This window comes from Streptomyces endophyticus, from assembly GCF_035798155.1.
Lineage (GTDB): Bacteria > Actinomycetota > Actinomycetes > Streptomycetales > Streptomycetaceae > Streptomyces > Streptomyces endophyticus.
Genome location: NZ_JAOZYC010000107.1, coordinates 54,776 through 111,274, shown reverse-complemented (window position 1 = coordinate 111,274; position 56,499 = coordinate 54,776). Strand labels below are relative to the sequence as shown.

Sequence of the window (56,499 nt, the reverse complement as noted above, 5' to 3'; positions counted from 1 at the left end):
CGTGAAATGGCGGGCGGTGAGCTTCTGCAGCTCGACCATCTGCGGGTTGTTGACCATCAGGACGTTGAGGGAGTCACCGCCCGTGCCGAGCCCGCCGGCGCCCGCCCAGCAGCCGGACAGGAGGGGGGTGAGCAGCGTCCCTGCGGCGGCCATCACGAGCAGGGGGCCCGGTGGCCTGCGTCGGCTCTGGGTTCGCATCGATGCTCCTGGAGTTGTGGATGTGTCAGACGCGGATGACCTGCGGCCCCATCAGCGAGTAGCGGTGGGCCTCGGACGCGGGCAGCTGGGTGCTGGTGACGATCGCCTCAAGGGCGCCCACCGGGGCGAAGCGGCAGAAGCTGATCGCGCCGAACTTGGTGTGCACGCCCGCGAAGACCGTGCGCCGTGACGCCCGGATGGCCTGCGACTTCACCTCGCTGACGGCCGGGTCGGGGGTGGTCAGGCCGTGATCGCGGGAGATGCCGTTGGCGCCGATGTAGGCGAGGTCGACGACGAACCCGGCGAGCATCTTCGACGTCCAGTGGTCCACGGTCGCGAGCGTGCCCGCGCGGACCCGGCCGCCGAGCAGGATCACGGTCGTGTTGTCGTTCTCCGCGAGCGTGCCCGCGGTGGCGAGGGAGGCGGTGACGACGGTCAACGGCCGATCGCGCGGCAGCGCCTCGGCGATCAGCTGAGGGGTGAAACCCTCGTCGACGAAGACCGTCTCGGCGTCGCCGAGCAGGTCCGCGGCGGCCGCCGCGATCCGCCGCTTCTCCGGCACGTGCATCGTCGTGCGGAACGCCAGCGTCGTCTCGAACCCGGCGCTCTCCACCGGATACGCCCCGCCGTGCGTGCGCCGCACCAGGCCGTGGTCCTCCAGGGCCCGCAGGTCGCGGCGGACGGTCTCCTTCGCGACGCCGAGCGCGTCCGCGAGCTCGTTGACGTCGACGGAGCCGGAGTGCCGCGCCGCCCGCACGATCTCCCGCTGTCGTTCCTCCGCGCTCATGCCCGCCGACCTCCTTCGTGCCCGTCACTGCCCGTTCGGGCCCGGAAGGACCCGCACCGGAAGTTTTACCGGGGGTACACCGAGGTGAACAGGCCTGTAGCGGGCCCGATGCCGCCCGTTCCTGCCCGTTTCGCGGGGCCCGCGGTCCGGCGCGGACCTGCGGGGGAGCGGGGGATCATGTGGGTTCGGGCGGGGCGGATGCCCGAACAAGGCGGCGGGCGGGCCCGTTCGGTGCCCGCCCGCCTGGAAGTGCCGTACGCGGTGCCGTGCTCAGTGCCGTGCGCAGCGCCGTGCTCAGTACGGCCAGATCGGCGGGTCGTTGACGAAGCGGCCGCCCATGTACTGGTGCGCCGGGTTGTCGTCGCTGAGCGGGCCGTGCTCGGCCAGCAGCTTCTCCGCGTACGCCTCCGAGTCGTCCCGCGGCTCGTAGCCGAGGGCGCGGGCGCTGGAGAGGTCCCACCACAGGCGGGTGTTGGCGGACGAGCCGTAGACGACGGTGTGGCCGACCTTCTCGGCGGTCAGTGCCGCGTGGAAGAGGCGGGCGCCGTCCGCCGGGCTCATCCACACCGACATCATGCGGACGTCCGTGGGCTCCTTGAAGCAGGACCCGATGCGCACGGAGACGGTCTCGATGCCGTGCTTGTCCCAGGCGAGCTGGGCGAGGTCCTCGCCGAACGACTTCGACAGGCCGTAGTACGTGTCGGGGCGGTGCGGCGTCGTGACCGGGACCAGCGGGGCGCCGTCCTCCACGCGCGGGCGCGGCGTGTAGCCGATCGCGTGGTTGGAGGAGGCGAAGACGACGCGGGGGCCGGTGCCGTCCGCGCGGGCCGCGGCCTCTTCGCGTACGGCCTCGTAGAGGTGGTACGTGCCCCTGATGTTCGAGTCGAGGATCTTGTCGAAGGTCGACTCCAGGGAGATCCCGGCGAGGTGCAGCACACCGTCGACGCCGCGCACCGCTTCGCGCAGTGCGTCCGTGTCATTGAGGTCGGCGACGATCGCGTCGGGCGCGTCCTCGATCGGGCGCACGTCGAGCAGGCGCAGCTCGTAGCCGTACTGGGGCAGCAGCTCCCGCATCAGGGTGCCGAGTCCGCCGGCCGCGCCGGTGAGCAGGATGGTGCGGGTTCGGGAGGGGACTGGCATGCGTGTGATCTCCGGGTGCGTGAGCGGCATTCACATTCATGGACACGCTATGAATCCCCAGGGTGCCAGTCAAGAGGCATGCGCGCACAGTGAGTTCGCGTGATTTGTGTGCTTGACCGGCCCCTGAGCGGCGTCCTACCGTAACGCTGTTCAGAAATGTAAACGCGGATCACAAACGTGCACATCGCGAGGTGTGCACGCCAAGGGAGAGCCCGTGACCTCAGCCCCTCTCGCCGCTCGCCTCAGTATCCCCAGCGGGCCGCTGTTCTTCCCCGTCACCGCCTACGGATCCGACGGGGCCGTGGACCTCGACACCTACCGCACCCACGTCCGGCGCGGGGTCGAGGCCGGGGCCGCCGCCGTGTTCGCCTGCTGCGGCACCGGGGAGTTCCACGCCCTCACGCCCGAGGAGTTCGAGGCCTGCGTCGCGGCCGCGGTCGAGGCGACGGCGGGCCGGGTGCCCGTCGTCGCGGGCGCCGGATACGGCACCGCGCTCGCGGTCCGCTATGCGCGCGCGGCCGAACGGGCGGGCGCGGACGGCCTGTTGGCGATGCCGCCCTATCTCGTCGTCGCCGGCCAGGAGGGGCTGCTGCGGCACTACACCGAGCTGGCCGACGCGACCTCCCTCGACGTCATCGTCTACCAGCGCGACAACGCGGTCTTCACCTCGGAGACCGTCGTCGCGCTCTCCCGTCACCCCAAGGTCATCGGCCTCAAGGACGGGCTCGGCGACCTGGACCTGATGCAGCGGATCGTGAGCGCCGTACGGACGGAGGGTGCGGCGGGCGCGGCGGAGGATACGCGGGAATTCCTCTATTTCAATGGGCTCCCCACCGCCGAACTCACCGGTCTCGCCTACCGCGGTATCGGCATCACCCTCTACTCCTCCGCCGCCTTCGCCTTCGCGCCCGAGCTCGCCCAGGCCTTCCACAAGGCGCTGAACGCGGGCGACGACACCACGGTGAACCGGCTCGTCGACGGCTTCTACCGGCCCCTCGTCGAACTCCGCAACCAGGGGCGGGGGTACGCGGTGTCCCTCGTGAAGGCGGGCGTACGGTTCTGCGGACTCGACGTCGGAGGCGTGCGGCCACCGCTGCACGAGCCGCGCGAGGAACACATCGAGCGCCTTGTCGAACTCATCGAGCAGGGCGCCAAGTTGCTGGAAGGAGCCGACGCGTGAGGACCTCCACCTTCGTCTACCCCTGGGACGTCAACGGCGACCCGGACGCCGCCCGCCGCATCGCCGACCTCGGCGTCCAGCAGGTCACCCTCGCCGCCGCGTACCACTCCACGCGCGCCTTGACGCCCCGCCACCCGCGCCACCGCATCGTGACGGCGCAGCACGCGGCCGTGCTGTACCCCGCCGACCAACAGCGCTGGAAGGGCCGGGAGTTGATCCCGTACGAAGCCGGTGACTGGGCCCCTGGCGACGCCTACGGAGAGGCCGCCGAGGCCCTCGCGGGCGCCGGGCTCGACGTCCACACGTGGGTCGTGCTCGCCCACAACTCCCGGATGGGCGCCGAGCATCCGGGCACCTCCGTCGTCAACGCCTACGGAGACCGCTACCCGTGGGCACCGTGCATCGCGCAGCCCGCCACGCGCGCGTGCCTCGTCGACCTGGCGGCGGAGGCGGCGACGCGCCCCGGCGCGCGCGGCACCGAACTCGAATCGCTCGGCTGGTACGGCCTCGCGCATCTGCACGCCCACGACAAGACCGGCGGCGTCGGGCTCGGCGAGGCCGGGCAGTACCTGATGTCGCTGTGCTTCTGCGACACCTGCCGCGAGGGGTACGGCCGACACGGCCTGGACCCGGTCGAGTTGGCGGTGTCCGTCCGGTCGGCCCTGGACCCCGTATGGCGGGGGAGGGCGACGGACGACGGCTGGGCGACGGTCGAGAAGCTGCTCGGCGCCGAGACCGCGGCCGCCACGCGCGCGTACCGCGACAGCACGGCCCGCACCCTCCAGGAGGCGGCCGTGGCGGCGGTGCGGGCCGCGGCCCCCGCCGACCGCGGCACCTTCCAAGTGCTGCTGCACGCCGACCCGGCCTCGTACCACTGCGGCGCCAACGCCGGCGTCGACCCGGAGCACATCCTCTCCGTCGCCGACGGCGTCGTCGTGCCGTGCACGGGCGGCGCGGGCCTGGTGCGCCCGTTCGCGGAACAAGGCAGGGGTGTCGTCGCCGCGAACCTCACCGTCGTGCGCGGCATGGGCGGCAGCCCGGACACCCTCGCGCAGGACGCCCGGGCCGCGCGCGACCTGGGCGCGACGGAGCTGCGGCTGTACCACGCGGGACTCGCCTCGGACGGGGACCTGGAGGCGGTGGCGGGGGCGCTGGCGGAACTCTGATCAACTCCCGTGAGACTCATGGAAGTTGTGTGAACTTCTTCTGTCGGAAGCGTTGACGAAACAGGGCGGCCCTTCTAGCTTCAACGCGTCGTACTTCGTACGTCATATATGAGACGCGATACGTCATACGCCATACGAGCGCCATACGAGAGGCCCGCATGACCTCTGTGCCCACGCCGATCCCCTCCCGTACCCAGTACGTCCTGGAGGAGATCAAGCACCGCATCCTGACGGGTCAACTGCGGCCCGGCCAGGCGCTGGTGGAGACCGATGTCGCCGCCCAGTTCGGGGTCTCCAAGACCCCGGTGCGCGAGGCGCTCAAGACCCTCGCGGGGACCGGGCTCGTCGTGATGAGCCAGTACAAGGGCGTCACGGTGCGCATGGTGGACGCCGACATGGCCCGCGAGGTCTACGACGTGCGGCTGCTGCTCGAACCGGAGGCGCTGCGCCGCACCGTGTGCCGCCGAGCCTCCCTCGACGCCGCCCGCGACGCGCTCCACAGCGCCGCCACCGCGAGCGACACGGCCCAACGCTCCCTCGCCAACCGGGAGTTCCACCGCGCCCTCTACCTCCCCTGCGGCAACCCGCTGCTCGGCAGGATGCTCGACGAGGTCCGCGACCAGGCCGCCCTGGTGTCCGCCGTGGCGTGGGCCGCCGACCCCTCGTGGGACCGGGAGGCCGCCGAGCACCGGGAGATCCTGGAACTCGCCCTCGCCGGTGACGCCCAGGGCGCCTCGCGCGCGCTGCGTGACCACATCGCGTCGTTCGTCGAGCGGGCCTTCCCCGAAGCGCGGGAGGACCGGGAAGAAGAGGGTGGGCGCCACTCATGACTGCCACATCGGTCACGCCGGCCACGTTCGAGACCCAGCGCGCCGCGCTCGCGGACGTGGTCGCGATCCCGGTGACCCCGTTCGCCGAGGACGGATCCGTCGACGAGGGGCGGTACCGAGCCCTGCTGCGGCGCCTGCTCGACAGCGGGGTGCGCACCCTCACGCCGAACGGGAACACAGGCGAGTTCTACGCCCTCGGCCCCGAAGAGCGCCGCCTCGTCGCGGAGTTGACCCTCGACGAGGTGGGGGAGCGGGGCATCGTCCTGGTCGGCGTCGGCCATGACGTGCCGACCGCGATCGAGGCCGCCCGGCACGCCCGCGAGCAGGGCGCCCACATGGTGATGGTCCACCAGCCCGTGCACCCGTACGTCTCCGAGGTCGGATGGGTCGACTACCACCGGGCGATCGCGCGGGCCGTGCCCGAGCTCGGGGTCGTCCCGTACCTCAGGAACGCGGCGCTCCCCGGCGCCCGGCTCGCCGAACTGGGCGCGGCCTGCCCGAACGTGATCGGCGTGAAGTACGCGGTGCCGGATGCCGCGCGCTTCGCCGGCTTCGCCCGGGACGCGGGTCTCGACCGGTTCGTCTGGGTGGCCGGCCTCGCCGAGCCGTACGCGCCCTCCTACTTCTCCGCGGGCGCCACCGGCTTCACCTCGGGGCTCGTGAACGTCGCGCCGAGCATCTCGCTGTCCATGATCGAAGCGCTTCGATCGGGCGACTACGCCGCCGCCATGAAGGTGTGGGAGCAGATCCGCCGCTTCGAGGAACTGCGCGGCGCCGACGCCTCCGCCAACAACGTCACCGTCGTCAAGGAGGCCCTGGCCTCCCTCGGCCTGTGCCGCCGCGACGTCCGCCCGCCGAGCAAGGTGTTGCCGGAGGCGGAGCGCGCCGAGGTCGCCGAGATCGCCGCGGAGTGGTCCATATGAGTACCCACCGGAGAGGGCCCGACGACCGGAGGCTGAGCCCCGAGCGGCTCCGCTCACACCAGTGGTACGGCACCGAGGGCCAGCTGCGCACCTGGTCGCACAACGCCCGGATGCGCCAACTCGGGTACGAGGCCGAGGAGTACGAGGGCCGCCCAGTCGTCGCCGTCCTCAACACCTGGTCCGACATCAACCCCTGCCACGTACACCTGCGGGAGCGCGCCGAGGCCGTGAAGCGGGGGGTGTGGCAGGCGGGCGGCTTCCCGCTCGAATTCCCCGTCTCCACGCTCTCGGAGACCTACCAGAAGCCGACCCCGATGCTCTACCGCAACCTGCTCGCCATGGAGACGGAGGAGTTGCTGCGCTCCTACCCGGTCGACGCGGCGGTGCTGCTCGGCGGCTGCGACAAGTCGACCCCCGCCCTGCTCATGGGCGCGGCATCCGCCGACGTGCCGGCGATCTTCGTGCCGGCCGGTCCGATGCTGCCGGGGCACTGGCGCGGCGAGACCCTCGGCTCCGGCACCGACATGTGGAAGTACTGGGACGAACACCGCGCGGGCAACCTCACCGACTGTGAACTCAGGGAACTCCAGGGCGGGTTGGCCAGGTCGCCCGGTCACTGCATGACCATGGGGACCGCGTCCACCATGACCGCGGCGGCCGAGGCCCTCGGCATGACACTGCCGGGCGCCTCCTCGATCCAGGCCGTCGACTCCGCGCACGAGCGGATGGCGGCCGCCTCCGGGCGCCGCGCCGTCGACCTCGCCTGGACCGCGCTCAAGCCCTCCGAGATCCTCACCCCCGAGGCCTTCGAGGACGCCGTCACCACGGTGCTCGGGCTCGGTGGCTCCACCAACGCCGTCATCCACCTGATCGCCATGGCCGGGCGGGCCGGAGTGCCGCTGACCCTCGACGACTTCGACCGCGTCGCGCGCACCGTTCCCGTGCTCGCGAACGTGCGGCCGGGCGGACAGACGTATCTGATGGAGGACTTCCACTTCGCCGGCGGCCTGCCCGCGTTCCTCTCCCGGATCACCGACCTGCTGCACCTCGAACGGCCTACGGTCAACGGGCGGTTCGGGGAGCAGGTCGAGGGCGTCGAGGTCCACAACGACGACGTGATCCGCACCCGTACGAACCCCGTCGCGGCCGAGGGCGGTGTCGCCGTCCTGCGCGGCAACCTCTGCCCCGACGGTGCCGTCATCAAGCACATCGCAGCCGAGCCGCGGCTGCTCAAGCACACCGGCACCGCCGTCGTCTTCGACGACTACCGGGCCATGCAACGCACCATCAACGACCCGGAGTTGGGCATCACCGCCGACAGTGTCCTGGTGCTGCGCGGCTCGGGCCCCAAGGGCGGGCCCGGCATGCCCGAGTACGGGATGCTGCCCATCCCCGACCATCTGCTCAAGCAGGGCGTGCGCGACATGGTGCGGCTCTCCGACGCGCGGATGAGCGGCACGAGTTACGGGGCGTGCGTCCTGCACATCGCCCCCGAGTCGCATGTCGGGGGACCGCTCGCGCTGGTCCGCAGCGGGGACACCATCACCCTTGATGTCTCCGCTCGTTCCCTTCAACTCAACGTGAGTGACGAGGAGTTGGAGCGACGCAAGGCTGAGTGGACGCCGCCCGTCGAGCGCCACCAGCGCGGCTACGGCGTGCTCTACGACGAGCAGATCACCCAGGCCGACACCGGCTGCGACTTCGCCTTCCTGGCGCGGCCCGGCACGGTTCCGGACCCGTACGCGAGCTGAGTCTCCCCGCACCCCGCATTTGGCCGAAATCTCGAACGGTGTCTGCGAAGCGCTTCGCCGCACCACAGTTGAGCCACCGAACACCTGAGCCACCGAGAACGGAGTTCCCGTCATGGCCCAAGCCGCAGCCGTGGCCAAAGCCCCGGGGGGCGCGTCGCCGCCCCGGCGCCGCAAGTCAGCCACCCCGCGCAGGCTCCCGTATCTGCTGATCGCGCCCGCAGGGCTGCTGATGCTGGGCTTCATCGCGTATCCCGTCATCAGCGTCTTCTACTACAGCCTTCAGCACTTCAACCCGACCAAGCCGTGGCGCAACGGGTTCGCGGGGCTCGACAACTTCGTCACCGCGTTCACCAACGACCCCGACTTCTGGCGGACGTTGGGCTTCAGCCTCCAGTGGGTCGTCGTCCAGGTGGTGCTGCAACTGCTGCTCGGCCTCGGGCTCGCGCTCGTCGTCAACCAGACGTTCGTCGGCCGCGGCATGGCCCGCGCCCTCGTCTTCTCGCCCTGGGCCGTCTCCGGCGTGCTGACCTCCGCCGTCTGGATGCTGCTCTACAACTCCCAGACCGGCATCACGCGTTACCTCGCGGACATGGGCATCGGAACGTACGGCACGTCCTGGCTGTCGGACACCGCGACCGTCTTCCCGGCCGTCGTCACCGCCGAACTCTGGCGCGGCGTCCCCTTCTTCGCGATCCTCATCCTCGCCGACCTGCAGTCCGTGTCGAAGGATCTGTACGAGGCCGCCGAGGTCGACGGGGCGAGCCGGCTGCGCCAGTTCTTCCACATCACGCTGCCGCACCTCAAGGACGCCATCATCCTGTCGACGCTGCTGCGCGCGGTGTGGGAGTTCAACAACGTCGACCTGCTCTACACCCTCACCGGCGGCGGGCCCGCGGGGGAGACCACCACGCTGCCGCTGCGCATCGCCTCCATCGCCGTCGACAGCCACGACTTCGGCTACGCGTCCGCGCTGACGTCCATCGCCTTCGTGATCCTCCTGTTCTGCTCGATGATCTATCTCCGCCTGAGCAAGTTCGGGGGCGAGGACAAGTGACCGTCAAGGAAGCCGAAGTGACCGCCACCACGACCGCGCCCGCCACCACGACGGGCGGCGGCCGGCACCGCGCCGCCCTGCGCCCCTCGAAGAAGGGCCGCTCCGGACCCTCCTGGGAGGACGTGCCGCGCTGGCAGATCTATGTCCCGCTCGGCGTCTACCTCCTCTTCACGCTCGTCCCCTTCTACTGGATGCTGCTGTTCGCGTTCCGGCCCGCCGGGTCCACGTCCCTCGTGCCGTGGCCGCTCACCTTCGAGCACTTCGACAAGGTGTGGAACGAGCGGTCGTTCGGGATCTTCTTCCAGAACAGCCTGCTCGTCGGCCTCGCCTCGATGCTGATGACGACGGTCGTGGCGCTGGCCGGCGGCTACGCGCTCGCCCGCTTCAACTTCCGGATCAAGCAGGGCTTCATGCTCGCGCTGCTGTGCTCGCAGTTCATTCCGGGCGCCCTGATGCTGGTCCCGCTGTTCCAGATCTTCGCCAACCTGCGGCTGATCAACTCGCTCGGCAGCGTCATCATCGCCGAGACCGTCTTCCAGCTGCCGCTCACGATGATCCTCATCAGCGGCTTCATCAAGAACGTGCCGTACTCGCTCGAAGAGGCCGCCTGGGTCGACGGCTGCGGGCGCTTCCGCGCCTTCTGCGCCGTCGTACTCCCCCTGCTGCGACCGGGGTTGATCGCGGTCGGCTCCTTCGCCTTCGTGCACAGCTGGAACCACTTCCTGTTCGCCCTCATGTTCCTCTCCAACCAGGACAAGCAGACGATCCCGGTCGGGCTGGCCACCCTCATGGGCGCCGACTCCGTCGACCTGGGCGCGCTCGCCGCGGGCGGCGTCGTGGCCGCGCTGCCCGTCGTGATCGTCTTCGCCTTCATTCAGAAATGGCTCGTCACGGGGTTCAGCGCGGGGGCGGTGAAGGGATGACAAGCACTATGAAGATCAAATCGATCATGCGGACACACAACGGCAACCCGGTGCGCGAGCCCGTCCCCGTCGTCCTCGCGGGCGCGCGTGGGCACGGGCGCTGGCACCTGAACAATCTGCGCAACCTCGCGGAGGCGGGGCGGGTGAAGCTCGTCGGGGTGTGCGAGCTGCGGCCGCTGGACGCGGCGGAGCTCGACGGATTCGCTGCCGACGACGTCGTGCAGACCGCCGACTTCGGGGAGCTGCTCGACCGCACCGGAGCCCGGATCGCGGTCATCTGCACCCCGATCCAGACCCACACGGATCTGGCCCTGGTCGCCGCCGAGCGGGGCGTGCACCTGCTCCTGGAGAAGCCGCCCGCGCCGTCGTACACGGAATACGAGCGGATGGTGACCGGGGTGGCCGCGGCGGGCATCGCCTGCCAGGTCGGCTTCCAGTCGCTCGGCTCGCATGCGGTGTCTCATATACGAGATCTCGTACGCGACGGCTCCATCGGCGAGCCCCTCGGCATCGGCGCCGCCGGAGCCTGGGCCCGCGACGAGGCCTACTACCGGCGCGCACCCTGGGCCGGGCGCCGCAGCCTCTCCGTCGACGGCGGGACCGGCAACGGCACCGGCACCGGCAACGGCAGCGGCACGGGCCGGGCGGGCCGCACGGTCGATGTCGTCGACGGCGTGCTCACCAACCCCCTCGCCCACGCCGTCGCCACGTCCCTCGCCCTCGACGGCGCGACCGGCGGCGACGACCTCACCGCGATCCGCACCGAGCTGTACCGCGCCAACGACATCGAGGCCGACGACACCTCGTGCGTCGAGCTGACCACCCGTAGCGGATCGCGCGTCACCGTCGCCGCGACCCTGTGCGCCGAGCTGCCCGACGAGCCGTACGTCATCGTGCACGGCAGCCAGGGCCGGATCACGTTCTGGTACAAGCAGGACCGCGTCCTCGTGCAGCGCGCGGGCCGCGGCCCGCAGGAGTCCGTGCACGGGCGCACGGACCTGCTGGCGAACCTCGTCGAGCACCTCGCCACCGGCGGGGAGACGCCGCTGCTCGTGCCGCCCGCGGCGACCGGCGCGTTCATGCGCGTGGTCGAGGCGATCCGGCGCGCCCCCGCCCCGCTGGCGCTGCCCGCGGACGCGTGGAGCGAGGTGCCCGCCGACCGGCCCGGCGTGGTGCGCCGGGTGGTGCACGGCGCCGACGGGCTCGTCGCCGCGAGCGCCGACGGCCTCACAGGCTTCGCCGGGCTCGGCGTGTCCTGGGCCCGCTCGGGAGCGGAGGCCTCGTCGTGACCCGAACCGCGCACGGTCTTGTCACCGCCCCGCTGACGCTGAGCTGCGCGGGCCGCCCCGTCGCCCGCTACGAGATCCGGCCCGACGTCGAACGGCGCCTCTCGCCGCGCCCCTTCCTGCATCCGGTGACCACGCTCGCCGGCACCCCGGTCACCGAGTTCGCGCCCGCCGACCACCTCCACCACCTCGGGGTGGGCGTCGCCGTGCCGGACGTCGATGGGCGCAACTTCTGGGGCGGGCGCACCTACGTCGAGGGCCGGGGGCCGACCGAACTCGACAACCACGGCGAGCAGCGGCACCGCGAGTTCAAGCTGTGCGACCCGGACGGGTTCGTGGAGGACCTGGACTGGATCGCGGACGGCTGCGTGCCGCTGCTGCGTGAGCGCCGCACGGTGGCCGTCACCCAACTGGCCGACGACGCCTGGGCGTTGGACTTCACGTTCTCGCTCACCAACCCGTCGGACGACGTGCTGAGCATCGGCAGCCCCGCGACCAACGGCCGCCCCGGCGCCGCGTACGGAGGCTTCTTCTGGAGGGCGCCGAAGGGGGCCGCGGCCCCTGCCGTGTTCACCGCGAACGGTGAGGGCGAGCCGGCGGTCCACGGCAGCCCCGCCGACTGGCTGGCCATGGCGGGCGACGGCTGGACCCTCGTCTTCGCGGGCGCCACCGCGGGGACCCGCCGCGACCCGTGGTTCGTCCGCACCGACGAGTACCCGGGCGTCGGCTCCTCGCTCGCCTCCGCCGCCCGGCTGCCCATCGCCCCCGGTGACACTGCCGTACGCCGCGTGGTCACGGTCGTCGCCGACGGCACACTCGACCGGAAGCGGGCCACGACACTCGTCCGCAAGGCGGTGACCGCATGAGCCGCCGCGCTCTGCCGACCGGTGACCTGGGCGACGGCACGTACCGCAACCCGGTGCTCGCCGCCGACTGGTCCGACCCCGACGTGGTCCGCGTCGGCGACGACTTCTACCTGACCGCGTCCAGCTTCGGCCGCGTCCCCGGACTGCCGCTGCTGCACTCCCGCGACCTCGTCAACTGGACGCTCGTCGGGCACGCCCTCGACCGCCTCGAACCCGCCGAGGCCTTCACCACCCCGCGCCACGACTGCGGCGTGTGGGCCCCGTCGATCCGCCACCACGACGGCCGCTTCTGGATCTTCTGGGGCGACCCCGACCACGGCGTGTTCCAGATCAACTCGCCGTCCATTCACGGCCCGTGGACGTCACCCCACCTCATCAAGGCGGGCAAGGGCCTCATCGACACCTGCCCGCTGTGGGACGAGGAGACCGGCGAGGCGTACCTCGTGCACGCCTACGCCAAGTCCCGCGCCGGCATCAAGAACCGCCTCACCGGACACCGCATGGCGCCCGACGGCAGCGAACTCCTCGACGAGGGAAGGGTGTTGATCGACGGGGACCGCATCCCCGGCTGGTTCACCCTTGAGGGCCCCAAGGTCTACCGGCACGACGGCTGGTACTGGATCCTCGCCCCCGCGGGCAGCGTGGAGACCGGCTGGCAGGGCGCCTTCCGCTCCCGCTCGTTCTTCGGTCCCTACGAGGAGCGGGTCGTGCTCGAACAGGGCGACACCGACGTCAACGGCCCCCACCAGGGCGGATGGGTGCGCACGGCGGCGGGTGAGGACTGGTTCCTGCACTTCCAGCAGCGCGGCCCGTACGGGCGGGTGGTGCATCTGCAGCCGATGCGCTGGGACGCCTCCGGGTGGCCGGTGATCGGCGACGACGGCGCCCCCGTCGACGTACACGAGAAGCCCGCGCTGCCGTCGCGGCCGGTGGCGGCGCCCGCGACGGACGACACCTTTCCCGGCGGGCGCTTCGGGCCGCAGTGGCAGTGGACGGCCAACTCCGCGCCGGACTGGACGAGTTCGCACGACGGGGACGGACTGCGGCTCGCCTGCGTGCGCTCCGCCGACGGGGTGCGCGACCTGCGCCGCGTACCGCACCTGCTGACCCAGCGGCTGCCGCTCCAGCCGAGCCGGGTGGAGGTCGACCTACGGCTCGACGCCACAACTCCCGGTGCCCGCGCCGGACTTGCGGTGCTCGGCGACGCGTACACCTGGATCGGCCTCGAACGCGGGGCGGACGGGGCGGCCCATGTGGTGCACCGGTTCGCCGAGACCACCGCCGACGCCGAACGGGACGCGGCCCATCCCCGCGCGGCGCCCGACGCGACGGCGCGCCTGCGCGTCGACATCGCCGATGGGGCCCGCTGCCGCTTCTTCGTCGACACCGGAGACGGCTTCAGGCGCTCGGGCCAGGTGTTCGCCGCGCAGCCCTGGCGCTGGGTCGGCGCCCTGCTCGGCCTGTTCGCGGCGGCGCCACCCGGCGGTCGGTCCGCAGGCGCCGCCCGGTTCACGCACTTCAGCAGCACCACCCTCCAGTTGGATCCAGAAGAAGAGAGCCGATCATGACCATCAGTGCACGCAGAGGAACCCGCAGCGGCATCCGCAGATCCGCGCTGCGCACCGGCACCGCCGTCGCCATCAGTACGGTCCTCGCCCTGACCGCAACCGCCTGCGGCGACGACGGCAGCGGCGCGGGCGGCGACAAGGGCAACGAGGGCTCGGGCAAGGGTGAGATCACCTTCTGGGACAACAACACGGCCGTGCGCCGCGACGTCTGGATGGAGATCATCAAGGACTTCGAGAAGAAGTACCCGGACATCAAGGTCAAGTACGTCGGCATCCCCGCCGAGAACGTACAGTCCAAGTACGACACCGCCATCCAGGGCGGCGGCCTGCCCGACGTCGGCGGCGTGGGCACCGCGATGCTCGCCGGTGTCGCCGCGCAGGGCGCCCTCGAACCGCTCGACGAGCGCATAGCGACGAGCCCGCTCAACGGCAAGCTCAACGACGCCTTCATGGAGTCGGTGAAGTCCGCGGGTGCGGGGGACAAGCTCTACGAGCTGCCGACCTCCGCCAACAACGGCGTCCTCTACTACCGCACCGACCTGTTCAAGCAGGCCGGTCTCGGGGCGCCGACGACGTGGGCGAAGTTCTTCGACGCGGCGTCCAAGCTCACCAACACCGGTAAGAACGAGTTCGGTTACACCATCCGCGGCGGCGAGGGCTCCATCGCCCAGGCCCTCGACGCGTCGTACGGGCAGAGCGGCATCACCTCGTTCTGGGACGCCAACAACGCGAAGACGACGGTCAACGACCCCAAGAACGTGGCCGCGTTGCAGAAGTACGCCGACCTCTACAAGAAGGCGACGCCGTCCGCCGACGTCAACAACGACTTCACGAAGATGGTCGCGCAGTACGACAGCGGCAAGATCGGCATGCTGAGCCACAACCTCGGCTCCTACGGCGACCACGTGAAGGCCTTCGGCACCAAGTTCCGCGGCATCCCCAACCCGACGGGCCCGAACGGCACCCGGGTCCAGGTCTCCAACCCGGTGGACGGGCTCGGCCTGTTCAAGGCGAGCAAGAACAAGAAGGCCGCCTGGAAGTTCATGGAGTTCGCCGCCTCGCACGCGGAGAACAGCAAGTGGAACGAGTCGGCCAAGCAGATCCCGGCCAACACCGAGGCGGCCAAGGACGACTGGGTCCAGAAGTCCGAGCCGACGAAGCTCGCCGCCGAGGCGCTGCAGTCCGGCAGCACGAAGATCGTGCAGCTGCCGTACTACCTGCCCGACTGGAACACCATCTCCAAGGCCGACAACGAGGACGACTTCCAGAAGGTCATGCTCGGCAAGATGACGGCCAAGTCCTTCCTCGACGCGCTCGCCGACCAGCTCAACAAGGCGCAGACCGAATGGAAGCAGCAGGCCAACTAGCCGCGGCCCCCGCCTGAGACCTCCGACACCGTCCTCCAGGAGCCGCACAGTGAGAGCACAAGTGAGCGCACACAGGAAGAGCAAGCAGAGGTTCGCCGTCGTCGCCGCCGGCTGCACCGCCGTCGTCCTCGCCGCCACCGGCACGGTCACCGCCGCGGGTGCCGCGGAGAGCCACGGCCGCGACCTCGCCCGGCAGACCCTCGCCCAGGGCGACGGCTGGGGCTCGGCCACCACCGGCACCACGGGCGGCGCCGCCGCCGACGCCGCGCACGTCCACACCGTCACCACTTGGGCCGGGCTGAAGGCCGCCTTCGCCGAAGGCGGCACCGCGCCGAAGATCATTAAGATCAGGGGCACCCTCGACGCGGACGGCGCGACGTGCGCGGACTTCGCCGCCGACGGCTACGACCTCGACCGGTACCTCGCCGACTACGACCCCGCGACCTGGGGCTACGACAAGGAGGTCAGCGGCGAGCAGGAGGACCTGCGCGCCGCGTCGGCCACCGCCCAGGCCGAGGCCATCAAGGCGAACGTGCCCGCCAACACCACGATCATCGGTGTCGGCAGGGACCCCGGCATCGTCGGCGGCAGCCTCCAGATCAACGGCGTCGACAACGTCATCGTGCGCGGCCTCACCCTGGAGTCCCCGCTCGACTGCTTCCCGCAGTGGGACCCGACGGACGGCGACACCGGCAACTGGAACTCCGAGTACGACGCGGCCGTCGTGTACAACGCGACGCACGTCTGGCTGGACCACAACGAGTTCACCGACGGCGACCACCCGGACTCCACGCTGCCCAGCTACTACGGCCGCGTCTACCAGCAGCACGACGGCGAGCTCGACATCGTCAAGGGCGCCGATTACGTGACCGCCTCCTGGAACGTCTTCGCCGACCACGACAAGACCCTGATGATCGGCAACAGCGACGGCGCGGCCGCCACGGACCGCGGCAAGCTGCGCGTGACCCTGCACCACAACCTCTTCAAGAACCTCGTCGAGCGCGCCCCGCGCGTCCGCTTCGGGCAGGTCGACGTCTACAACAACTCGTATGTGGCGGACGCCGATTACGCGTACTCGTTCGGCATCGGCTTCGAGTCGCAGCTCTACGCGGAGAAGAACGCGTTCACGCTGCCGAAGGGGACCGACGCCGGGTCCGTCCTGCACCGCTGGAACGACTCTCCGCTGACGGCCTCCGGCAACCAGGTCAACGGCAGTCCTGTCGACCTCGTGGCGGCCTACAACACGACCCACGCGGACGCCCCGCTCCGCGAGGCCACGGGCTGGAAGCCGAGCCTGCGCCGCGACGTGGACCCGGTGAGGTCGGTGCCGCGAGTGGTCGCGCGGGGCGCAGGTCCCTGGGCGTGAGGTGCGTCGTTCGTCAGCCGAGGTGCCACAAGGTGTAGGTGACGAACAGCAGCCCCAGGCCCGCGAGGGTCAACGCGGCGCCCAGGACCCGGAGATAGCCCGCCGGGGCCAGGCCCCGGATGTCGAACGCCCAGCTCAGACCGGCCGTCATGGCGATGACCCCGCCCACGGCGAAGAAGCCGAGGAGGACCGGCGATGTGGCGCGGTCGCCGGCGGCGAGGGGAAGGAGACTCGTCGGGGTCACGGTCACGGTGGGGGCCTGCATTCTGTGGGTCGAGCGCTTCCCTCGACCCTAGAAGGGGCCCCTTCAAGGCACGGTCAACAAGGCGCCATGCCGGAGCAATGGTGCGGCCATATCGGCGTCGGGTATCGATCGGGTAAAGCCGGTCGCGGGACTCATGTGATGCGCGTAGACATGCACTCACCTGCACGGAGTCCCCCCGTCCCCGACGGCTGTCACGGCCGTCACGGCCAGAATTGGATCACGTCACCGATGCGTAAGCGCCATCTCGCCGCCGCCACAGCGACGGTCGCTTCCCTCGTACTCGCCGGCGTCGTCACCGCCGGCTCCGCCGACGCGGGCGGAGCGAACGACAAGACCACCGCCGAGCCGCACAACATCGGCCTCCTCACCAAGGAGATCGACTCCTACTACGGCGCGGAGCAGGACGCCGACGGCGTCTGGCAGGCCTCGCCCGACAGCCCGTACGCCCAGGACCTCGCCCGCATCGAGAAGGGCGCGAAGCGGCAGATCGCCGCGGCGGCCCGGCAGCACCACGGCAAGGGCGACAAGCCCGCGATCGTCTTCGACATCGACGACACGCTGCTGCTCAGCCTCGACTACGAGAAGAAGACCAACTACGTCTACAACGACGCCAGTTGGAAGAGCTACGTGGGCAAGGCGGACCGCCCCGCCGTCTTCGGCACGCCCGCGCTCATCCGGTACGCCGAGTCCAAGGGCGTCGAGGTCTTCTACAACTCGGGCCTCGGCGAGACGCAGTGCTCCGCCGCCGTGGAGAACCTGAAGAAGGTCGGCATCGACGTCAACCTCGACGCGGACCACGTCTTCCTCAAGGACAAGGCCGACCCGCCCGCGTACCTGGCCGACTGCGCCACGGCCGCGGCCTGGAACTGCACGACGGTGCAGTACAAGTCGGGGACGCGGAAGCACATCGAGTCCCGCGGGTACGACATCGTCGGCAACTTCGGCGACCAGTACTCGGACCTGGAGGGCGGGTACGCGGGCAAGACGTACAAGCTCCCGAACCCGACGTACTACGTGGACTGAGCCGGTGGGCCGTGGGACGTGGCCGCCCGGCGGCGGCCACGTCCCACGGCTGCTCTGCTCAGTCGTACGTCAGGTCCGAGGCCGTGTACCGGCAGTACGTGCCGTCGGGGCCGCTGCCCAGCTCCTTGGGCTCGGCGCCGGTGTTGTTGCCCTCGTACCGGATGCACGGCTTGATCTTCTTGCTGCTGTCGCCGTGGATGCGCACGTTGCGCAGGGCCGCCGTGTCGCCGTAGTTGGAGTTGATGCCGACGATCGACTTGCCGGGCGCCGTCACATCGACGTCGTTGATGGTGATGCTGCGGTTCTTGTACTGCGTCGAGCAGTTGCCGCAGGAGCGGACCAGCTTGCCGAAGTCGGAGACCTGGAACTTGGTGACGACGAGCTTGCCCGCGCCGTTGAACTGGAACACCTTGTCGTCGGCCTTCTTCGCGCCGCCTCCGTACACGGTGTACACGGACGAAGTCGACTTGCCCTTGAACGTGGCCGCGTCCTCGCCGACGTCCTCCCACCACACGTTCTGCAGTGTGCAACTGCCCGCGCAGTGCACGCCGTCGGCGGCCGGCGAGCCGATGATCACGTTCTTGAGGACGGCGCCGTCCTTCAGGTTGAAGATCGGGTCCTGGCCCTCGTCCTGCCCGTCGCCGCCGAGGTCCCCGGAGCCGTAGAAGCGCTTGAGTCCGCCGTCGTACGTGCCCGAGACGGAGATCGAGCTGCTGACGGCCTGGGTGCCGGTGGCCGTCGGCCAGGCGGACGCGGCGCCCGCCGTACCGAGCATGCCGCTCGCCACGAGGGCGCCCCCGGTCAGAGTGAGCGCACCGAGCCCACCGAGCAGGGCTCTGCGGCGGGTGGTGCGGCGGCGATGAGTGTGTCGCGTTGTGTTGGTCATGCCCTTCAGTGGTCACCGACGGGGGAAGGGTTGCCGCGAATCAAGCCCCGCCGCGAGTTGAGCAAATCAAGCCCCGCCGGCGATTGAGGCGCGGGGTCCGGGGCAGAGCCCCGAGACGTCACCCCCGACGCCCGGAAACGGGCGCGAAATCCCCGCCCGCGGAAACTCGTTGGCCGCCACCGGTCCGCCCGCTGACGGAGTACCTGTCCGCGCCCGCGTCCCGCCCGCCCTCCGCGTGGTTGTACTGCCCCGCGAACACATACTCACCCACCGGCACCGTACGTCCCGGCCTCAGCACCCACCGGTACACGAGGAACCCGTCCCGCTCGGTGACGGACTCCTTGAAGTCGGTGGCGGGCAGCGAGCGCCAGCGCCCCGTGCTGTTGACCTTCCCGGTCTGCGCCACCCTCAACTCGACGGTAAGACCGGTAAGTTGGCTCTTCGTCTTGAACGTGACGTTCGACTGCGCCCAGTACGCGTTGGACCCCGGGTCCACCGAACCGTCGGCCCACAGCGGGTCGGCCGCGGGCGACACCGCGACCTGCCGCTGCTGCGGCCCCGGATCGGGGCGCAGCGCCGCGCCGACCGCGAAGCCGCCGACGGCCAGCGCCCCCGCGGCGCCCGCGGTGAGCGCCGCGATCCGTACCCAGCCCACCGCGGGCCGCCGCTCCGGCTCGTGCAGCCCGCGCTCGACACGGGCGAGCATCCGCGCACGGTCGGGCCTGTGGGCGTCGGCGGCCGCGCGCAGCCGCTGCCGCACGTCCTCCTCGCTCATCGATGGCCTCCTTCCGTGGCGTCGAGCGGTGCGCCGACCGACCGTACGCGCCCGGACGCCGGCTCGCCGGACCCGCCGTGTCCCAGCCGTCGTTCCAGCTCGGCCATGCCCTTCGAGGTCTGGCTCTTCACCGTACCGACCGAGACGCCGAGCGTGAGCGCGGTGTCCTTCTCCGACAGGTCGAAGGCGTGCCGGAGCACCACGCAGGCCCGCTTGCGGAACGGGAGTTCGCGCAGCGCGCCCTGCACGTCGACGACCGCCGGCACGTCAGGGCCCTCGGTGCGGTCCTGCCTGCCGGACCAGAAGAGGGCGACCCGCCGCCGCTCGCGCACCGCGCTGCGGATCCGGGTGCGCGCGAGGTTGGCGACGACGCCGCGCGCGTACGCCACCGGGTGCTCGGCGTCCCGCACCCGGTCCCAGCGGTGCCAGAGCGCGAGCAGGGCGTCCGCCGCGAGGTCGTCCGCGGCATCCGCCTCACCCGTCAACAGGTGGGCGAGACGGGCGAGTTCGCGGTGGTGCCGTTCGAAGAAGGCATGGAACTCGGCGGAAGCGGAATCGTCCCGGGCGTCCACGACCGTGCTCACGCGATCCCTCCCTCACAGTGGCGGCCCGATGGGGGAGGCGTGAGCGTACCAGCGTTGTGTACGACGCACCGAAGGGTGTCCGTGATACCGGACACCCTTCGGTGGAACTGAGATTGATGAGGCGTCAGTTCTTCAGCGCCGCCTCCATCATCGCCTTGGCGACAGGACCCGCGAGGCCGCTGCCGCTGACCTCGGAGCGGGCCGCGTCCGACTGCTCGACGAGCACCGCCACGGCGACCTTCTTGCCGGTCGAGTCGTCCTTGGCGTAGGAGGTGAACCAGGCGTACGGGGTCTCGCTGTTGTTCTCGCCGTGCTGCGCCGTACCGGTCTTGCCGCCGACCGTCGCGCCGTCCATCTGCGCGACCGTGCCGGTGCCCTTGGAGACCACGGTCTGCATCGCGGACTGCAGCTGCGAGGCGGTCGTCCCGCTGATCACGCGGGTGTCCTCGCCGTCCTCGAAGGACTTGACCGCGTCGCCGTCGGCGTCCGTCACCTGCGACACCATGTGCGGGGAGGCCTGCTCGCCACCGTTGGCGATGGTCGCGGAGACCATCGCGATCTGCAGCGGCGTGGCCGTCACGTCGAACTGGCCGATGCCGGACAGGGCCGTCTGCGCGTCGTCCATCTTCGAGGGGTAGTTGCTCTTGGCGGCCCGTACCGGAACGTCCGTCTTCTCGTCGTTGAAGCCGAACTTCTCGGCCATCGCCCGGACCTTGTCCTGGCCCAGTTCGACGGCGAGCTTTCCGAAGACGGTGTTGCAGGAGTACTGCAAAGCCGTGCGGACCGAGGCGTCCTCGCAGGGCATCGAGGTGGTCTCGTTCTTCAGGTACGTGCTCGTGCCCGGCAGCTTGTACGGGTTCGGTGTGTCCGTCTTCTCGTCGATCGACGAGACCAGACCGCTCTCGAGCGCTGCCGCCGCGACCACGAGCTTGAACGTCGAGCCGGGCGGCAGTGCCTGCTTGAGCGCCCGGTTCACGGTCGGTGTGTCCTCGTCCTTGGAGAGCTGCTTCCACGCAGAGGCGTCCGAGGAGCCCGCGCCGCTGATCTTCGACGGGTCGAACGACGGCGTCGACACCATGCCGAGGATCTTGCCGGAGTCCGGGTCGATGGCGACGGCGGCGCCCTTCTTGTCGCCGAGCGTGCTGTACGCGGCCTTCTGTACGCCCGGGTCGATGGTCGTGATCACGTCACCGGGGGCGGTGCTCTTGCCCGTGAGCGTGTCCAGCGGATTCTTCAGCTGCGTGTCGGTGCCGTCGAGCACGCTCTGGTAGATCCCCTCCAGCTGGGTGGCGCCGTACACCTGCGAGGTGTAGCCGGTCACCGCCGAGTACAGCGAGCCGTCGGTGTACGTCCGCTTGTACTTCAGATCGCTGGAGTCATCCGTCTTCGCCGAGCCGGTCACCGCCTTTCCGCCCACGATGATGTCGCCGAGCGGATTCGCGTACTGCGAGATCGTCTTCCGTCGGTTGTCGTCGCTGTTGGCGAGGGCCTGGCCGTCGTAGAACTGCACCCAGGTCGCCCTTATCAGCAGGGCGAACACGAGCAGCAGTGTGAAGACGGAGGCGCGCCTGATCGTCTTGTTCATTGCGTACGGGAGGACGAGCGGGTCGGGGTGATTCGTTCCTGCCAGTGCGATTTCTCACCGTACGTTCATGTGGGAACCCGGCACCGGTGTTGCGGTCGCGGGGCTCTGCCCCGGACCCCGCGCCTCAATCGCCGGCGGGGCTTGATCTGGCTCGGCTTATCAAGCCCCTGCGGCGATTGAGCAGCGGGGTCCGGGGCGGAGCCCCGCGACCGTGTCAGAGCCTCCGCGTCGCCAGCGTCAACCGGTCCCGCGCGTCGAACAACGCGTCCTTGACCATCTGCTCGTGGGCCGGCGTGAGGCGTGCCACCGGGACCGAGCAGGAGATCGCGTCGCGGGCCGGGGTGCGGTAGGGGATCGCCACGCCGAAGCAGCGCAGCCCCAGCGTGTTCTCCTCGCGGTCGACCGCGAAGCCCTGCTCCCGGATCTGGTGCAGCTCCTCGATGAGCTTCTCGCGGTCGGTCGTCGTGTGCTCGGTCAGCGCGGGGAGCGTCTCCGGGAGCAGCTTGCGGACCTGCTCGTCGGTGTGGGTGGCGAGCAGCGCCTTGCCGAGCGACGTGGAGTGGGCGGGCAGCCGGCGGCCGACGCGGGTGAAGGGGCGCAGGTAGTGCTGCGACTGGCGGGTGGCGAGGTAGACGACGTTCGTGCCGTCGAGCCGGGCCAGGTGGATGGTCTCCGTCGTGTCGTCGGAGAGCCGGTCGAGGGTGGGGCGGGCCGCCGCCACGACCTCGTCCCCGTCGATGTACGAGGTGCCGACGAGGAGGGCGCGGACGCCGATGCCGTACCGCGTGCCGGTCGCGTCCGTCTCCACCCAGCCGAGGTCCACGAGCGTGCGCAGCAGCATGTAGAGGCTGGACTTCGGGTACCCGACGGCCTCCTGGACCGAGGCCAGGGAGTGCATTCCGGGGCGGCCCGCGAAGTACTCGAGCAATTCCACGGTCCGCACCGCGGACTTGACCTGCCCGCCGCTTGCCGCGGCCCCCGTCTCGTCTGCCGACATCGCCCTTGACCCCTTCGTTCGACGAGAAATAGTCTCGGTGAGTAGTTCATCATCAGAGACAGCGTTCAGTATATCGAACGATCCTCGTTGCTCACCCTGGTGCGCGGCGAGAAAAGCTGGAGGAATGTGCCGTGGCAGCAACACCAGTCTGGAGTGTCGACCCCCGAACCGGGAAGCAGCGGGAGCAGGTCGCGGACGAGGCCACGGCGCAGGAAGTGGACGAGGCGGTGCGCGCCGCGCAGGACGCCCGCGCCGCGCTCGCCGACCGCGCCGTCCGCGCAGCGTTCCTGCGCAGCGCGGCCGACCGCCTGGAAGAGGCCAGGGACCACCTCGTCGAGGCGGCGGACGCGGAGACCGCGCTCGGCCCGGTCCGGCTCAACGGCGAACTCACCCGCAGCTGCTTCCAGTTGAGGAAGTTCGCGGACATCGTCGACGAGGGCGCCTTCCTCGGCGTCGTCATCGACCACCCCGACGACACGGCGACGCCGCCCATCCCGGACCTGCGTCGCTACAAGATCCCGCTGGGCGTCGTCGCGGTCTACGCGGCCTCGAACTTCCCGTTCGCCTTCTCCGTGCCCGGCGGCGACACGTCGAGCGCGCTCGCGGCCGGCTGCCCGGTCGTCGTCAAGGCGCACCCCGACCACCCGGCCACCTCCGAGCTGGTCGCCGCCACCATCCGCCGGGCCGCCGCCGAGCACGGCATCCCGGAGGGCGTCCTCGGCCTCGTGCACGGTTTCGACGCCGGTGTCGAGCTCGTCAAGCACCCGCTGGTGTCCGCGGCCGGCTTCACCGGTTCCGTACGCGGCGGGCGCGCGCTCTTCGACGCCGCTTCCTCGCGCCCGGTGCCGATCCCGTTCCACGGTGAGCTGGGCTCGCTGAACCCGGTCGTGATCACCGAAGCCGCGGCCGCCGAGCGCGCCGACCAGATCGGCACGGGGCTCGCCGGTTCCATGACGCTGGGCGTCGGCCAGTTCTGCGTGAAGCCGGGTCTCGTCTTCGCGCCGAAGGGCGAGGCGGGCGACACGCTCGTCAAGTCGCTCACGGCCGCCGTCAGCAACACCGACGCCGGGGTGCTGCTCGACCACCGCATGCGCGACAACTTCGTCGCCGGTGTCGCCGAGCGGGCCCAGCTCCCGGACGTGGACGCCCCGGTGACCCCCGGCGCGGGCAGCGAGCACACGGTGGCGCCCGGCTTCCTCACGGTTCCGGCCACCCGGCTCGCGACCGAGGGCGGCGCGCACGACCTCCTCCTGGAGGAGTGCTTCGGCCCGGTGACGGTCGTCGCCCGCTACGAGACGCCGGACGAGATCACGGCGGTCCTCGGCCGGCTGCCCGGCAACCTCACGGCGACGGTCCAGCTGTCGTCCGCCGAGGCCGCCGGCGAGGGCCGCGGCGCCGAGATCCTCGCCGAGCTGACGCCCATCGCGGGCCGCGTCCTCGTCAACGGCTGGCCGACCGGCGTCGCCGTCGCCCCCGCCCAGCACCACGGCGGCCCGTACCCGGCGACGACGTCCACGTCCACGTCGGTGGGCGGCACCGCGATCGAGCGCTGGCTGCGCCCGGTCTCGTACCAGACGACGCCCGAGGCGCTCCTCCCGCAGGAGCTGCGCGACGACAACCCGCTGGGGCTGCCGCGCCGCTTCAACGGCCGCCTGGAGAACTGAGGCTCCGACCGGACGGGGCCCGCGGGCCCCTGCGAGACTGACGGCATGGATCTCGAAATACCGCCCCTGCCCTTCCCGTTGCGCACGTACGGACCCGACGGCCACTGGTCGTACGAGGACGGGGTGCTCACCGGGTGGGCGGGACCCCGGCAGGACCGCTTCGTGCCGCCGACCGGTTCCTCGCTGGAACCGGCGTCGGACGCGCCGCGGCTCCTCGGAGCCCCTGACGGGGACTTCCAGCTGATCGCCCGCGTCACGGTCGGCTTCGCCGCGGCCTTCGACGCGGGGGTGCTCTACGTTCACGTGGGCGACCGGGAGTGGGCGAAGCTCTGCTTCGAGCGGTCCCCGGACGAGCCCACCATCTGCACGGTCGTCACCCGCGGCCACTCCGACGACTCGAACGCCTTCGTGGTGCCGGGCTCCTCGGTGTGGCTCCGCGTCAGCCGCACGGGCTCGGCCTTCGCCTTCCACGCCTCGACCGACGGTTCGACGTGGACGTTCGTCCGTATCTTCTCCCTGGGCGACGAGAAGTCCGCGTCTTCGGCCCTGATCGGCTTCCTGGCCCAGTCCCCGGTGGGCGAGGGTTGTGTGGTCACGTACGACCACATCGAGTTCCGGACGACCTGGCCCAAGGGCCTGAGGGACGGCTCCTGACCCGTTCTCCCCGCTCGGCCCACGCCGGGCGGGAATGAGCGGAGGCTCCATCCGGTTGTAGCGGAGCGCAGGGCACCCCCTGCCCCGTACGACACCGAAGCGAGAGACCCCCATGCGCGTCGAGATCTGGACCGACATCAACTGCCCGTTCTGCTACATCGGCAAGGCCCGCTTCGAGGAGGCGCTCGACGGGTTCGCGCACAAGGACGACGTAGAGGTCGTGCACCGGTCCTTCGAGCTCGACCCGAACGCCAAGCCGGGGGAGACCGGGCTCGTGGTCCCGTACATCGCCAAGAAGTACGGCATCAGCGAGGCGCAGGCCGCCGCCAACGAGCAGGGGCTCGGGCAGCAGGCCGGCGCCCTCGGCCTGCCGTACCTCACCGAGGGCCGTGACTTCGGCAACAGCTTCGACCTGCACCGGCTGCTCCACCTCGCCAGGGACAAGGGCGTACAGGACGCGATGATCGACGCTCTGTACCGGGGCAACTTCGCCGAGGAGTCCTCCGTCTTCGGCGACGAGGAGACCGTCGTGCGGCTCGCCGTCGAGGCCGGCCTCGACGAGGGCGAGGTCCGGGCCATGCTGGCCGACCCCGACGCGTACGCGGACGCGGTGCGCGCCGACGAGCGCGAGGCCGCCGAGCTCGGCGCGAACGGCGTGCCGTTCTTCGTTCTCGACCGCAAGTTCGGCGTCTCCGGCGCCCAGCCCGCCGAGGTGTTCACGCAGGCGCTGACCCAGGCGTGGGACGACCGCTCCCCGCTCACCGTCATCGACAGCACCGACGGCGGCGACGCCTGCGGTCCCGACGGTTGCGCCGTGCCGCAGGCCTGACCTGCGCACATAAGCGGTGCTTAGGCGTACTCCGTAAATATTCGCGATGGACGGGCAGTTGGCGGCGCGGCACAGTGGGTGCCATGGAGACTTCCGGTGAGCACCAGGCCCAAGTTCAGGCTCAGGTCCTCGACGCGGAGCTTGTCCGCGCGCAGTACACCCCCGCCACCACGTACCTGAACACCGCGAGTTCCGGACTGCTCCCGGCGCGCGCCGGGGACGCCATGCGGGCCGCGATCGCCGACATGACCGAGGGCCGTTCCCCCGACTCGCTCTTCGCCGACGTCGAGGAGGCCCGCGCGGCGTTCGCCCGGATCGCAGGGGTGCCGGTGAGCCGGGTCGCGACCGGCGGTTCCGTCGCCGTCTACAGCGGCCTCATCGCCGCGTCCCTGCCCGCAGGGGCCGAAGTCCTCACGGCGGAGGGCGACTTCAGCTCCACCGTCAACCCGTTCCACGTACGCGGCGACCTCAAGGTCCGCGCCGTGCCGCTCGACGCGCTCCCCGACGCCGTACGCCCCGGCACCGCGCTCGTCGCGGTGAGCGCGGTCCAGTCGGCGGACGGCAGGGTCGCCGACGTGCCCGCACTGCGCGCCGCCACCCGCACGCACGGCGCCCGGCTCTACGTCGACGTCTCGCAGGCATCCGGCTGGTACCCGGTCGCCGCGCACGCGGCCGACGCCGACTATCTGGCCTCCGTCGCCTTCAAGTGGCTGACCTGCCCGCGCGGCGCCGTCTTCTTCGTCGGACCGCGGGACCCGGAGGTCTTCGACGCGCTCACACCCGTCTTCGGCGGCTGGGTATCGGGCGAGAACCCCTGGGACAGCTGCTACGGACCCGTCACCGAACCCGCCCGCTCGGCCCGCAGGTTCGACGAGACCCAGAGCCTCGTCGCGTACACCGGCGCCCGCCAATCCCTCGCCCTGATCGAGGAGTTGGGGCCGGAGGCGATCCACGCCCACGACCTGGCGCTCGCGGACCGGTTCCGCGCGGGCCTCGCGCGGCTCGGACACGAACCGGTGCCCTCGCCCGGCTCCCCGATCGTCTCGGTCCCCGAACTCGGCTCCAGGCAGGCCGACTTGCAGCGTGCGGGTATCGAAGTCTCCAACAGGGCAGGCAACTTGCGAGCCTCCTTCCACCTCTACAACACCCCAGCCGACGTCGACCTCCTCCTCGACGCACTCTCCGCCTGAAGTCCGGCCGACCCCTGGCGTCCCGGTCCCCAGGACGCTAGGAAGGCAGTACGAGGTGGTGGTGCCGGTGGCCCGTACGAATGCGTACGACCCCAAGGACCGGGCCGCGGACGACGCCGAGCTGCACCGACGTCTCGTCTACGGTGACGAGGCCGCGCTCTCCGAGGCGTACGACGTGTACAGCGGGCTCGTCCGCGGTGTCGCCGTGCGCGTCACACGCTCGGCGGGCGCGGCGGACGACGTCGCGCAAGAGGTCTTCGCGCATCTGTGGGCACGGCCCTACGCCTTCGACGCGCGGCGCGGCTCGCTCCGCACCTGGCTGACCATGCTGGCGCACCGCCGCGCGGTCGACTGGGTGCGCAGCGAGGCCCGGCACCGCAAGGCCGTCACCGCGGACGACGCGGCGCTGCACGCCATCCCGGCCCCCGACCCGGGGCCCGACGAGCGGGTCGTCGACCGCGAGCGCTCGCTGCTCCTGCACTCGGCCCTGGCCCAACTCCCGCTGCCCCAGCGTCAGGTGGTGCATCTGGCGTACTTCGCGGGCCGGACGTACCGTCAGGCGGCGGCGGAACTCGGCATCCCGGAAGGGACCGCCAAGACCCGCCTGCGTACCGCACTGCACCGCCTGGCCGAAACCCTGGCGGACCCGGCGGAGCCGGGCTACGAGGCTCACGAAAGGGGTGCCTGATGGCCACGGACGCGCGCGACCACGCGACGGTGAGTGAACTCCTGGGCGCCTGGGCCCTGCAGGCCCTCCCCGCCGACGAACAGCGCGCCGTCCCCGCGCATCTGGCGGACTGCGAGGAGTGCGCGGCCGAGGCGGAACGGCTGAGGGCGACGGTACGGACCCTGAACGGGCCGAACGGAAACGGAGCCAACGGAGACGGGTCGAACGGGCACGGGGCGGCAGACGTGCCGCAGGACGACGCGGCGGGTCACCCGTTCCGTACCGGCACCGGGCCGCTCGCCGCGGCCCTGGCGCACCGCCCGCCCGTACCCCGCGCCGCCCCCGCCGCCGCTCCCCACGCCCAGCCCTACGCGGCCACCGTCGCCGCCCTCCAGGCGCTGCTCGCCGAGGCGGACGACGCATGGTCCACGGAGGTGGTCCACGGCTGGACGGTGCGTGACACGGTCGCGCACCTCATCGCCGCCGACGAGCCACTGGCCGTCCACCTGGGGCTGCCGGCCCACGAACCGCCCGCCCACGAACCGCCCGCCGACGCGCCGGACGACGGCGGCGACTGGCGCACCGCCTGGGAGGCCCGCACCCGCACCGTCATCGCCCACGAACGCGCGCGTGACCCGCACGCCACCGTGGCCGTCTGGCGCGACCGGGCCGCCGAGCTGCTCGCCGCCCCGGCCGCCACCGACCCCGAACTCGCCGCGCAGGCCGCTACGTTGATGGGGGCGCGGCTGCCCGTCGCCGAGCACTTCCTGGTCCGCGCCTTCGAGACGTGGATCCACAGCCACGACATCGGCCGCGCCCTGGACCGCCCCGTGCCCCCGCCGCCCGCAGGTCATCTGTGGCGCCTGGTCCGGCTGGCCGTGCGGATCCTCGGCCAGGCGCTCGGCCCGAAGGCCCCGCCCGTCGCCCTCACCGTCACGGACGCGAGCCGCACCACGGAGTGGGTCCTCGGTTCCGAGGACGAGCCGGTGAGGGCCGAAATCGCCCTGGACCCGGTCGACTTCTGCCTCCTCATCGGCGGCCGCACCGCCCCCGACACCCTCCCGCCGGGCACCGGCGACCCGACGGCGGCCCGCACCCTCCTGAACCGGGCGGCTCAACTGGCCTGGCTGTGACCCCTTACGGGCACTGAGCCGCCCCGGCCTCCGCACACAGATTGCCCTCGACCAGGGACAGCAGCCGAGCGAACTCCGCCCGGTCCCGCTCGGAGAGCCCCGCCAGGGTCTGCTCCTCCAGCGTTCCCCACACCCCCGCCACGTCCTCCAGGAGCCCGCAACTGCGGTCCGTCGCCTCGACGAGTGACGCGCGGCGGTCGCCCGGGTCGGGGGTGCGGCGCACGTGCCCGGACTGCTCCAGGCGTTGCAGCATCTTCGTGACCGTGGACGGATCCAGGTCGAGCGTCTTGATCAGCTCGGACTGACGCACGGGCCCCTTGTCCCACAGGTGCATCATCACGAACTCCTGCCCCGGATAGAGGCCGAGCCCGCGCAGCCGCTGCCCGGCGGCGATCCGGTGCAGCCGGGCGACGCGGGAGAGGGCCAGGCTGACGGGGCCGCTGCGGGCGGCGACCGGGATCTGGTCGGTACAGGCGGGGTCGTCGGTGGTGGGGGACATGGGGGCTCCTCTCGGCTTGTCCACAAGATTACCTTGGTCGGCCAAGTAATGCGTTACAGTGAGGGCGAGGCAATTGCTTGGCCGACCAATCTTTCCGAAACGGAGTAGCCATGACCACCGCTTTCGACCCCATCGACCTCCCCGGCACCCGCCTGGCCAACCGCATAGCCATGGCCCCCATGACCCGCAGCCGGGCCGGCGAGGGCGGCACCGCCACCGCCCTGACCGCCGAGTACTACGCGCAGCGCGCCTCGGCGGGGCTCATCGTCACCGAGGGGATCCAGCCCTCGGCCGTGGGCCAGGGCTATGCCTGGACGCCGGGCCTGCACACGGCGGAGCAGATCGATTCCTGGCGCCCGGTCACCGACGCGGTGCACGCCGCGGGCGGCAAGATCTTCGCCCAGGTGATGCACGCGGGCCGGATCGGCCACCCGTCGCTGCAGCCGGACGGCGGCGCCCCGGTCGCCCCGTCCGCCGTCGCCCCGGTGGGCCAGGCCTTCACGAACGAGGGCTTCCAGGACTTCACGACCCCGCGCGAGCTGACCTCGGACGAGGTCCGTGCGACCGTGGCCGACTTCGCCGAGGCCGCCCGCGGCGCCGTGGCGGCGGGCTTCGACGGCGTCGAACTGCACGGGGCCAACGGCTACTTGATCCACCAGTTCCTGTCGCCCGGCACGAATCTGCGGACCGACGAGTGGGGCGGCAGCGTGGCGAACCGGATCCGGTTCGCCCTGGAGGCCGTCCGGGCCGTCGCCGACGCCATCGGCGCCGAGCGCACCGCCATCCGCCTCTCGCCCGGCAACCCGTACAACTCCATGGGGGACCACGACACGGTCGAGACCTACACCGCGCTCGTCGACGCCCTGGAACCGCTGGGCCTCGCCTACCTGCACGTACTGGAGGTGGGGGAGCAGAGCCGGGAGGTGACCGTCGATCTGCGCAAGCGGTTCAGCGGCCCCTTCGTGCTCAACGCGCACACCGAGGGCCCGACCGACCACAGGTCCCTCGGCCTGGTCGAGGACGGCGTCGCCGACATCCTCAGCTTCGGCGCCCTCTTCCTCGCCAACCCGGACCTGCCGGCCCGCCTCGGGAGTGAGGGCCCGTACAACGCCCCGGACCCGGCGACCTTCTTCGGCGGCACGGAGAAGGGCTACACGGACTACCCCTCCCGATGAACCAGGTAACCCGTTAACAGCAGTTGGGGCGGGACCGAAGACGGTCCCGCCCCAACTCATGTGCGTACGAGGATCACTTCACCGGAGTGAAGTCGCGCGCCCCGATGAACTCGGGTCGCCGCACTGGCGCCGCGAACGGGTCCACCGCCGTGTTCTCCACGCTGTTGAACACGATGAACACGTTCGAGCGCGGGTACGGGGTGATGTTGTCGCCGGAGCCGTGCATGGCGTTGCAGTCGAACCAGGTCGCCGAGCCGGACGTGCCGGTGAACAGCTGGATGCCGTGTGCGTCGGCGAACTTGGTGAGGGCCTCGTCCGAGGGCAGGCCCGCGTCCTGCATCTGCAGCGACTTCTTGTAGTTGTCCTTCGGCGTCTCACCCGCGCAGCCGAGGAACGTCTTGTGCGAGCCGGGCATGATCATGAGCCCGCCGTTGGTGTCGTAGTTCTCCGTCAGCGCGATGGAGACGGACACCGTCCGCATGTTCGGCAGGCCGTCCTCGGCGTGCCAGGTCTCGAAGTCCGAGTGCCAGTAGAAGCCCCGTGCCCCGAAACCGGGCTTGACGTTGATCCGCGACTGGTGGACGTAGACGTCCGAACCGAGGATCTGACGGGCCCGCCCCACGATGCGCTCGTCACGCACCAGATTGGCGAAGACCTCGCTGATCTTGTGGATCTCGAAGACCGAGCGGATCTCCTGCGACTGCTTCTCGACGATGGAACGCTCGTCGGCGCGCATCGTCGGATCGGTCACCAGACGGTTCAACTCGGCCTGGTAGATGCCGATCTCGTCCGGGCCGATCAGCTCGTCGATGGCGAGGAAGCCGTCCCGCTCGAAGGAGGCGAGGTCCGACTGGCGGATCGGCCCTCGCGCTCCCTCCGCCGACCAGACGACCGGGTCGACACGCGGCGTGGCCACCTCGGAGGCGCCTCGCGTCGGGTACAGGTCCGTGATGTCGGGTGCGGTCGTCATCGGGATCAGGCCTCCTCGTCCTCTGTCAGCAGCGGGTAGACGCCGTTCTCGTCGTGGTCCTCCCGTCCGGTCACCGGAGGGTTGAACACGCAGACGCAGCGGAAGTCGGTCTTCGGGCGCATGGTGTGCTTCTCGTGGCCGTCCAGGAGGTACATCGTTCCTGGCTCGATCCAGTGCGTCTCACCGGTCTCCCGGTTGGTGAGCTCGGCCTCGCCCTCCACACACAGCACGGCCTCGATGTGGTTGGCGTACCACATGTCGGTCTCGGTCCCCGCGTAGAGGATCGTCTCGTGCAGAGAGAAGCCGACCTTCTCCTTGGCAAGCACGATGCGCTTGCTCTCCCAGGTGCCGGTCGCCGACTTCACGTGTCGGTCGGTGTTCTCTATCTCCTTGAACGAACGGACAATCACGGTGAGTTGCTGCCTTTCCTCGTAACTTGGTGGTGCTGGTCAGGCGGTCTCGCGCACGGCTCGGGTGAGCGTGCGAAGCCCCTCGTCCAGCTCTTCGCGCGTGATCGTCAGCGCCGGAAGCAGCTTGACGACCTCGCTCTCGGGGCCGGAGGTCTCGATGAGCAGGCCCAGCTCGAAGGCCCGCTTGGCGACCTTGTTGGCCCGGTCCTTGTCACGGAACTCGATGCCCCAGACCAGGCCGCGGCCGCGGTATTCGACGATCTCGTCGGCGTACTCCGTGCGCAGCGCGCTGAGCACCTCGTCGACCTGCTCGCCGCGCTCCAGGGTCTGCTTCTCCATGGCCGCGCCGTCGGTCCAGTACGTCTCCAGGGCAGCGGCCGCCGTCACGAACGCCGGGTTGTTGCCGCGGAACGTGCCGTTGTGCTCGCCCGGCTCCCAGATGTCGAGCTCCGGCTTGAACATGCACAGGGACATGGGGAGCCCGTACCCACTGATGGACTTCGAAACGGTCACGATGTCCGGCGTGATGCCCGCCTCCTCGAAGGAGAAGAAGGCACCGGTGCGGCCGCAGCCCATCTGAATGTCATCGACGATCAGGAGCATGTCCCAACGTTCGCAGACATCCGCCAGTTTGCGCAGCCACTCGGCACGGGCGACGTTGATGCCGCCCTCGCCCTGGACCGTCTCGACGATCACGGCGGCCGGGGTGTTCAGGCCCGATCCTGAGTCCTCGAGGAGGCGCTCGAACCAGATGAAGTCGGGCGTCTGGCCGTCGAGGTAGTTGTCGAACGGCATCGGCGTGCCGTGCACCAGCGGGATGCCGGCGCCCGCGCGCTTGAACGCGTTGCCGGTCACCGCGAGCGCGCCGAGCGACATGCCGTGGAAGGCGTTGGTGAAGGACACGATGGACTCGCGGCCCTTGACCTTGCGGGCCAGCTTCAGCGCGGCCTCGACGGCGTTGGTGCCCGTCGGGCCCGGGAACATGACCTTGTAGGGCAGGTCGCGCGGGCGCAGGACGATGTTCTGGAAGGACTCCAGGAAGTTGCGCTTGGCCGAGGTCGACATGTCGAGCCCGTGCACGACGCTGTCGCGCTCCAGGTAGTCGATCAGGGCGCGTTTCAGGACCGGGTTGTTGTGGCCGTAGTTGAGCGATCCGGCACCGGCGAAGAAGTCCAGGTACTCGTGGCCGTCCTCGTCGTACATACGGCTGCCCTGGGCCCGATCGAAGACGGTGGGCCAGCTGCGGCAGTAGCTGCGCACCTCCGACTCAAGGGTCTCGAAGACGCTCAGGTCCGGCTGGGTGATGGTCACAGCAAAAACTCCTCTAGGGAGGGAAAGTTGAGGGGGGTTCGGGGTGAGTGGGGTCGAGGGCGCGCTCAGGCCGACGGGCCTATGCGGTACAGCTCCTCGGGCAGGTGCCCCTCGTCAGGGAACAGGCCCGCGTCGAACAGCACGGTGCGTGCCACACCGACGCGGTGCCGGCGGGCGAACGAGGTGAACAGGGCCTGCGACGGGGCGTTGTCGGGCGTGATGGTGGTCTCCAGCATGGTGACCGGACGCGCCGCCGCCACTCGCGCGGCCAGCCCGTCGAGCAGCGCGGCGGCGAGGCCGCGCCCGCGGTGCGCAGCGTCCACGGCGACCTGCCACACCACGAGGGTGTCGGGTCGGTCGGGACGTACGTAACCGGTGATGAAACCGGCCACCTCCCCCTTCTCGTCGCGGGCGATCACCGACGTGGCGGCGAAGTCGCGACACCACAGCAGGTAGCTGTAGGAGGAGTTGAGGTCGAGCACCTTCGAGTCGCGGGCGATACGCCAGATCGCGGCTCCGTCGGCCACCTCGGGGTGGTCGATCTTCAGTCCGTCGGGGACCGGGGCCACTGCGGCGACTTCCAGGAATTGCGCTTGTGCGGCGGTCATGCAAATTGAATTTACCGAGCAATTTCCCCGATTGCACCCGCGGAAGGGGTTACGTAAATCGGTGTTGTGTGGTATCGCGCATGGGTGGGCGTGCGCACGAAATCGCGGCGGTATGTCATAGTTTGACCCGGACAAAACGGTCGTATCTAAATTCGTGTGGAGTACGTCACAGAGTCGTAATCGCCACGAGACGCGTCCGAATTGCGACGGTTCCCGTTGATGAAATCTCAGTGTTTACGCCGCAAGGAAGCGGGCAGAAGCAGAACAGGAAGCTTCGCCTGATGGCGTTGATAAAATGCGGGATAATTCTGCCTGAATATTTTTTGGATAAAGACAAAGGCGCCGCCCCGAAAAGGGCGACGCCTAGAGGTGAGTGCGCCGGTTCGTGCGCCGGGGCGCTTATTCCCAGGCGGCCGCGACCGCCTTTCGCGCCCCTTCCAGATCGACCTCGAACCCGGCCTCCGCGAGCGCCCCGCCGAGCGCGGCGAGCGAGGACTGCACGACGCCGCGGGTCGCCTGCGGGCCGTAGTGGTTGACCCGGATCATCTCCTGCGCGAGCGCGCCACCCCCCGCGACCAGCGGAAGCACCGGGTCCACCGCAAGCGCCCTCGCCACCAGCTCACGGGCGTCCGTACCGGCCGGCGCGCGCAGTGTAGTGGCGACAGGGGCGGCGTCACGGGCTTCGTGGACGTATGGCTCAAGTCCACCGCCCAGCGCGAGCGTTCCGGCGCGAGTGGCGGCGGCCGCCGATGCGTGCCGCGCCATCAGGGCGTCCAGGTCCTCGCTCTCGATGCGCTCCACACACGCCTCCAGGGCGAGCATCTCCAGCTGCGCCGGCGCGTGCAGCAGCGCCTTGCGCCCGCCGTCCACCCAGCGCTGCTTCCAGTCGAGGAGCGAGAGATAGGAATGGCGCGGCGCGTTCGGGTTGGCGGCCATCCGCTCCCAGGCGCGCGCGCTCACGGAGACGGCCGAGACGCCGGCCGGGCCGCCCATCGCCTTCTGTGCGCCGATCACGCACAGGTCCACGCCCCACGCGTCCGGAAGCACCGGCTCGGCGGCGATCGAGGCGACGGCGTCCAGGTAGAACAACGCGCCGTGCGCACGCACCACTTCACCGATCTCGGCGACCGGGTTGGTGTTGCCGGTCGCGGCCTCCGCGTGCACCAGGGACACGAAGTCGATCTCGGGGTGCTCGGCGAGCGCCTGACCGACCTGCTCGGCGGTGACGGCCGTGTGGAAGGGCACCGCCAGGTCGTGCACCGTGGCGCCGCAGTCGCGCAGCCAGTCGCCGAAGGTCTGCCCGTACGGGCCGGTGATCACGTTCAGCGCCACCGTGCCGGGGCCCGCGGCGGCACGGATCGCGCCCTCCAGCGGAAGCAGCGCCTCACCCTGCATGATCACGACGTCCTGCGAGGTGTCCATGAGTCGAGCGACACGGTCCTCGATGGAGGCGAAATGCTCGGCGCTCAACGGGGCCAGGTCGAGAAACGGATGCGTCACGGTGGTGCTCTCTTCGCTCACGGGTTCGTACGGGTGCCGGTGTCGAGCGTACCCACCGCCTCGTAGGGTGCGCGCATGAGTATTGGCGGGGTGCTGCACGTGAAGGGCCGGGTCCTGGTCGGGCCCGACGACGTACGCGACGAACTGTGGGTGGTGGACGGCCGGATCACCTACGAACGCCCGCGGACCGCGGGCCCCGACATCACCACGGTCGAGGGCTGGGCGCTGCCAGGACTTGTCGACGCGCACTGCCACGTCGGGCTCGGCACGCACGGCCCCGTCGACGCCGAGACCGCCGAGAAGCAGGCCCTGACCGACCGCGACCACGGCACGCTGCTGCTGCGCGACGCGGGCTCCCCTTCCGACACCCGCTGGGTCGACGACCGCGAGGATCTGCCGCGCATCATCCGCGCGGGCCGGCACATCGCCCGCACCCGCCGTTACATCCGCAACTTCGCGCACGAGATCGAGCCGGACGAGCTCGTCGCGTACGTCGCCCAGGAGGCACGCCGCGGCGACGGCTGGGTCAAGCTCGTCGGCGACTGGATCGACCGGGCGACGGGCGACCTCGGCGCCTGCTGGCCGCGCGACGCGGTCGGGGCGGCGATCGCCGAGGCGCACCGCCTCGGCGCCCGCGTCACGGCCCACTGCTTCGCGGAGGACTCCCTGCGCGATCTCGTCGAGGCGGGCATCGACTGCGTCGAGCACGCCACGGGCCTGACCGACGACACCATCCCGCTGTTCGCGGAGCGCGGTGTCGCGATCGTCCCGACCCTCGTGAACATCGCCACGTTCCCGCAGCTCGCGGCGGGCGGCGAGGGCAAGTTCCCCGAGTGGTCCGCGCACATGCGCCGCCTCTACGACCGCCGCTACGACACCGTCCGCAACGCCTACGACGCCGGGGTCCCGGTCTACGTCGGCACGGACGCGGGCGGCTCCCTCGCGCACGGCCTGGTGGCGGGCGAGGTCGAGGAGCTCGTACGGGCCGGCATCCCGCCCGTCGAGGCGCTCTCGGCGACGGCGTGGGGCGCGCGCTCCTGGCTCGGCCGCCCCGGCCTGGAGGAGGGCGTGTCCGCGGACCTCGTGGTCTACGGGGCGGACCCGCGCGAGGACGTACGGGTGCTGGCGGCGCCGCGCAGGATCGTGCTGCGGGGCAACGTGGTGGGTTGACGCGGCGTTACCCCCGTACGGGCGACTCGCGGGCGATATCGGTGGGGCGGATGGGAACGCACGAGCCTGAAGATTCGAAGACGTGCGCGGAAACGCCCCGTTGGGGTGAACTCACGCCTGGTTGCTGACCGTTCACTCTCAGTGCGTAAAGATTCCCTCCACGATGACCAGCCGGGACCGTCCCGTCCCGGCGCCTGTCCCGGTTCAGCTCTCTCTGGGGGTCCCACCAGCATGCCCAGCTCCACCCTGACCACCGTCCTGCGCACGCCCGCCCGTCGCCTCGCCGCGACCGCCGCCGCCACCGCGCTCGCCCTCGGCCCCACCGTGCTCGCGACCGCGGGCCCGGCCGCCGCCACCGAACACAGCGGCGGCAAGGCCGGTGCCGTCGTGCTCCGCACCGGACTCGACGTATCGCTCCTCAACAAGACCGTGAACGTCCCGCTCAAGGTCTCGCTGAACGAGGTGCGGGCGCCCAAGAGCGCCGACAGGACCGCGCTGACCGCCCAGTTGGACGGGGTCGACGGCGGGCAGCCGTTCAGCGTGCTGCGCGCGGACGTGGCGCGGACGAAGGCCACGGTCGAGGGCGGAAAGGCGGAAGGGCTCACACGGCTCGCCCAGGCCAAGGTGCACGTCCCCGGCCTTCCGCTGCTCTCCCTCATCGAGGTCGACCAGGTCACGTCCAGGGCGCTGTGCGTGGCGGGCGAGAAGCCGGTCGCCGAGTCGAACCTGCTGGGCGGCGTCACCGTCCTCGGCAAGAAGATCACGCTGTCGACCGGCGGCACGACGTCCATCAAGGTCCCCGGGGTCGGCGAGGTGACACTCGGCCTCTCCAACCGGTCCACGACGGACACCACGGCGGCGGCCTCCGCCCTCCAACTCAAGGTCCACGTCAACCCGTTGAACCTCAACGTCGCGGAGGTCGACGGCGAGGTCACACTCGCGGAGGCCACCTGCGAGACGCCGAAGGCGGCGCCGGCGCCCGCGGCTCCGAAGCCGCAGGGTGAGCAGGCCGAGGCCCCGGTCGAGAAGACGCACCAGCAGGACCTGGCGGAGACGGGCGGCAACGATATGACTCCGTACATCGCGGGTGGCGCGATCGTGCTGCTCGCCGCGGGCGGCGGCGCGGTGGCGATGGCCCGCCGGGGCCGCAACCGGGTGTAACTGTTCGGGTCACCAAATTTAAGCCCCTCCGGCGATTGAGGAGCGGGGTCCGGGGCGGAGCCCCGTGGCCTCAGCGCCGCAGGGGCTTGATTTAAGAACCCCGGCCAGCGCGGCAGCGAATGTGTCGCTGGTGCCGCGGTCCCGGACGGCGACCCGGACCCAGTCCCGCCCGAGCCCCGGAAACGTGTCCCCCCGCCGCACCGCGAACCCGGCCCCCCGCAACCGCTCCCGCACGGACCCCGCGTCCGGCACCCGCACCAGCACGAACGGGCCCTCCGCGGGCCCGGCCACCGACACCCCGTACGACGCCAACCCCCGCAGCAGCCCCACCAGATACTCCCGGTCCGCCGCGACGGCAACCGCCGCCTCCGCCGCCTCCGCCACCCCGCGAGCGGACACGCACGCCTGCGCGGCGACGAGTGCGGGGGAGGACACCGGCCACAGCGGCTGCGCCCGCTCGAGCGCCGCCACCACCTCCGGCTCCGCCACCACGTACCCGACCCGCAACCCGGCCAGGCCCCACGTCTTCGTCAGGCTCCGCAGCACCACGAGCCCCGGTACGTCCGTCCGCCCGGCCAGCGACTCCCGCTCGCCCGGCACGGCGTCCATGAACGCCTCGTCGACCACCAGGAACCGCCCCGGCCGCGCCAGCCGGGTCAGCGCGTCCGCCGGGTGCAGCACCGAGGTCGGGTTCGTCGGATTGCCGACGACCACCAGATCGGCGTCGTACGGAACGAGCGCCGGATCGATCCTGAACCCGTCCTCCGCCCGCAACAGCACCCGGCCCACCGCGTGCCCGGCATCCTCCAACGCGGCCTCGGGCTCGGTGAACTGCGGGTGCACGACGACGGGTCTGCGCACCCGCAGCGCCCGCGCGAGCAGCACGAACGCCTCCGCCGCCCCGGCCGTGAGCAGCACCCGCTCCACCGGCACCCCGTGGTGCGCCGCCACCGCGGCCCGCGCCGCCCGCCCGTCGGGATACGCCGCGAGCCCTTCCAGGGACCCGGCGATGTGTTCCCGCAGCCAGGTCGGCGGCGTGCCCGTGCGCACGTTCACCGCGAGGTCCGTCAACTTCTCGCCCTCGTCGCGGACTTCGGCGTCCCCGTGGTGCCGCAGATCGGGCCCGTCGACCGGATCCGTCGTGGCGGGGGCGGCCGCGCAGCGCACATCCACCTTCGGATGTGCCGCCGCCCACCCCACGGCCTGCGCGTGGAACCGCTCCGAGGGCAGGGTTCCGTAAGGCAGTACGACGACCCGCCGCGCGCCGAGCGCCGCGCACCGGTCGAGCCCCGCGGGCACGTCCGGCGCCGCCGACACATACGCCGTCTCCACGCCCGCGCAGCCGCTTCCTTCCCACAACAGCCGTGCGGCGGCGGCGAGTTCGGCGTTGGCCGCGGAGTCCGCCGAGCCGGCCCCGACGAGCAGCACGGTCACATCGGCACGGTCGCGCGGCGTGCGACGGCCGCCGCCCAGAACGTCGTCGAGCCGTTGCTCCAGGGCGGCGAGCAGGGCCGGGGGAGGGGTGTGCATCGGGTGGGGCTCCTTGCGGGAGGTCGAGAGGGGGATCCAGGGGGAGGTGGCGAAGCAGGGCCGGTCCCTACCCCGGTCGCGCCACCGCACACGTCACCCGGCCCGGGCCCCCGCCCGCCCCGGTCGACGTCCGCTTCGGGACGAGCAGTTCACCCCCGCGTACGAGCGCGGCGGCCTCGGCGACCGAAGGGGTGCCCACGGCGGCGCGGGTCCGCGAGGACGGATGCGGCACGGGGACGGCGGCGAGCCGCTCGGCGTCGTACGTCTCCAGGGGCGCGCCCAGCGCCTCGGCCGCCGCGACGATGCCGGGCTCCCGGCCCTTCGCGTGCAGCGTCGCGAGCGCCAGCACGTCCGTCGCGCCGGCCTCGGCCAGCACGGCCCGGACGAGCCCGAGCACCTCGTCGGCCGACGCGCCGGACCGGGCGCCGACACCGACGACCACGCCACGCAGGATGTGCGGAGAGACCCCCGGATGGGTTAGCAAGGGGCCATGGCCGTGATCGTGGCGCTGAGCGCCTTCGTAATGACTTTGGTCGGCGGCTGGACCGCGCAGCGGGTCACCGACCGGCGCCACCTGGTGCTCGGCCTCGCCGGTGGCCTGATGCTCGGCGTGGTCGGCCTCGACCTGCTGCCCGAGGCCCTGGAAGCGGCGGGCGGCGAGGTGCACGGGGTGCCGGCGGCGCTGCTGCTGTTCGTGGCCGGGTTCCTCGCAGCGCACATCATGGAGCACCTGCTGGCCCGCCGCCAGGCCGCCCACGGGGCGGAGGAAGGGGCGTCGGGCGGCCGGGCCCCCGAGGTGGGGCTCACGGCGGCGTCCGCGATGGTCGGGCACAGCCTGATGGACGGCATGGCGATCGGCGCCGCCTTCCAGATCGGCGGCGGCATGGGCACGGCCGTGGCGCTCGCCGTGATCGCCCACGACTTCGCCGACGGCTTCAACACGTACACGATCACCCGGCTCTACGGGAACGCCCGCCGCAAGGCGCTGATGATGCTGTTCGCGGACGCCGCGGCGCCCGTCGTGGGCGCCGCGTCGACGCTCCTGTTCACCATTCCGGAGCAATTGCTCGGCTGCTATCTCGGCTTCTTCGGCGGCGTGCTGCTCTACCTGGCCGCCGCCGAGATCCTCCCCGAGGCTCACCACGAGCACCCGGCCCGCTCGACGCTGCTGTGCACCGTCGCGGGCGTGGCCTTCATCTGGCTCGTGGTCGGCATCGCGGGCTGACCCGTTCACCGTGCGCCGCTCCACTGGACGAGGCGGTGTGCGATCTCCGGCAGCGCCGCCCAGTGCGTGTGCAGATAGCTGGCGTGCACGCCGCCCTCGACGAAGCCCTCGACGCGCCGCGTCGGCAGCCGCATGCCCCACGCGGGTGTGGGCCCCGCGCCCGGCTCAAGCACGGTCCGGTGGAACTCGTGGCCGCGCAGCCGGGCCCCCGCCCGGGTGAGCGGGCTGTCGGACAGGGCCACGGCGTCCCGGTAGCCGAGGGTGAGCCGGCCGGACATCTTCGCGTCCGCGTCGAGCACCCCGCACATCGGCTGTCCGTCGAGCGAACGCGACAGGTAGAGCAGGCCCGCGCACTCGGCGAGCACGGGCGCGCCGCCGCGGGCCAGTTCGGCCACGGCCTTGCGGAGCTGTTCGTTGGCGGAGAGCTCGGGGGCGTAGACCTCCGGGAAGCCGCCGCCGATCACCACGGCCGCGGTGTTCTCGGGAAGCTGCTCGTCGCGCAGCGGATCGAACGTGACGACCTCCGCACCCGCCGCGCGCAGCAGTTCCGTGTGCTCGGTGTACGAGAACGTGAACGCGGCACCCCCCGCGACCGCCACAACTCCAGCCCCTCCGGCAAATCCAGCCCCTCCGGCGTTTGAGGAGCGGGGTCCGGGGCGGAGCCCCGTGACCTCAGCCCCGCTGCCGCCCACCGCTTCCGGCCCACCGGGACCCCACACCTCCGTATGGAGAGGCGGCGCCGTACGCGCCAACCCCAGCAACCCCTCCAGATCACACCCCTCCCGCACCATCGCGGCAGAGGCCCGGACGGAGTCCACCGCCCCCGCACTCCGCTCGGCCACCGGAACCAAACCCAAGTGCCGTGCCGGTGTGGCGACTTGAGGGGTGCGACGCAGGGCCCCGTACACCGGGACGCCGACCTCCTCCATGGCCTCGCGCAACAGCTCCTCGTGGCGGTCGGAGCCGACCTTGTTGAGGATGACGCCCGCGAGGCGCACCTCGGGGTCGAAGGAGGCGAAGCCGTGCACGAGCGCCGCCACCGACCGCGACTGCGAGGAGGCGTCGACGACGAGCACGACCGGGGCCTTCAGCAGCTTCGCGACATGGGCCGTCGAGGCCAGCTCGCCCTCTCCCGACACACCGTCGAACAGCCCCATCACGCCTTCCACGACGGCGAGTTCGCACCCCGCCGCCCCGTGCGCGAACAGCGGGGCGACGAGCTCGGGCCCGCACATGTACGCGTCGAGGTTCCGCCCGGGACGGCCGGTCGCGAGGGCGTGGTAGCCGGGGTCGATGTAGTCGGGCCCCACCTTGTGCGGCGACACGGCGAGCCCGCGCTCGGCGAACGCCGCCATCAGGCCCGTCGCCACGGTCGTCTTGCCGGTGCCGGAGGCGGGCGCGGCGACCACCAGGCGGGGCACGCCCACGGTCTGTGTTCCTACCATTCGATGCCCCGCTGGCCCTTCTGGCCCTCGTCCATCGGGTGCTTCACCTTCGACATGTCGGTGACGAGATCCGCGAACTCGACCAGCTTCTCAGGGGCGTTGCGGCCGGTGATGACGACGTGCTGCTGCCCGGGACGGTTCCGCAGCGTCTCGACGACGTCGTCCACGTCGATCCAGCCCCAGTGCATCGGGTAGGCGAACTCGTCGAGCACGTACAGCTTGTAGGTCTCGGCGGCCAGGTCACGCTTGACCTGCTCCCAGCCCTCGCGCGCCTTCTCCTCGTTGTCGGCCTGGTCGTCGCGCTGCACCCACGACCAGCCCTCGCCCATCTTGTGCCAGGCCACGGTGCCGCCCTCGCCGGTCGCGCCGAGCGTCTTGAGCGCGTTCTCCTCGCCGACCTTCCACTTCGCCGACTTGACGAACTGGAACACCCCGATCGGCCAGCCCTGGTTCCAGGCGCGCAGCGCGAGCCCGAAAGCGGCGGTCGACTTGCCCTTGCCGATGCCGGTGTGCACGAACACCAGCGGTCGGTTGCGGCGCTGACGTGTCGTCAGCCCGTCGTTCGGTACGACGCTCGGCTGTCCCTGCGGCATTTAAGCGGCCCTCCTGATGATGTTCTGCGTTCCAGTGACGTCCTTCACGAGCCCGGCGATGGAATCCGCCCGCAGCTCGTCCAGCGTGACGGCGGTGCCGCCGAGCCGGCCGGCCAGCTCCCCGGCGAGCCCGAGCCGCACCATGCCGGTCTCGCAGTCGACGACGACGCTCGCCGTTCCCTCGGCCGCGTGCAGCCCGGCCGCGCGGCCCGCCAGTTGTACGGGCTCAGGGCCGCCGGTCGCCCGCCCGTCGGTCACGACGACCATCAGCGGCCGCCGCGCCGGATCCCGCAGCCGCTCCACGCGCAGCACCTCGTGCGCCTTCAGCAGCCCGGCCGCCAGCGGGGTGCGCCCACCGGTCGGCAGCGACTCCAGGCGGGCCGCTGCCGTGTCCACGCTCGACGTGGGCGGCAGCGCGACCTCGGCCGCCGACTTCCGGAAGGTCACGAGCCCCACCTTGTCCCGCCGCTGGTACGCGTCGAGCAGCAGCGACAGCACGGCGCCCTTGACGGCGGTCATCCGCTGCCGCGCCGCCATCGACCCCGAGGCGTCGACCACGAACAGGACGAGGTTCCCCTCGCGCCCCTCGCGGGTCGCCTGCCGCAGGTCGTCACGGCGTACGACGAGCCCCCGGCCGCTGCGCCCGCGCGCCCGCTGGTGCGGGGCGGCGGCCTGCACGGTCGCCGCCAGGTGCAGCTTCGTCAGGGCGCCACGGGGCCGCGTCGCCCCCGTGGTGCGGCCGTGCTCGGTACGCGCCCGGGACCGCCGCCCCGCCGCGCCCTCGCCCAGACCGGGAACGCTCAGCATCTTCGTACGAAAGGGCTCACCGGCCGCCACGGGCTTCTGCTCGGGGGCCCCGGCGCCGGCCGCGGGGGCGGCTGCGGGCTCCTCGGGGGAGTCCTCCCGGTCGTCACCGGCCGGAGCGTCCTGCGGGTCCTGTGTGTCCTGCGAGTCCTGCGGGTCCTTGGTCTCCTGGGGGCCGTCGTGCGGGCCGTCCTGCGGCGGCACGCCGCCACCGGGGCCACCGCCGTCGGGCCCACCGTCGGGATCGTCGTCCCCGTCGCCCTCGGGGTCGCCCTCGGGCTCCTCCTGCGGCCCGAACTCGTCCAGGGTCTCGTCGAGCTTGTCCTCGTCGAGTCCCGGCGCGTCAAAGGGGTTCCGGCGCCTGCGGTGCGGGAGCGCGAGCAGCGCGGCCTGCCGCACGTCCTCCGCGAGGACGTCGGTGCGCCCCGCCCAGGCGGCGAGCGCGGTGGCCGTGCGCGCCATCACGATGTCGGCGCGCATGCCGTCCACCTCGAAGGCCGCGCACGTCGCCGCGATCTGCGTCAACGCCCGGTCACCAAGCCGCACTTGGGGCAGCAGCTCGCGCGCGGCGACGATGTGCTCCCGCACCTCGGCCTCGTCCTCGGCCCACCGGCCGACGAAGCCCTCGGGGTCGTCGTCGTAGGCGAGCCGCCGCTTGACGACCGCCACCCGCTGCTCCGGCTCACGCGACGCGGCGACCTCCACGGTCAGCCCGAACCGGTCGAGCAACTGCGGCCGCAGCTCGCCCTCTTCGGGGTTCATCGTCCCTACGAGGAGGAAGCGCGCGGCATGCCGTACGGAGACGCCCTCGCGCTCGACGTACGAGGCGCCCATGGCGGCGGCGTCGAGCAGCAGGTCAACAAGGTGGTCGTGCAGCAGATTGACTTCATCCACATACAGAATTCCGCGATGCGCGTCGGCGAGCAGTCCCGGCTCGAAGGCCTTCACGCCCTCGGACAGCGCCCGCTCGATGTCGAGCGCGCCCACGAGCCGGTCCTCGGAGGCACCGACCGGCAACTCGACCATGCGCGTGGCCCGTTGGGTGCCCGGGGTGTCGGTGTGCGGACCGTCGGGGCACTGCGGATCGGGCGTCACCGGATCACACGAGAACCGGCACCCGGAGACGACGTCGACGCCCGGCATGAGCGCGGACAGGGCACGTACGGCGGTGGACTTGGCGGTCCCCTTCTCCCCGCGCACGAGCACACCACCAACGGCGGGCGACACGGCATTCAACAACAGAGCAAGCCGCAGATCGTCCTGCCCGACGACGGCGGTGAACGGGTAAGGGGTGCTCATCGAAAACGGACCTCCATCATTAGGGGCGCGGGGAACTGCGCAATCTTTTCGGGGGTCCGGGGGCGCAGCCCCCGGGGACGGGACGGGAAGGGGCGGCGGGGGCGACTTCCCATCACGGCGCCCCCGGCGGCACGAACGGCAACCCCGCAGGCGCGCCCCCCTCGATCAACCGCCAGAGCGCATCCGTATCCGCATGCCGCTCGATCAGATCCCCGAGCCGATCGAGCTGCTCCTCCCGAAGCGCCTCGAACGACGTGTCCGGCGCGGGCACGAACCGCCGCCCCGCCGCGTCGGAGACGGCCCGCAGGAACGCCCGCCGGAACCCGTCCGACTCCAGCGAACCGTGCCAGTGTGTCCCCCACACGGCCCCGACCCGGCACCCGTCCAAGAACGCTTCTCCGCCGAGTACTTCGGCGACACCGTGATGGATCTCGTACCCGTCGACGTACTCCCCGAGCGCCTCGCCGACCGGCCGCGCGAGGGTCTTCTCGGCCTCGAACCGCACGCGTACGGGAAGCAGTCCGAGCCCGTCGACCGTCCCGGCCCGCGACTCGACCTCGTCCTCGATGGACTCGCCGAGCACCTGGAACCCGCCGCAGATGCCGAGCACCGGGCGTCCCTCGGCCGCCCGCCGCGCAAGGGCGTCCGCGAGCCCGCGCTCGCGCAGCCACTCCAGGGCCTTCACGGTGCCGCGCGTCCCCGGCACCACGACCAGGTCCGCGTCGACGAGCTCCTCGGCCCGGTCGACGAACCGCACCACGACACCGGGCTCGGCGGCCAGCGCGTCCACGTCGGTGAAGTTGGACATCAACGGCACCGCGCACACGGCGACCCGCAGCACGTCCTCGCCCACGGGCGGCGCCACGACCGACTCCCGTACGGAGCCCCGCAGGGACACCCGGAGCCCGTCCTCCTCGTCGATGCCGAGGCCGTGCTGGAACGGGAGGACACCGTAAGTGTCGCGCCCGGTAAGGGACTTGAGCATGTCGAGGCCGGGCTCCAACAGGCTCACGTCGCCCCGGAACTTGTTGACGAGATATCCGGCGAGCAGTTCCTGGTCCTCCGGCGCGAGCAGCGCGGTGGTCCCGAAGAACGACGCGAAGACCCCGCCCCGGTCGATGTCGCCGACGACGAGCACCGGAAGCCGCGCGGCCCGCGCGAGCCCCATGTTCACGATGTCCGTGCGCCGCAGATTGATCTCGGCGGGTGACCCGGCGCCCTCACAGATCACGGCGTCATGGGTGGCCCGCAGCTCTTCCAGGCACCCCACCACGGTGTCGAGCAGCGCCGCCTGCCGTCCGCCGTGGTAGCCACGCGCGCTCAGCTCGCCCACGGGCTTGCCCATGAGGACGACCTGGCTGCTGCGGTCACTGCCCGGCTTCAGCAGTACGGGGTTCATGAGCGCGCTGGGCTCTGCCCGCGCGGCCTGCGCCTGCATCGCCTGGGCCCGCCCGATCTCGGCGCCCTCCCTGGTCACGAACGAGTTCAGGGACATGTTCTGCCCCTTGAACGGCGCGACCTTCACACCTTGCCGCACCAGCCACCGGCAGATCCCGGCGGTGACGACACTCTTCCCGGCGTCGGAGGTGGTCCCCGCGACGAGGAGCCCTCCGCCCGTCATCGCCGCCCCCGTGCTCGTACCAGTCGCGCACCCACACAGACTCCCAACGCCAACAGAGACACCCGCCGTGACAGCCGCACGGCCCGATCCACATCACGTACCTCGACCGCTCGCCCCGGCGCGTTCAGCACCGGCCGGTGCTCGACCCGGCCGCCGTACGCCAAGGTCCCGCCGAGCCGCACCCCGAGGGCCCCCGCGAAGGAGGACTCGACGACGCCCGCGTTCGGACTCGGATGCCGCCCGGCGTCCGCCCGCCACGCGCCCAGTGCCTCCCGGGGCCTGCCACCGGCGAGGACGGCGAGCGCACCCGTCAGCCGGGCCCCAGGCCAGCCGGCGACGTCGTCGAGGCGGGCCGAGGCCCAGCCGAATCGCCGGTACTTCACGGACTTGTGCCCGACCATCGCGTCGAGCGTGTTCACGGCGCGGAAGGCGACCAGGCCCGGCACCCCGCCGAGCGCGCCCCACACGAGCGCGCCCACGACGGCGTCGGAGGTGTTCTCGGCGACGGACTCCACGACGCCCCGCGCGATCCCGGCGGCGTCGAGTCCCTGCGGGTCACGGCCGCACAGCCGGGGCAGCAGCTCCCGCGCGAGCTCCACGTCCCCGGCGTCGAGCGCGGACCCGACCGCCCGCGCCTCCCTGCCCAGCGAGGTGCCGCCGACGACGGCCCAGGTGGCGGCGGCCGTCAGCGCGACGGAGGCGGCGGGGGAGCGGCGTACGAGACGGGAGGCGGCAGCGGCGAGAGCGGCGGCGCCACCGGCACACACCGCGGTGTGCAGGGCGCCCGCGCCACGGTGGTCCCGCCACAGCCCGCGCTCGACGGCCGCGGCGGCGCGGCCGAATCCGGCGACGGGGTGCCCACGGCGCGGATCGCCAAGAAGAAGGTCGGCGAGGATTCCGGCGGCGGCACCGCACGCGTACACGCGCTCGTGCCGCCAGGTGCCGCGCGGGGCGAACATGGCGGTAGGTGTCCTCACTCAGGGTGTCCACGCCCTGGTTCGAAGAGACCGGCAGCGAGAGTTCCTGGCTCGCCCCTTTGGAGAAGGGGGTTCACAGTGGCGGGACCGCGCCGGATTCGCACCGGCTTCCTCAACTGCTGCCGTATATGGCGGGGGAAGTCCACCACGCTCCGAGTTGGCACGTCAACTTGCTGTTCAGGCGCACGAAGGCGGGGTGCCGGACGCCGAACGTCCCGCACCCCGCCTTCGTACACCCAGCGCTGTGTCCTGAGCCGGGTCAGGCCACGATCAGATAGATCCCGTAGGCCACGGCCGCCGCGCAGAGCGCGAAGCAGACGTACGCCCCGGACGTCGTGACCGCCGCCGAGCCACCGTCGCGCGCCGCCGTCTCCCGCTTGGAGAGGCCCACGATGCCGAGGGTGAACAGGCCGACGAGGGCCACGGTGACGACGAGAGAGACGCCGAAGACGGAGCCGAGGGCCGCCCAGTCGATCTTCATTCCTGCCCTGCTTCCTTCTGCACTACAGCGTGGCGCCGGCGGGGCGCGCGGGGTCGTTCACCGCACCGGCCTTCGGCCGGTCGTGGATCTTCGCCTCGGACTCGGCCGGCTCGACCGTGCCCGCCGGCGGCGGGGTGACCGAGGCGATCGCGGCCGTCACGACACCCGGAGCCTCCTGCGCGGGGGCGGTGTGCGGCTCGTCCGCCGTGACGTTGGTGTGGTCGATGGAGTTGCGACGCGAGAGCTTCCAGATGATGCCGGAGCCGATCACGAGCAGCGCGGCGGTGAGGCCGATGCCCCACGGTCCCTGCTTGGTGAGGAACTCGGCGCCCGCGCCCACCAGACCGGCGGCCGGCAGCGTCAGGCCCCACGCGATGAACATCCGGGAGGCGGTCGACCAGCGGACCACGCCGCCCTTGCGGCCGAGGCCCGCGCCCATCACACCGCCGGAGCAGACCTGCGTGGTGGAGAGCGAGAAGCCCAGGTGCGAGGAGGCGAGGATCGCCGTCGCCGCACTGGTCTGCGCCGCGAAGCCCTGCTGCGGCGCGAGTTCGGTGAGGCCCTTGCCCATGGTCCGGATGATGCGCCAGCCGCCCAGGTACGTACCGAGCGCGATGGCGATACCGGCCGAGACGATGACCCACAGCGGCGGGTCGGCGTTGGGCGCGATGGCGCCACCGGTGATCAGGGCGAGCGTGATGATGCCCATCGTCTTCTGCGCGTCGTTCGTGCCGTGCGCGAGGGAGACGAGACCCGCGGAGGCGATCTGCCCCGCGCGGTAGCCCTTGGCGGTCGCCCGCTGGTCCGTCTTCTTGCTGATGCGGTAGGTCAGGCGGGTCGCCAGCATCGAGGCGATGCCGGCGACGAGCGGAGCGGCGACCGCGGGCAGCAGGATCTTGGTGACGACGGTCCCGCCGTTGACCGAGGACCAGCCCATCGACATGACCGCGGCGCCGATGAGGCCGCCGAACAGGGCGTGCGAGGAGCTGGACGGCAGGCCGAGCAGCCAGGTCAGCAGATTCCAGAGGATGGCGCCCACCAGCGCCGCGAAAATGACCTCTGTCTTGAGGCCGTCCTCATTGACGATGCCGCCGGAGATCGTCTTCGCGACTTCGACGGAGAGGAACGCTCCGACGAGGTTCAGCACGGCGGACATGGCCACCGCCGTCTTCGGCTTGAGAGCGCCTGTCGAGATGGTCGTCGCCATCGCGTTGGCGGTGTCGTGGAAACCGTTGGTGAAATCAAAGACCAGCGCGGTAACGATCACGATCGCTAGGAGCAGCGTGATGTGTTCCATTTACCCAGGCTTCGGTTGGACGTCAGTGGCACTTGGAACGTAAAGAAGCCGAGTGAACGGAAGATGAACTGGGCCGGGCGTCCCGGTGACCCGAACCGGAGGGGCCTCGCTCCGCTTCTCCCGAGGCGGCGCCGCGGGTTCCGGTTCGAGGCGCCCTCGGCCCCGGAACCAGGGGCTCCGGGGACCTTCGGCAGGGCCTTTCGGCTACCCCCTCGCGAACCGCTTGAGCTGGGCCATCGAGCCGTTGAAGAGATTCTGGTCACCCGGCAGCCGGCCCCTGTCGGCGTACTGCCAGAACGTCCAGTAGGACCAGCCCGCCGGTAGTGCGCCAGCGCGCTCGTCGTACCGGGCGAGCCACAACGCGTGGTTGGCGGCGAACGCCCGGCTGTTGCCTGTGCACTGCTTCCACCATCGCGCGTTGGTGTAGATGACCGGACGGCGCCCGGTCCGCCGCACGACCTCGTTGCTGAAGGAGCCGATCCAGGACACCAGCGTGGACTTCCGCAGCCCGTAGCAGGGGTGCTTGCCCTTGCCGTACGGGTTGTACTCGATGTCCAGCGTGGGCGGCAGCGTCCAGCCGTCGCGCCGCCAGGCCCCGCCGTTGCGCACGAAGTACGAGGCCTGCGCCTTGCCGGAGGACTTCTGCGGCAGCGCGAAGTGGTACGCGCCGCGAACGATGCCCGCGTTCCGGGCGCCCTTGTACTGCCGGGAGAAGTAGGGGTTGCGGTAGTTCGTCGACTCGGTCGCCTTGATGTAGACGAACCGGGCGCCCTTGTTCTTCGCCTTCTGCCAGTTCACGTTCTTCTGGTGCGACGAGACGTCGTGCCCGCGCGGCTTGCCCGCGCCCTGGGCCGGCAGCTCCGCCAGCAGGGTGCCACCGATGGTCAGTGCGGCGACGGTCGTGAGGGCGGCGGCGCGGCGGCGACGCGGGGACGAGGTGCGGCTGAGAGCCATGAATACCCCCCGAAAGTGACGACGTGCATGACAAATCCCCAGGGAACTCCCAGAGAGTAGCGAGAGATCATCAATTACCCGGTCAAGGTCGGCCAAATAACATCGGACAGTGATCAATCCCCATATGGGGTATTCCGGAGGATCGTGCTCCGCGCTCATCCGCACCGGTCACCGCACCGGTCACCGCGTCAGGAGGCTGGCAGGATGCGCGCCATGACACAGCTTCAGGAACGCGACGAGGCATGGCGGGAACTGGTGCTGACGGCCCGTCGGACGGTGACGGACGGCCTGGTCGTCGGGACCTCGGGCAACGTCTCGGTACGAGTGGGCGGGAGCGACGGCGACACGGTCCTCGTCACACCGACCGGCGTCCCGTACGAGGAGCTCGGCCCGGACGATCTCGTCGCCGTCGGCCTCGACGGCGAGCGGCGGGCCGGCACCCTGAAGCCGACCAGCGAACTCCCCATGCACCTCGCGGTCTACCGGCACACCGAGGCCCGCGCCGTCGTGCACACCCACGCCGTGCACGCCACCGCGGTCTCCACGCTCGTGCCCGAACTCCCGCCCGTGCACTACATGACGGCGGCCCTCGGCGGCCCCGTCCGGGTCGCCCCCTACGCCACGTACGGAACCCAAGAGTTGGCCGAGAACATGCTGCTCGCACTGGCCGACCGCACGGGATGCCTGCTCCAGAACCACGGCGCGCTCACATACGGAGACACCCTTTCCGCCGCCTACGACCGCACAGCCCAACTGGAGTGGATGTGCCACCTGTGGCTCACCGCCCACTCCGTCCCCGGCCTGACCCCGTCGCTGCTGACCGGGGAGCAGCTGCGCGAGGTGGGGGAGCGGCTGGGCGGATACGGGCAGCGGGGCGCCCGGTGACTTGTCCACGCCGTTCGCGTCACCCGTAGCCGTCGCCCCACTGGCCGGGGCGGGCGCGGGCCCCGACACTGGACGGGTGCGCACCGCCAGAGCGACGGCCGCTGCCGTCACCGCCGTCCTAGGGGCCTCGGCCGCCGCGATCGCCGCGGGCCGCCTGGCCAGCGACGCGGCGCTCAAAGCGCCCGCAGGCCGCCCCCTGCCCACCGAGCCGAGACTCACCGTGCACGCCACCGCCGCGGGCCAGGTCACCCTGACCCGCGACCTGGCCTCGCTGCGCCCCGGCACGTACGGGCTGCAGGGCGACGGCTACCACGCGGTGGTCGGTCCGGTCGTCGAATCGGCCACGACCTCCGCCGACACCGTCGTACGCCGCCTGGAGCGGGTCACCCACGGGACCCTGGAACCCGGCGCCAAGGCCTGGCTGACGCCCCAGGTGCACATCGGCGACCCCAAGGCCGCACTCGGCCTCGACCACGCCGACGTCGACGTGCCCGGCGAACTCGGCGCGCTGCCCGCCTGGTTCGTGCCCGGCACCCGCGACACGTGGGTGATCACCGTGCACGGCCTCGGCTCCACCCGCGAACACCCCATGAACCTCATGGAGTTCCTGCACCACCACCAGTTCCCCGTGCTCGACCTCGCCTACCGCGGCGACCTCGGCGCGCCCCGCTCCCCGGACGGCCTCGGCCACCTCGGCGAGACGGAGTGGCGCGACCTGGACGCGGCGATCCGCTACGCCGTGCGCTACGGCGCGCGCGACGTCATCGTGCTCGGCTGGTCGACGGGCGCCGCGATGGCCCTGCACGCGGCGGCCCACTCGGCGCTGCGCGACCGCGTCAAGGGCCTGGTCCTGGACTCGCCGGTGCTCAGCTGGGAGGCGACGCTGCGCGCCCTGGCCCGCGCCCGCCGCACCCCGGGCCTCCTGCTCCCGCTCGCGGTCCGCGCCGCACAGGGCCGCACGGGCCTGAGCGGCGACCGCCTCTCGGCGGCCGCGGACCCACGCGCCCTCAAGGTCCCCACGCTCCTGGTCCACGGCCCCGGCGACGCGGTGTCCCCGTGGTCGCTCTCCCGCCGCCTTGCGGACCGCCGCCCGGACCTGGTCACCCTCCACGAGGTGGCGGAGGCCCCGCACAACGCGATGTGGAACGCGGACCCGAAGGGGTACGAGGAGGCGCTGAGAAGGTTCCTGACGCCGTTGATGTAACGGCTTCTCAGGGCGCCCGTTTGGGAATTGGGAGGGTCAACCGAGAGACTGCCCCTCGTGACGTCCCGTACCCCGCGCGACTCCCGGCTCCGACTCGTCAGCCCGCGCCGCCAGCCCCTGGCCGCCCCGACCCCGCGGCCGGTCGCCGCACGCCGTCCCGCACCCCGCCCACCGGAGGGCACCCCGCCCCCCGCGGAGCTCGCCCGCGCAGCGCGCCGCGACCTCGCCGCGGCCGTCCGCGTGGCCCGCTGGGCGGACACCAGGATCGGCCCCGGCAACGACATGGCCGCCCGCGACGGCAAGGGCACCCTCGCCGAAGCGACCGCCCTCCGCGCCGCGGACGAGCTCGGGCTGACGGTCGATCAGGTCCGCGCGGACTGGGACACGGCCCGCCTCGCGGGACTCGTCGAGGTGCACGGAGCCAGCGCCCGGCCCGGCTGGCGGCTGCGCGCCTGGGACCGCGACGACACCGCCGTACTGCGCGGCTGGGTCGCCCTGTTCGACGCCTGGTCGCTGGTCCACCGGGCGCCCGATGAAGTCGGCCCCGCCGCGGTGGCCGAGGTCGTCGAGGCCGTGCCGCAACTGCTGAGCTTCCTGCAGCTGATGGCGGACCGGGTCGCCGCGACCCAACTCCTGGACCTGCTCGACCAGCGCGTCACGGAGCTGCGCACGGAGCGCTGCGAGATCCCCTTCGGGCCCCGGCCCGAGCCGACCCCGCCGCAGGACACCCCGCTCCTCCCGCTGCTCGACTGGTCCCTGCGCGGCCTCGCCGCCGTGGGCGCGCTCACGTACGAGGACGGGCACGCCACCCTCACCCCGCTGGGCAGCTGGGCGGTGTGGGTCAAGCTGGAGCAGATCTGCGTCGCCGCCCAGTCCCCGGCGGGGAACATCGAGGTGTCGGCCGAGGACATGCTGCGCGGCTGCGCGCGCCTTCGCCCGAAGGCCGCACGCGACGAGTACCGGGCCTGGCTCGCCGCCCGCGACATCGGCACCGCCGTCACCGATCTCCTCGACGCCGCCCGCGGCGAGGACGCCCTGCTGCGCGGCCTCGCCTTCGAGGCGCTGCGGGTCGTCGGCGCCCCCGCCGAGCCCGAGGTCCGCCGCGCCGCCGACGACCCGCACCTGCGCCCCTACGCCCTGCTGTGGCTCGCCGAGTACGAGGGCGCCGACCCCGAGGACGTGCACACGGTGCTCAGCCGCGAGGAGGAGACCTGGCTGTGGGTCGACACCGCCGCCGCCGTCGCCGACCACGGCGAAGCCCCCCTCCTCGTACGGCACTTGGAGTCCGCGGTGCAGCCCACGGTGCCCGCGCTGATCGAGGAGGTGCGCGCCGTGGGGCATCCGCGCACGGTGCAGGTGCTCGTCGCGCTGGCCGCCGCGCACCCCGACCCGGCGCTCGCGAAGGCCGTCCGCAGGGCGGCTTTCCAGGTCCACACGGGCGGCGCGTAGGTCAGCGGAAGGTGTCGCACTGGGCCATGTCGCCGCTCTCGAAGCCCCGGTAGAACCACTGCTGGCGCTGTTGCGCCGAGCCGTGCGTCCAGGTCTCGGGCGTCACGCGGCCCTGGTACCGCTCCTGGATCCGGTCGTCGCCGACCGCCGCGGCGGCGTCCAGGCCGTCCCGGATGTCCGCGTCGGTCAGGCTCGTGATCAGCGGCCTGCCGGTGGACTCGGTGGGCGTCGTCGTCGCGTGCCGCGCCCACACGCCCCCGTAGCAGTCCGCCTGCAGCTCGACCTTGACCGCGTTGCTGTTCTCACCCGTGCGCCCGTCCTGGGCGCGCGTGAGCGTGCCCATCAGGTTCTGCACGTGGTGCCCGTACTCGTGCGCCACGACGTACGCCTGCGCGAAGGGCCCGCCGCTCGAACCGAACTTCGTGCGCAGCTCGTCGAAGAAGCCGAGGTCGAGATAGACCCGCCGGTCGCCGGGGCAGTAGAACGGCCCGACGGCCGAGGTCGCCGAGCCGCACGCGGTGGCGACCTGGTTGGTGAAGAACACCGTCGAGGCGGGCGTGTACGTGCCGCCCCTGCGCCCGAACTCCGAGCCCCAGAAATCCTGCACGCTGTTGACCACGGCGACCGTCCGGCAGTCCTGCCTGCTGTTCGCGTCGGAGCCCGTCCGGCACTGCTCCTGGACCTGCGCCTCGCTGGACATCGTCGCGGTGGGGGCGCCGGTGTCCTCGGCGGAGAGCCCGAACTGGTCCGTGCCGAAGAGCAGCCCGAGGACGAGCGCGATCACGCCCGCGAAGCCGCCCCCCATGGCCGCCCTCCCGCCCGGAAGCCGGCTGCCGCGTACGTCCTGGACCTCTGAGGTGTCCAGACGCGCGTCGTCGTCGAACTGCATGCGCACCGCCTTCTCGCCGGTCATCGACCACCTCATCCTGTTACGTCCCTGGTCAGCGGGGCCGGATCCGAGGGCCGAACGAGGGACGCGCAGGCCTGGGAAAAGAGCTTGCACGTCACCGGTAAACTGGTTCGTATGACGTTCCTTCTCTGGGTGCATTAGCGGCGCTGATTGGCCCCCCGCCCTGTCAACCAGCCGTTAATCCTGTCCTGGAGTACCTCCCTTGATCACCGCATCGGGTATCGAACTGCGCGCCGGCGCGCGCATCCTCATCGAGAACGCCAGCTTCCGTGTCGCCAAGGGCGACCGCATCGGCCTCGTCGGCCGCAACGGAGCGGGTAAGACGACCCTCACGAAGTGCCTGGCGGGCGAGGGCATGCCGGCCGGCGGCACCATCTCGCGCTCCGGCGAGGTCGGCTACCTGCCGCAGGACCCGCGCACCGGCGACCTCGACGTCCTGGCAGGCGACCGCATCCTCTCCGCCCGCGGTCTGGACACCCTGATCCGCAAGATGCGCGAGAACGAGCAGCGCATCGCGAACGGCTCGGGTGCCACCCAGGCCAAGGCCCTGCGCCAGTACGAGCGCCAGGAGACGGAGTTCCTCACCAAGGGCGGGTACGCCGCCGAGGCCGAGGCCGCCACCATCGCCGCCGCGCTCAACCTCCCCGACCGCGTGCTCGGCCAGCCCCTGCACACGCTCTCCGGCGGTCAGCGGCGCCGTATCGAGCTGGCCCGCATCCTGTTCTCCGACGCGGACACGCTGCTCCTCGACGAGCCCACGAACCACCTGGACGCGGACTCGATCGTCTGGCTGCGCGACTACCTCAGGACGTACAGCGGCGGCTTCATCGTCATCTCCCACGACGTCGAACTGGTCGAGACGGTCGTCAACAAGGTCTTCTACCTGGACGCCAACCGCTCCCAGATCGACGTCTACAACATGGGCTGGAAGCTCTACCAGCAGCAGCGCGAGGCGGACGAGAAGCGCCGCAAGCGCGAGCGGCAGAACGCCGAGAAGAAGGCCGCGACGCTGAACGCGCAGGCCGACAAGATGCGCGCCAAGGCGACCAAGACCGTCGCCGCGCAGAACATGGCCAAGCGCGCCGACAAGCTCCTCGCGGGCCTCGACGAGGTGCGCGCGAAGGACAAGGTCGCCAAGCTGCGCTTCCCCGAGCCCTCGCCGTGCGGCAAGACGCCGCTCATGGCCGAGGGTCTGTCGAAGTCGTACGGCTCCCTGGAGATCTTCACGGACGTCGACCTGGCCATCGACAAGGGCTCGCGCGTCGTCATCCTCGGCCTCAACGGCGCGGGCAAGACGACCCTGCTCAAGCTCCTCGGCGGCGCCGAGAAGCCCGACACGGGGCAGGTCATCGAGGGCCACGGCCTCAAGCTCGGCTACTACGCGCAGGAGCACGAGACCCTCGACCCGGAGCGCACGGTCCTGGAGAACATGCGCTCCGCCGCCCCCGACCTCGACCTGATCCAGGTGCGCAAGACGCTCGGCTCGTTCCTGTTCTCCGGCGACGACGTCGACAAGCCGGCCGCGGTCCTCTCGGGCGGCGAGAAGACCCGCCTGGCGCTCGCCACGCTCGTCGTGTCGTCGGCGAACGTGCTGCTCCTCGACGAGCCCACGAACAACCTCGACCCGGCCAGCCGCGAGGAGATCCTCGGCGCGCTGCGCACCTACAAGGGCGCCGTCGTCCTCGTCACGCACGACGAGGGCGCCGTGGACGCCCTGCAGCCGGAGCGGATCATTCTGCTTCCGGACGGAATCGAGGACCTGTGGGGCCAGACGTACGCGGATCTCGTGGCCCTCGCATGATCCGGCCGGTGATCCGGTCAGTGATCACCGGCTGATCCACTCGGCCGTCACCGGCTGATCCATTGAATGATCCACTCCGTCTGGATCATTCGGCCGATCCGTGATCCTTCATCTGGGTGAGATCGCCTCGTACCCAGGTGTGTCGTGCACGGAATTCGGGGCCGCGTCGTCCATGGCGCCCTTGCGGCGCCTGGGCCGTGGCTGACCTGCCACTTCTGTCGCGCAGGCGCTTTCCAGGTCCGTGAAACCCCGCCGGAATTCCGGATTCCACTCGTGTGGATCCCCGTCGAGCCCGGAATTGGGGGTCTATGGACCTTGCCGAATGGGTGGCCAGGAAGCCCGCAAGGGGTGATCATGGGAAATCCAGAGCGCACTTCCCACGAGGAGGCACGGGTGGCCGAGACTCTGAAGAAGGGCAGCCGGGTAACCGGCGCCGCGCGCGACAAGCTCGCGGCAGACCTGAAGAAGAAGTACGACTCCGGTGCGAGCATTCGGGCATTGGCCGAGGAGACCGGTCGCTCGTATGGCTTCGTGCATCGGATGCTGAGTGAATCCGGGGTCAC

Annotated in this window: 54 protein-coding genes, 1 pseudogene and 1 riboswitch (2 of these 56 only partly in view); of the genes and pseudogenes, 28 read left to right on the top strand and 27 right to left on the bottom strand. The window is 71.3% G+C overall.

Annotated features, from left to right (window positions below):
* The 3 genes from OKJ99_RS16110 to OKJ99_RS16100 all read right to left on the bottom strand — a co-directional run.
* Positions 1-198: the 5' portion of an ABC transporter substrate-binding protein gene (locus OKJ99_RS16110; protein WP_326016901.1), read on the bottom strand. The gene continues 1,176 nt to the left of window position 1, outside the view; 198 of the gene's 1,374 nt are visible here — the first part of the coding sequence; it begins with the start codon at positions 196-198; the stop codon falls past the left edge of the window.
* A gap of 25 nt (positions 199-223) precedes the next feature.
* Positions 224-985, bottom strand: coding sequence for a DeoR/GlpR family DNA-binding transcription regulator (locus tag OKJ99_RS16105; protein WP_326016900.1), 762 nt, complete (start codon positions 983-985; stop codon positions 224-226).
* Between the two features lie 294 nt (positions 986-1,279).
* Positions 1,280-2,125 (bottom strand): NAD-dependent epimerase/dehydratase family protein, encoded by an 846-nt coding sequence (locus OKJ99_RS16100; RefSeq protein ID WP_326016899.1) that lies wholly within the window; start codon positions 2,123-2,125, stop codon positions 1,280-1,282.
* A gap of 214 nt (positions 2,126-2,339) precedes the next feature.
* Here OKJ99_RS16100 and OKJ99_RS16095 point away from each other — a divergent pair, with 214 nt between their 5' ends.
* The 12 genes from OKJ99_RS16095 to OKJ99_RS16040 all read left to right on the top strand — a co-directional run bounded on the left by OKJ99_RS16095 (position 2,340) and on the right by OKJ99_RS16040 (position 16,405).
* Positions 2,340-3,305 carry a 5-dehydro-4-deoxyglucarate dehydratase gene (locus tag OKJ99_RS16095; protein ID WP_326016898.1) on the top strand — a complete coding sequence of 322 codons (966 nt, stop codon included), beginning with the start codon at positions 2,340-2,342 and terminating at the stop codon, positions 3,303-3,305.
* Positions 3,302-4,471 (top strand): hypothetical protein, encoded by a 1,170-nt coding sequence (locus OKJ99_RS16090; protein WP_326016897.1) that lies wholly within the window; start codon positions 3,302-3,304, stop codon positions 4,469-4,471. The genes OKJ99_RS16095 and OKJ99_RS16090 overlap by 4 nt, the downstream gene beginning before the upstream one ends.
* A gap of 158 nt (positions 4,472-4,629) precedes the next feature.
* Entirely contained in the window at positions 4,630-5,301 is a 672-nt protein-coding gene (locus OKJ99_RS16085; RefSeq protein ID WP_326016896.1) for a GntR family transcriptional regulator, read from the top strand.
* The gene (locus OKJ99_RS16080) at positions 5,298-6,224 is read left to right on the top strand and encodes a dihydrodipicolinate synthase family protein (protein WP_326016895.1); all 927 of its coding nucleotides are present in this window, start codon (positions 5,298-5,300) and stop codon (positions 6,222-6,224) included. The genes OKJ99_RS16085 and OKJ99_RS16080 overlap by 4 nt, the downstream gene beginning before the upstream one ends.
* Positions 6,221-7,975, top strand: coding sequence for an L-arabinonate dehydratase (gene araD / locus OKJ99_RS16075; protein WP_326016894.1), 1,755 nt, complete (start codon positions 6,221-6,223; stop codon positions 7,973-7,975). The genes OKJ99_RS16080 and araD overlap by 4 nt, the downstream gene beginning before the upstream one ends.
* Positions 7,976-8,087: 112 nt before the next feature.
* Complete coding sequence (locus OKJ99_RS16070; RefSeq protein WP_326016893.1) at positions 8,088-9,029, top strand: carbohydrate ABC transporter permease; 942 nt, start codon at positions 8,088-8,090, stop codon at positions 9,027-9,029.
* The gene (locus OKJ99_RS16065; RefSeq protein WP_407700709.1) at positions 9,026-9,952 is read left to right on the top strand and encodes a carbohydrate ABC transporter permease; all 927 of its coding nucleotides are present in this window, start codon (positions 9,026-9,028) and stop codon (positions 9,950-9,952) included. Before OKJ99_RS16070 ends, OKJ99_RS16065 begins: the two co-directional genes overlap by 4 nt.
* Positions 9,953-9,978: 26 nt before the next feature.
* Complete coding sequence (locus OKJ99_RS16060) at positions 9,979-11,241, top strand: Gfo/Idh/MocA family protein (protein ID WP_326016892.1); 1,263 nt, start codon at positions 9,979-9,981, stop codon at positions 11,239-11,241.
* A complete protein-coding gene (locus tag OKJ99_RS16055; RefSeq protein WP_326016891.1) occupies positions 11,238-12,104 on the top strand; it encodes a DUF6807 domain-containing protein in 867 nt (288 codons plus the stop codon). Before OKJ99_RS16060 ends, OKJ99_RS16055 begins: the two co-directional genes overlap by 4 nt.
* On the top strand, positions 12,101-13,672 hold the full coding sequence (locus OKJ99_RS16050) for a glycoside hydrolase family 43 protein (protein ID WP_326016890.1): 1,572 nt from the start codon (positions 12,101-12,103) through the stop codon (positions 13,670-13,672). Before OKJ99_RS16055 ends, OKJ99_RS16050 begins: the two co-directional genes overlap by 4 nt.
* Positions 13,669-15,039, top strand: a complete 1,371-nt coding sequence (locus tag OKJ99_RS16045; RefSeq protein ID WP_326016889.1) for an ABC transporter substrate-binding protein — start codon at positions 13,669-13,671, stop codon at positions 15,037-15,039. The genes OKJ99_RS16050 and OKJ99_RS16045 overlap by 4 nt, the downstream gene beginning before the upstream one ends.
* A 61-nt stretch (positions 15,040-15,100) precedes the next feature.
* Positions 15,101-16,405, top strand: coding sequence for a pectate lyase family protein (locus tag OKJ99_RS16040; RefSeq protein ID WP_326016888.1), 1,305 nt, complete (start codon positions 15,101-15,103; stop codon positions 16,403-16,405).
* A 13-nt stretch (positions 16,406-16,418) separates the two neighbouring features.
* Here the strand turns inward: OKJ99_RS16040 and OKJ99_RS16035 are convergent, their stop codons facing one another.
* A complete protein-coding gene (locus OKJ99_RS16035; RefSeq protein ID WP_326016887.1) occupies positions 16,419-16,649 on the bottom strand; it encodes a hypothetical protein in 231 nt (76 codons plus the stop codon).
* Positions 16,650-16,898: 249 nt separating this feature from the next.
* On the opposite strand from OKJ99_RS16035, the gene OKJ99_RS16030 reads away from it, so the two are divergent.
* Positions 16,899-17,693: an HAD family acid phosphatase gene (locus OKJ99_RS16030; RefSeq protein ID WP_326016886.1), complete on the top strand. Its 795-nt coding sequence runs from the start codon at positions 16,899-16,901 to the stop codon at positions 17,691-17,693.
* A 58-nt stretch (positions 17,694-17,751) separates the two neighbouring features.
* Here OKJ99_RS16030 and OKJ99_RS16025 read toward each other — a convergent pair whose 3' ends face one another.
* From OKJ99_RS16025 to OKJ99_RS16005, 5 genes are all read right to left on the bottom strand, one after another.
* On the bottom strand, positions 17,752-18,579 hold the full coding sequence (locus tag OKJ99_RS16025) for a pectate lyase (protein WP_326016885.1): 828 nt from the start codon (positions 18,577-18,579) through the stop codon (positions 17,752-17,754).
* Between the two features lie 118 nt (positions 18,580-18,697).
* A complete protein-coding gene (locus OKJ99_RS16020) occupies positions 18,698-19,354 on the bottom strand; it encodes a hypothetical protein (RefSeq protein WP_326016884.1) in 657 nt (218 codons plus the stop codon).
* The gene (locus OKJ99_RS16015; RefSeq protein WP_326016883.1) at positions 19,351-19,938 is read right to left on the bottom strand and encodes a SigE family RNA polymerase sigma factor; all 588 of its coding nucleotides are present in this window, start codon (positions 19,936-19,938) and stop codon (positions 19,351-19,353) included. Before OKJ99_RS16015 ends, OKJ99_RS16020 begins: the two co-directional genes overlap by 4 nt.
* A gap of 124 nt (positions 19,939-20,062) precedes the next feature.
* Complete coding sequence (locus OKJ99_RS16010) at positions 20,063-21,523, bottom strand: peptidoglycan D,D-transpeptidase FtsI family protein (RefSeq protein WP_326016882.1); 1,461 nt, start codon at positions 21,521-21,523, stop codon at positions 20,063-20,065.
* Between the two features lie 214 nt (positions 21,524-21,737).
* On the bottom strand, positions 21,738-22,520 hold the full coding sequence (locus OKJ99_RS16005) for an IclR family transcriptional regulator (protein WP_326016881.1): 783 nt from the start codon (positions 22,518-22,520) through the stop codon (positions 21,738-21,740).
* Between the two features lie 131 nt (positions 22,521-22,651).
* On the opposite strand from OKJ99_RS16005, the gene OKJ99_RS16000 reads away from it, so the two are divergent.
* The 6 genes from OKJ99_RS16000 (at position 22,652) to OKJ99_RS15975 (ending at position 28,657) form a co-directional block, all read left to right on the top strand.
* Complete coding sequence (locus tag OKJ99_RS16000) at positions 22,652-24,184, top strand: aldehyde dehydrogenase (NADP(+)) (RefSeq protein WP_326016880.1); 1,533 nt, start codon at positions 22,652-22,654, stop codon at positions 24,182-24,184.
* 45 nt (positions 24,185-24,229) lie between these two features.
* Positions 24,230-24,838 carry a DUF1349 domain-containing protein gene (locus OKJ99_RS15995; RefSeq protein WP_326016879.1) on the top strand — a complete coding sequence of 203 codons (609 nt, stop codon included), beginning with the start codon at positions 24,230-24,232 and terminating at the stop codon, positions 24,836-24,838.
* 112 nt (positions 24,839-24,950) lie between these two features.
* Positions 24,951-25,667 (top strand): DsbA family oxidoreductase, encoded by a 717-nt coding sequence (locus OKJ99_RS15990; protein ID WP_326016878.1) that lies wholly within the window; start codon positions 24,951-24,953, stop codon positions 25,665-25,667.
* 83 nt (positions 25,668-25,750) lie between these two features.
* Entirely contained in the window at positions 25,751-26,857 is a 1,107-nt protein-coding gene (locus OKJ99_RS15985) for an aminotransferase class V-fold PLP-dependent enzyme (RefSeq protein WP_326016877.1), read from the top strand.
* Positions 26,858-26,912: 55 nt separating this feature from the next.
* A complete protein-coding gene (locus tag OKJ99_RS15980; RefSeq protein WP_407700708.1) occupies positions 26,913-27,545 on the top strand; it encodes a sigma-70 family RNA polymerase sigma factor in 633 nt (210 codons plus the stop codon).
* On the top strand, positions 27,545-28,657 hold the full coding sequence (locus tag OKJ99_RS15975) for a maleylpyruvate isomerase family mycothiol-dependent enzyme (protein ID WP_326016875.1): 1,113 nt from the start codon (positions 27,545-27,547) through the stop codon (positions 28,655-28,657). Before OKJ99_RS15980 ends, OKJ99_RS15975 begins: the two co-directional genes overlap by 1 nt.
* A gap of 4 nt (positions 28,658-28,661) precedes the next feature.
* On the opposite strand, the gene OKJ99_RS15970 is transcribed toward OKJ99_RS15975, so the two are convergent.
* The gene (locus tag OKJ99_RS15970; protein ID WP_326016874.1) at positions 28,662-29,156 is read right to left on the bottom strand and encodes a MarR family winged helix-turn-helix transcriptional regulator; all 495 of its coding nucleotides are present in this window, start codon (positions 29,154-29,156) and stop codon (positions 28,662-28,664) included.
* Between the two features lie 110 nt (positions 29,157-29,266).
* Here OKJ99_RS15970 and OKJ99_RS15965 point away from each other — a divergent pair, with 110 nt between their 5' ends.
* Positions 29,267-30,331 carry an alkene reductase gene (locus tag OKJ99_RS15965; protein ID WP_326016873.1) on the top strand — a complete coding sequence of 355 codons (1,065 nt, stop codon included), beginning with the start codon at positions 29,267-29,269 and terminating at the stop codon, positions 30,329-30,331.
* A 73-nt stretch (positions 30,332-30,404) separates the two neighbouring features.
* Here OKJ99_RS15965 and thpD read toward each other — a convergent pair whose 3' ends face one another.
* The 5 genes from thpD to OKJ99_RS15940 all read right to left on the bottom strand — a co-directional run bounded on the left by thpD (position 30,405) and on the right by OKJ99_RS15940 (position 35,130).
* Positions 30,405-31,301: an ectoine hydroxylase gene (gene thpD, locus OKJ99_RS15960; protein ID WP_326016872.1), complete on the bottom strand. Its 897-nt coding sequence runs from the start codon at positions 31,299-31,301 to the stop codon at positions 30,405-30,407.
* Between the two features lie 5 nt (positions 31,302-31,306).
* On the bottom strand, positions 31,307-31,711 hold the full coding sequence (locus OKJ99_RS15955; RefSeq protein ID WP_266721029.1) for an ectoine synthase: 405 nt from the start codon (positions 31,709-31,711) through the stop codon (positions 31,307-31,309).
* A gap of 39 nt (positions 31,712-31,750) precedes the next feature.
* Positions 31,751-33,022, bottom strand: coding sequence for a diaminobutyrate--2-oxoglutarate transaminase (ectB, locus tag OKJ99_RS15950; protein WP_326016871.1), 1,272 nt, complete (start codon positions 33,020-33,022; stop codon positions 31,751-31,753).
* 65 nt (positions 33,023-33,087) lie between these two features.
* Positions 33,088-33,630 carry a diaminobutyrate acetyltransferase gene (gene ectA, locus OKJ99_RS15945; protein ID WP_326016870.1) on the bottom strand — a complete coding sequence of 181 codons (543 nt, stop codon included), beginning with the start codon at positions 33,628-33,630 and terminating at the stop codon, positions 33,088-33,090.
* 399 nt (positions 33,631-34,029) lie between these two features.
* Positions 34,030-35,130, bottom strand: a complete 1,101-nt coding sequence (locus OKJ99_RS15940) for a pyridoxal-phosphate-dependent aminotransferase family protein (protein WP_326016869.1) — start codon at positions 35,128-35,130, stop codon at positions 34,030-34,032.
* 75 nt (positions 35,131-35,205) lie between these two features.
* On the opposite strand from OKJ99_RS15940, the gene OKJ99_RS15935 reads away from it, so the two are divergent.
* Entirely contained in the window at positions 35,206-36,300 is a 1,095-nt protein-coding gene (locus tag OKJ99_RS15935; RefSeq protein WP_326016868.1) for an amidohydrolase family protein, read from the top strand.
* Positions 36,301-36,531: 231 nt separating this feature from the next.
* Entirely contained in the window at positions 36,532-37,461 is a 930-nt protein-coding gene (locus tag OKJ99_RS15930; protein ID WP_326016867.1) for an SCO1860 family LAETG-anchored protein, read from the top strand.
* 18 nt (positions 37,462-37,479) lie between these two features.
* Here the strand turns inward: OKJ99_RS15930 and cobC are convergent, their stop codons facing one another.
* The 3 genes and pseudogenes from cobC to OKJ99_RS15915 form a co-directional block, all read right to left on the bottom strand.
* Positions 37,480-38,628 (bottom strand): Rv2231c family pyridoxal phosphate-dependent protein CobC, encoded by a 1,149-nt coding sequence (gene cobC, locus OKJ99_RS15925; RefSeq protein WP_407700710.1) that lies wholly within the window; start codon positions 38,626-38,628, stop codon positions 37,480-37,482.
* A 129-nt stretch (positions 38,629-38,757) separates the two neighbouring features.
* A pseudogene (locus tag OKJ99_RS15920) lies at positions 38,758-38,991 on the bottom strand (Rv2231c family pyridoxal phosphate-dependent protein CobC); the annotation flags it as partial.
* A gap of 67 nt (positions 38,992-39,058) precedes the next feature.
* Positions 39,059-39,433, bottom strand: coding sequence for a cobalamin biosynthesis protein (locus tag OKJ99_RS15915; RefSeq protein ID WP_407700707.1), 375 nt, complete (start codon positions 39,431-39,433; stop codon positions 39,059-39,061).
* Between the two features lie 48 nt (positions 39,434-39,481).
* On the opposite strand from OKJ99_RS15915, the gene OKJ99_RS15910 reads away from it, so the two are divergent.
* A complete protein-coding gene (locus tag OKJ99_RS15910) occupies positions 39,482-40,216 on the top strand; it encodes a ZIP family metal transporter (protein WP_326016866.1) in 735 nt (244 codons plus the stop codon).
* A 5-nt stretch (positions 40,217-40,221) separates the two neighbouring features.
* On the opposite strand, the gene OKJ99_RS15905 is transcribed toward OKJ99_RS15910, so the two are convergent.
* The 8 genes from OKJ99_RS15905 to OKJ99_RS15870 all read right to left on the bottom strand — a co-directional run bounded on the left by OKJ99_RS15905 (position 40,222) and on the right by OKJ99_RS15870 (position 49,687).
* Complete coding sequence (locus OKJ99_RS15905) at positions 40,222-41,661, bottom strand: cobyrinate a,c-diamide synthase (RefSeq protein ID WP_326016865.1); 1,440 nt, start codon at positions 41,659-41,661, stop codon at positions 40,222-40,224.
* Positions 41,655-42,254: a cob(I)yrinic acid a,c-diamide adenosyltransferase gene (gene cobO / locus OKJ99_RS15900; protein ID WP_326016864.1), complete on the bottom strand. Its 600-nt coding sequence runs from the start codon at positions 42,252-42,254 to the stop codon at positions 41,655-41,657. The genes OKJ99_RS15905 and cobO overlap by 7 nt, the downstream gene beginning before the upstream one ends.
* Entirely contained in the window at positions 42,255-44,357 is a 2,103-nt protein-coding gene (locus tag OKJ99_RS15895; protein ID WP_326016863.1) for a putative cobaltochelatase, read from the bottom strand. It lies immediately after the preceding gene.
* Positions 44,358-44,469: 112 nt separating this feature from the next.
* Positions 44,470-45,978 carry a cobyric acid synthase gene (locus OKJ99_RS15890; RefSeq protein ID WP_326016862.1) on the bottom strand — a complete coding sequence of 503 codons (1,509 nt, stop codon included), beginning with the start codon at positions 45,976-45,978 and terminating at the stop codon, positions 44,470-44,472.
* Positions 45,975-46,937, bottom strand: a complete 963-nt coding sequence (locus OKJ99_RS15885; protein WP_326016861.1) for a cobalamin biosynthesis protein — start codon at positions 46,935-46,937, stop codon at positions 45,975-45,977. Before OKJ99_RS15885 ends, OKJ99_RS15890 begins: the two co-directional genes overlap by 4 nt.
* Positions 46,938-46,974: 37 nt before the next feature.
* A riboswitch (cobalamin riboswitch) is annotated at positions 46,975-47,116 on the bottom strand.
* Positions 47,117-47,214: 98 nt separating this feature from the next.
* Entirely contained in the window at positions 47,215-47,436 is a 222-nt protein-coding gene (locus tag OKJ99_RS15880) for a hypothetical protein (RefSeq protein ID WP_326016860.1), read from the bottom strand.
* Positions 47,437-47,458: 22 nt separating this feature from the next.
* Positions 47,459-48,733, bottom strand: a complete 1,275-nt coding sequence (locus OKJ99_RS15875) for an inorganic phosphate transporter (protein WP_326016859.1) — start codon at positions 48,731-48,733, stop codon at positions 47,459-47,461.
* A 204-nt stretch (positions 48,734-48,937) separates the two neighbouring features.
* Complete coding sequence (locus OKJ99_RS15870) at positions 48,938-49,687, bottom strand: lysozyme (protein WP_326016858.1); 750 nt, start codon at positions 49,685-49,687, stop codon at positions 48,938-48,940.
* A gap of 204 nt (positions 49,688-49,891) precedes the next feature.
* On the opposite strand from OKJ99_RS15870, the gene OKJ99_RS15865 reads away from it, so the two are divergent.
* From OKJ99_RS15865 to OKJ99_RS15855, 3 genes are all read left to right on the top strand, one after another.
* A complete protein-coding gene (locus tag OKJ99_RS15865; protein ID WP_407700706.1) occupies positions 49,892-50,572 on the top strand; it encodes a class II aldolase/adducin family protein in 681 nt (226 codons plus the stop codon).
* A 76-nt stretch (positions 50,573-50,648) separates the two neighbouring features.
* Positions 50,649-51,776 (top strand): alpha/beta hydrolase, encoded by a 1,128-nt coding sequence (locus OKJ99_RS15860; protein WP_326016856.1) that lies wholly within the window; start codon positions 50,649-50,651, stop codon positions 51,774-51,776.
* Between the two features lie 57 nt (positions 51,777-51,833).
* A complete protein-coding gene (locus tag OKJ99_RS15855; protein WP_326016855.1) occupies positions 51,834-53,225 on the top strand; it encodes a hypothetical protein in 1,392 nt (463 codons plus the stop codon).
* 1 nt (position 53,226) lies between these two features.
* Here OKJ99_RS15855 and ypfJ read toward each other — a convergent pair whose 3' ends face one another.
* The gene (ypfJ, locus tag OKJ99_RS15850) at positions 53,227-54,114 is read right to left on the bottom strand and encodes a KPN_02809 family neutral zinc metallopeptidase (protein WP_326016910.1); all 888 of its coding nucleotides are present in this window, start codon (positions 54,112-54,114) and stop codon (positions 53,227-53,229) included.
* 223 nt (positions 54,115-54,337) lie between these two features.
* On the opposite strand from ypfJ, the gene OKJ99_RS15845 reads away from it, so the two are divergent.
* Both OKJ99_RS15845 and OKJ99_RS15840 read left to right on the top strand, forming a co-directional pair.
* A complete protein-coding gene (locus OKJ99_RS15845) occupies positions 54,338-55,936 on the top strand; it encodes an ABC-F family ATP-binding cassette domain-containing protein (protein WP_326016854.1) in 1,599 nt (532 codons plus the stop codon).
* Between the two features lie 393 nt (positions 55,937-56,329).
* On the top strand, positions 56,330-56,499 hold the 5' portion of the coding sequence (locus tag OKJ99_RS15840) for a helix-turn-helix domain-containing protein (protein WP_006123601.1). 52 nt of this gene lie beyond the right edge of the window; the window shows 170 of its 222 coding nt (coding positions 1-170); it begins with the start codon at positions 56,330-56,332; its stop codon lies beyond the right edge, outside the window.

Bases quoted from the DNA above. Each gene is read 5' to 3' on its own strand.
- OKJ99_RS15865 (WP_407700706.1), top strand. From the start codon at position 49,892: ATGCGCGCCATGACACAGCTTCAGGAACGCGACGAGGCATGGCGGGAA.
- OKJ99_RS16060 (WP_326016892.1), top strand. From the start codon at position 9,979: ATGCGGACACACAACGGCAACCCGGTGCGCGAGCCCGTCCCCGTCGTC.
- OKJ99_RS15870 (WP_326016858.1), bottom strand. From the start codon at position 49,687: ATGGCTCTCAGCCGCACCTCGTCCCCGCGTCGCCGCCGCGCCGCCGCC.
- OKJ99_RS16080 (WP_326016895.1), top strand. From the start codon at position 5,298: ATGACTGCCACATCGGTCACGCCGGCCACGTTCGAGACCCAGCGCGCC.
- OKJ99_RS16050 (WP_326016890.1), top strand. From the start codon at position 12,101: ATGAGCCGCCGCGCTCTGCCGACCGGTGACCTGGGCGACGGCACGTAC.
- araD (WP_326016894.1), top strand. From the start codon at position 6,221: ATGAGTACCCACCGGAGAGGGCCCGACGACCGGAGGCTGAGCCCCGAG.
- OKJ99_RS15995 (WP_326016879.1), top strand. From the start codon at position 24,230: ATGGATCTCGAAATACCGCCCCTGCCCTTCCCGTTGCGCACGTACGGA.
- OKJ99_RS15985 (WP_326016877.1), top strand. From the start codon at position 25,751: ATGGAGACTTCCGGTGAGCACCAGGCCCAAGTTCAGGCTCAGGTCCTC.
- OKJ99_RS16085 (WP_326016896.1), top strand. From the start codon at position 4,630: ATGACCTCTGTGCCCACGCCGATCCCCTCCCGTACCCAGTACGTCCTG.
- ectA (WP_326016870.1), bottom strand. From the start codon at position 33,630: ATGACCGCCGCACAAGCGCAATTCCTGGAAGTCGCCGCAGTGGCCCCG.
- OKJ99_RS15990 (WP_326016878.1), top strand. From the start codon at position 24,951: ATGCGCGTCGAGATCTGGACCGACATCAACTGCCCGTTCTGCTACATC.
- OKJ99_RS15890 (WP_326016862.1), bottom strand. From the start codon at position 45,978: ATGACGGGCGGAGGGCTCCTCGTCGCGGGGACCACCTCCGACGCCGGG.
- OKJ99_RS16045 (WP_326016889.1), top strand. From the start codon at position 13,669: ATGACCATCAGTGCACGCAGAGGAACCCGCAGCGGCATCCGCAGATCC.
- OKJ99_RS15970 (WP_326016874.1), bottom strand. From the start codon at position 29,156: ATGTCCCCCACCACCGACGACCCCGCCTGTACCGACCAGATCCCGGTC.
- OKJ99_RS15885 (WP_326016861.1), bottom strand. From the start codon at position 46,937: ATGTTCGCCCCGCGCGGCACCTGGCGGCACGAGCGCGTGTACGCGTGC.
- OKJ99_RS15895 (WP_326016863.1), bottom strand. From the start codon at position 44,357: ATGAGCACCCCTTACCCGTTCACCGCCGTCGTCGGGCAGGACGATCTG.
- OKJ99_RS15910 (WP_326016866.1), top strand. From the start codon at position 39,482: ATGGCCGTGATCGTGGCGCTGAGCGCCTTCGTAATGACTTTGGTCGGC.
- OKJ99_RS16020 (WP_326016884.1), bottom strand. From the start codon at position 19,354: ATGAGCGAGGAGGACGTGCGGCAGCGGCTGCGCGCGGCCGCCGACGCC.
- OKJ99_RS15905 (WP_326016865.1), bottom strand. From the start codon at position 41,661: ATGGTAGGAACACAGACCGTGGGCGTGCCCCGCCTGGTGGTCGCCGCG.
- OKJ99_RS15965 (WP_326016873.1), top strand. From the start codon at position 29,267: ATGACCACCGCTTTCGACCCCATCGACCTCCCCGGCACCCGCCTGGCC.
- OKJ99_RS16100 (WP_326016899.1), bottom strand. From the start codon at position 2,125: ATGCCAGTCCCCTCCCGAACCCGCACCATCCTGCTCACCGGCGCGGCC.
- OKJ99_RS15875 (WP_326016859.1), bottom strand. From the start codon at position 48,733: ATGGAACACATCACGCTGCTCCTAGCGATCGTGATCGTTACCGCGCTG.
- OKJ99_RS16010 (WP_326016882.1), bottom strand. From the start codon at position 21,523: ATGAACAAGACGATCAGGCGCGCCTCCGTCTTCACACTGCTGCTCGTG.
- OKJ99_RS16030 (WP_326016886.1), top strand. From the start codon at position 16,899: ATGCGTAAGCGCCATCTCGCCGCCGCCACAGCGACGGTCGCTTCCCTC.
- OKJ99_RS16070 (WP_326016893.1), top strand. From the start codon at position 8,088: ATGGCCCAAGCCGCAGCCGTGGCCAAAGCCCCGGGGGGCGCGTCGCCG.
- OKJ99_RS16005 (WP_326016881.1), bottom strand. From the start codon at position 22,520: ATGTCGGCAGACGAGACGGGGGCCGCGGCAAGCGGCGGGCAGGTCAAG.
- OKJ99_RS16025 (WP_326016885.1), bottom strand. From the start codon at position 18,579: ATGACCAACACAACGCGACACACTCATCGCCGCCGCACCACCCGCCGC.
- OKJ99_RS15930 (WP_326016867.1), top strand. From the start codon at position 36,532: ATGCCCAGCTCCACCCTGACCACCGTCCTGCGCACGCCCGCCCGTCGC.
- ypfJ (WP_326016910.1), bottom strand. From the start codon at position 54,114: ATGCAGTTCGACGACGACGCGCGTCTGGACACCTCAGAGGTCCAGGAC.
- OKJ99_RS15975 (WP_326016875.1), top strand. From the start codon at position 27,545: ATGGCCACGGACGCGCGCGACCACGCGACGGTGAGTGAACTCCTGGGC.
- OKJ99_RS15935 (WP_326016868.1), top strand. From the start codon at position 35,206: ATGAGTATTGGCGGGGTGCTGCACGTGAAGGGCCGGGTCCTGGTCGGG.
- thpD (WP_326016872.1), bottom strand. From the start codon at position 31,301: ATGACGACCGCACCCGACATCACGGACCTGTACCCGACGCGAGGCGCC.
- cobO (WP_326016864.1), bottom strand. From the start codon at position 42,254: ATGCCGCAGGGACAGCCGAGCGTCGTACCGAACGACGGGCTGACGACA.
- OKJ99_RS15880 (WP_326016860.1), bottom strand. From the start codon at position 47,436: ATGAAGATCGACTGGGCGGCCCTCGGCTCCGTCTTCGGCGTCTCTCTC.
- OKJ99_RS16105 (WP_326016900.1), bottom strand. From the start codon at position 985: ATGAGCGCGGAGGAACGACAGCGGGAGATCGTGCGGGCGGCGCGGCAC.